This window comes from Salmonella sp. HY31 (genome assembly GCF_042604575.1).
GTDB lineage: Bacteria > Pseudomonadota > Gammaproteobacteria > Enterobacterales > Enterobacteriaceae > Salmonella > Salmonella diarizonae.
In genome coordinates this window covers 572358-630028 of the sequence record NZ_CP170479.1, presented here as the reverse complement: position 1 = coordinate 630028, position 57671 = coordinate 572358, and the positions used below count along the sequence as shown (strand labels likewise).

Here is a 57671-nt window from a genome sequence, read left to right as displayed (position 1 = left end):
AGTCAGCAGGTAGATATCTGGCGACGCCAGCTTCTTCTTGATGAGACCCTTTCTGCTGAACAAAAGCTGCTGGCACGCTACAGCGCGCTCTCGGAATGTGTCAGTAATAACCGTTATCCTGGTTGCCTGTTCATTGCCGCCTGCACGTTTTATCCCGATCCAGCCCATCCTATTCATCAACTGGCCGATCAACAAAAACGCGCGGCACATGATTTTACCCATGAGCTACTGACCACGCTGGAAATTGACGATCCAGCGATGGTCGCAAGGCAGATGGAGCTGGTGCTGGAAGGTTGTCTCAGTCGAATGCTGGTCAACCGCAGTCAGGCTGATGTAGATACCGCTCAGCGGTTGGCGGAAGATATTCTGCGTTTTGCACAGTGCCGCCAGGGTGGCGCGCTAACCTGACGGAGTACTGATTTTACGCATTTTGCCTGAAAAGCAGACAATCAACGCGCTTTTATCACTTTTTTCGTGTAAAGCCGTTGACGACCGCGCCCCTTTACGGTTTAATGCGCCCCGTTGCCCGGATAGCTCAGTCGGTAGAGCAGGGGATTGAAAATCCCCGTGTCCTTGGTTCGATTCCGAGTCCGGGCACCACTATTCTGTTTTTATGCTTCTCAGGATGTCTCTATAAGTATTTAGATTCAGAGAATTAGCGTAAAAAATGTCTCAGTGCGTATCTGTTTATCTGTACGTATCCGACAAAATTTGAGGTCAGATTGCGGGTCATTCAGTTCGATAAACTGAGTGACTCATTATGTTAACTGATTCCCACATCCGCACTGCAAAATCCCTTGAAAAATCCTACAAGCTGACTGATACATACGGTCTGTACCTGATGGTTTCTACCACCGGTTCACGCTTATGGTATTTCCGTTACCGCTTTGCTGGTAAAGAGTTCCATCTGGCGTTTGGCACTTACCCTCAGGTGACACTGGTCAAAGCCCGCCAAAAACGTGATGCGGCAAGAAAGCTGCTGGCATCTGATATAAGCCCCTCTCAGCTTCGCAAAACCGGAAAATCCCCCGTTGACGAGTCCCGGACCTTTAAATTCATCGCCACCGAATGGCACACGGATAACCTTGTTCGCTGGTCAGAAGGTCATGCGGACAAAATCCTGATATGCCTTAAGCGCTATGTCTTTCCTGATATTGGTGCAATGGATATCACCAGGATTGAAACCCTGCATCTGGCCGAGCCAGTCAAAGCTATCGATGATAAGGGCGTGCATGATGTCGCCGGACGGGTACGCCAGCATCTGACCAAAATCATGCATCATGCCGTACAGCGCGGTCTTATCCGCTATAATCCGGCCTTTGACCTGGATGGCGTCGTGACCCCGGTTGTGATCCAACATCACCCCGCCCTGCCCCTGAAACGCCTGCCGGAGCTGCTGGACAAGATCAATGGCTACAAGGGGCGGGAGCTGACCCGTCTGGCGCTGGAGCTTAATCTGCACGTCTTTTTGCGTTCCAGCGAACTGCGTCTGGCCCGCTGGGATGAGTTCAACCTCAAAGCCCGTATCTGGACAGTACCCGCGCAACGCGAGGCGGTGAAAGGAGTGCGGTTCAAAGATGAAAGATGAGCATCTGGTGCCGCTGTCTTCTCAGGCCGTTACCCTGCTGGAGCAGATGCAGGTATACGGTCACGCGGCAACAAGGCCTGCTGTCTTTGCAGGCCGCAGCCCGTCAGGTAAAAGGCGCTGAATGTCAGCAGATGCAGATGAGCCGGAATATCTCGGCGTGAAGGAGCGTTAACCAGCAAGCTGGCGCAGTTAAAAGGATAAGTGTGAAATTTGACCTCTGTCGCAGTTGCCTGCGAGCCGGTGTTTGCGGAGGTATTCACCGGTAGGGGCTGCCATCCTGAGTTCCTCAGGCGCTTCTTTCAGGCCATGAAGCATTTTGTGCTGGGAAAAAGTCTATCCTGCAAGCGATAGTAAAGAAAGAAGAAACTATTTTTAGCCTTAAAAAATTATCGAAGGTTATTCCAATAAGACAACATCGCTAAGCGATACCGATTCCAGCTTTTTAGATTATGACCTTTCTTCTGGTATTTATAATCTTCTATCCTCAAGCAGAAGTAACAACATCTGCATCAGATAAAAGGTAAATACATCAAATTATTCGGATAGAATGTTTTGATGTATCCATCGTCAAATATAGTCATCAACGGCAGTTAATTTTTTAAATAAAAATATCCCACGACAGTCTGAACTGACAGATAACCCAGTAGTTACGGAGTGCTCCAGCAGTTATAACAAATAATCGAGAACGCAATGAAATTATTCACAAATGATAGCCACTCTTAGAACACTGAAAATTATTATTTTTGGTAATATATATCCAACCTATTCTTTTACCTAACTGAAAATTAATTTACACAGAAGTCAAAACTGCCATTTCATTATCTATAATATCTAATCGACGGGCTGTAGATAGATAATAGCATTGTATTTAGCTAATATATTTCACAGTGTTTCTAGTATATAGATAACGTGATTTTTATATGCCATGATAACGATAAAATAAGGAAGTATATCATATTATGCCATGGTAATAATAACCTAATAAATAAGATAACAATATTTCCAACATTTCAATTCTCTATTCATGTGGTTCCAACAGCCCACCGATCTCTAACGCCTGTTGAAGAAACCGCAAACCTGAAGTGGTGATGGTTAAAGTTCGATATTCATCAGCCTTTGTTATATATCGCCTATCAAGCATACACCGAAGCAATATAGACCCTAATTCGCCTGACAAGTGGTAGCTCTGTTCGCTCCAGTCCATGCAAGGAATTACCAACGCTCTTCGGGATGGGGGAACAGAACGGATATCAATGTCCAGTTCCTTTATAAACCATTGATAGCCTTTTTCGCTAATTTCTAGGTGATCTCGTTCAGTAATCAAGATCTGTTGTTTCGACAAGCTTTCAAGAATAGATACACCAACATGCCCAGCAATGTGATCATAGCATGTCCGTGCATAACATAGTTTTTTGAATCCTGCAGGCTTACGCCGCTGTTGAAGAGCAAGATCAGTATAAGTTGCTGCCATCATTGACTCAATAGCCTGCGCAACAAGTTGGTTGTATAAGCGATAGTACCTATTTCGTCCAACCTTCTCAAAAGTAACAACTTTGAAATATAATAATTTCGATAAGTGATTACTTGTTGATTGCGCAGATAACCCCGATAGGTAAGCCAATTCTGATGCAGTCAAATGATTGCTATCCATCAGTGAAGAAAGCATCTTTGCTCTGCCTGGATTGGCTAGTAAGTATGCAAGTCGGCTAAAGTTAGGTAAGGAATCGTCCATAGCAATGATAGTTCATCGTGTAATGAAACATCTCCAAAAGTGAAGAGCCATAATACAACTACATTTGATTCACATGGCATAATTTAATGTTTTTGTATTCTTACTTACAAAAAAATACACTTTTAGTTTATAGAACACTTATTTTGATCATATGGGGAGGGTTAATATTCTTTACCACTGGAGTACAAGGGATAATTAATAATTATATATTATCTTTATCAATGATGTTTGGAGCATTTATAGGTAGTGCAACTCCTGTTGGAGGTGGGGTGATCGCATTTCCAGTGCTTTCTTTCATCAAACATGCTCCTTCATCAGAAGCAGCGACCTTCTGCCTTGCTATGCAGGCTTTTGGTATGACGGCAGCATCTCTAACCATTTATAAGAATAAAATTAAAGTCAATAGTTTTCTTATAATTTATAGCACAGTTATTGCTACTCTAGGATATTTAGTAGGCCTAGCATATATTCAAAATCCATTTTCATCAGTAAGTCTAAAAATATTCTTCTCTTCATTCTGGTTGACATTCGGCATTGCTATATATCTTCTACGTCGAAAAAACAAAGTGATGCTGACGATGAGAAACAAAGGGGAAATGGCATCATCAAAAATGTTAACCCTAGGAATAATTAGCTTTATTGGTGGGGTAATTACATCTTGGATAGGAAATGGCATAGATGTGATGTTTTTTTGTGCTTTGATATTAATTTTTTCCGAATCAGAATCTATCGCTACGGCTTCAGCCGTCGTCGTTATGTCTTTAATATCTATTTTTTCAACCATTATAAATTTCAGTACGGGTAACTATAGTACACATACACTAGAATATCTAAGTGCAACGATCCCAATTGTCATATTTTTTGCCCCTCTAGGCATAATGTACGCGACAAAAAGAGGTGATTTATTTATCCGCAAATTACTACTGCTTATAGTAACAATACAATATTTAGTTGTAGCATCGACATATTTCCATATCATTAACAACTTAATCATTTCGGTCTGTGTTATTTTAATATCAGCATTATTTCTTTTACTCATAAACAAATTATTCAAAGGAAAAATAAATGAGCAATAATCATAATACAGGTTTTCTACCTAAAGTAATATTAGCCACCATATGTATGGGATCATCATTTCCCACAGGGAAATACCTTATAGCAAATGAGCACATGCCCCCTTTCTTAATGGGAGGATGGCGATTTTTAGCGGCTGGGTTACTTATGTTAATTAGTGCTACCATATTAAAAGGATACAGACAGGTAGTCCCAACATATAAGCAATCAATTGTAGGAGGAATTATTCTTACTGGTATAATTGGATGTTTGCAAACAACAGGAACGATGGGTTTTTTGAACCTTGCATTACAAAGTGTCTCATCTTCAATGTCTTCAATCATACTTTTTACTAACCCACTATGGTTATCATTATTAGCTCACTTCCTACTGAAAGATAAATTAAATAAAAGAAAAATAATTTCACTCATAATAGGAATTTCTGGTGTCATTTTCTGCCTTGGATTGAGTACCATGCAAGGGGGGATAGGACTAATTTATGCTTTTTTGGGTTCATTATGCTGGTCAATATGCACAATAATAACAAAAAGATTTATCTTTGACAAAAGTAGCTGGGTATTAACTGGCTGGCAGTTATTCTGGGGGGCAATATTTATGCTACTCACTGCATACATAAGACATGAAGAATATAATATAGGATCGCTCCAATTGTGGGGATGGGTATGGTTTATTTGGTTAATCATTCCTGCAAGTATCGGATCCTTTGGGCTTTGGTTCTCTGCATTACGCCAGGGAGGAGCAACTCTGACAAGTGGTTTTCTATTCTTAGTACCTCTTTTCTCTGTGATTTTTTCTGTTTTGGCGTTACACGATGGGCTCTCTACTCATCTAATACTTGGTGGAGGACTTATTGTCCTTTCATTATATCTTTTAAATAAAGGGGATAAAGATGAAATTAGGTAATGAAATTGCCTTAGAAAGTGGTAAACAATGGACTTTCGATAATAATGTAGCTCCTTATTTTGATAGTCATGTGCAGCAATCTGTTCCAGTTTATCTTGAAGGCCATGAACTAATTTGTTTCATTAGTGATTTCTTTGTTAGAGATAACGCTATTATATATGAAGTTGGTTCATCGACAGGAGCGTTGATTAATAAAATTTTTGACCGGCACCATATGAAAAATAATGTTCGGTTCATTGGCATCGAACCTGTAAAAAGTATGGTTGAACAAGCAAAAAAACAATCAAAGGGAAAGCATATTGAATACATTAATGAATGTATAGAAGTAGTGGAACTAGAACCGTGTAATCTTATCGTATCATATTATTGCGTACAGTTTATAGAAATGGGAAATAGAGAATATATATTCCATAAATTCTATGAAAAATTACAGCCGGATGGAGCTCTGATTATTTTCGAGAAAGAAATAATTAATGATTCAAAAATTAATGAAATTGTTGAGTCTTGCTATCTTAAATTCAAATTAAAACAAGGATTTTCTATTGATGAAGTTCTCTCGAAAAAATTTAGCTTAGAAGGTGTAATGAACACTAACACTGAAAATCAAAACATACGTCTATTGATGAATGCTGGGTTTACCCAGTTTGAGACAATCATGAAATACGGAGAATTCCATGGATACCTTTGTATCAAATAGTTTAGTCAATGAGAATGAAACTAAATGGGAGGATTTGCATAAGAAATCTTCATTAAAAGAAACTAGAACTACACCTAGTTATGCTATACGCAGAATATTTTCTGAACGAAATATGATAGAAACGAGTGGAACATGTTCCAATACAAATACTCTTGAAATAGGTTGTGGTTTTGGTCGAAACCTTCTATATCTTTTAGAGAATAAATTTTCTGGAAAATATGTAGGAATAGATCAAACAGATATTTCGATATCGAAAACCTCTTCATTATTAAATAACTATATCAATCACGGGATTGTGAAAATTCTCAAAGAAAATGCAGGCGAACAACTTCCATTCTCAGATGAAAGTTTTGACTGTGTATTTGACATTATGTCCGCTATTACATTTATACCAGATGAAGATTTAAGACTGAGATATTTCGATAATATCTGTCGGTTATTAAAACCTGGTGGCATATATTTTTTCTTATGTGTCAGAACGGAAGGTTTTTTTAAGGATAAAATATTAGACCCTAATCTTGGCGATGAAAGCTTGTTTAAACGGAAATTCGATAATATGATCGAGAAATCGTATATAAGCGATGAATTGGAAAGATACTTACATAAATTATCTCTAAAAAAACTAGATGTGGTGTCAGAACACATTAGGGCTTTTGGAGATGAAAATTTCGAGAGAGAAAATGGATTCTGGTTTGGTTGTTTTATGAAAGGTTAATAGGGCATACTTTACCAAGAATAATGAATCGTAGCATGAACAAAAAACATGGTTTCAATGAGCCATCCATCGATCTTAATTTAGCCCCTCAATTTCCGACAGGTAAATATGCAGACCATATTAATTTTGGAAGGAGCAATCTGATCAAGGCCTTGGAAAACAAATCTGACATGTCATATTTCATTATGACTTATGATGCATACTCCTCTTTCGACAAGGAAAATAAAAACCCTGAACTATTGGAGGCTCGACGGCATTACTCATGCAGTATCATTATATTATTTAATTTCGAAAAATCATTTAATTTCAATGAGATAGAAAATACTAACATGGAAAAGATAGAGTTATTATTTTCAGAATTCATATCACTAATTTATAATATTCTTGATCAAGGATATTATGTAGGTGCTGTTATTAATAATCCAATCTTATTCAAGTATTTTCAACCATTTCTGATTTGGGGAATTTTACCTTATAGCTCAACAGAATCTCAGGTACATAGAGAATTTATATCCGCATTAAACCTTCCTGTTGGTTTTGAATGCCAATCATTGGGAAAAACACAATTAGCTATAAATGGAATTATTTCAGCATCATCCCCGCATAATTTCATAGGAGTAGATTACAATGGAAGAATAAGTCAAATAATATCTAAAAGCAATCCACACTGTTATCTTGTCATCAAGGACTATAATACATCAACAGAAGTTAACTACAATACTGGGATACAATATTTCGATGGTAGTAGCAGAATTATAGATGTGGCTATATAGATTTAAATAAGTATCCTCAATATATTTGAGGATACTTATCTAATCAGAAAAAATGGAATGTTTCTATATTAACAGACTCAATATTCTGATATCGTTCAAAACAGCATGCATAAATTACAAGTCGGCACCTATCGGTACTACAGCAGGAGCACTCATCGGGGAACAGGTGGATAGCTGTAACATTTGATGAGTGTTACTACATGTATTAATTTATATCTACTTCTAGTAAGTTATCCTAGATAACACCAGGAAAAATATTAGATTATTCAACGACACTCTATGTTACATAATTATTAAGGTAAATACTTACAGCCATTTTCCAAGTTATTAAACTTTCACACTCTATGATTTTAACAAAATAATTTTTTTAATTTTCATAATCAGGGAAGCACACAATTTTATCCATATTACATTCTGAGCTTGATAAATTAATTGAAGGGATAGCTGAAGGTTCAATTAATTGAGCAGCCATCCAGTCATGCTGAAAGCTACCGTCACGAAAAAAAATATCCTTCCTTTTTTTAATGGGATTATGAAGTTTTTGGTGCCGGCATTAAGATTGACTGTATATGTAACCTTAATTGCTGAGTTTTCACCGTAAAGATCTGATAGCTTCTTATTTAAAATATCTACATAATAGTTCTCGGCGATTGTAAATGGCATATGAGGAGCCGTTTCGTGAAGAAAAAGGCTTTCTAATTCTTTCCTTGGGAACCATTCCAGGAGGCCCTTAAATCTAATTGCCAGAGCGCCCCCAATCCACTTGGTTTGACCGGGCTCAATTGTTACAGGCCCACGATTACTATTTGGATCATTAGAAAGTAAGCAGGCTTCACGCCCATATGCTCCGGTTGTTGATATATCATGACTACGTATAACCTCTACTTTTGCTGAGGTGAATATAATTGGGTTGCTACTATAGTTTCTGAGCTCCAAGATAATGAACGCATCATTGGCCATATCTGTTTTAAACTTTAAACCCGGTCTGGCTGGAAGTAACCTTGATTGAATTACCGCCAAATTATATTCATCTTTAGGCATGATTATATTTTTGATATAAATAAAAAATCCGCACTACCTTTTAAGCTAAAGATAAAACCAGGACAAAAAATTATTGCTGCCCCTATGGCCATTAATGTTCTTTTTATATTCACGATATGCACCTAGATTTTTCATTTTATCAATTAGATATCTACTTTTTTGAAGAATGAGCTACGTATCGATTTGTTCTTTTATAAAATGGAACATGATCAGTGATAGTCACAATAAAAGACTTTTTCAGGCTACCAATCATTATCTATGTGGCTATCTGGAATTTCTCATTGTCAGAGTATGGAACCGAACTGGGTTTGATTGTCCCTAGATGAAAAATCCACATATGCAACCAATTTATATCTTTCAAACCCACTCAATTTTTCCATTTCGCAGCCAAAAATGTGATTTACAGCCTTTTTGTAACAAAACTGAAGGATGAAACGTTGGAATGTTTTTTTGATCAACATGGATCGACCAATTAGGTTTAGCTTCTTTTAGGAGTAACAATTCAATCCACTTGCCACACCCACATGGGCAGAAAAATGCTACTGCCCAGTCTTCATTATTTTCCCTGGCTAAGATCAAATCACGCTTAGGGAGTTTGAGTGGAGGGGTATCCCCCTCTACCACAATAACCCGTCGGTGAGGCATTAGAGATTCTTTCAGTTTTAAAAACCAACGGGGCCAACTTATTTAGATATCTCCTTGTTGCTAAAACACGGCATGCCCATAAGCGGCTCTATTAATCCTCGACCAAAATGAGGATTATGTGCACGCTCAAAGTCTGATTCGTTCATGAAATCTTCTTCATTAGCAGCAAGTGAGAAAATCGATCGAGTTCGTTTGCTATTTGAGTCATGACGGAATGGATATTTACGGGCAATAAACTCCATCACGCAATCGCTGGCAGCACGCATGTTAAGCGTTATTACTGAAGGAGCCTCATCAGCAATACCTTTGATATACCCCTCGGCAATTTGCTCATCGAGCTCATCGGAGGCGACTTTTTGAAGGTATTCTCTGTGTAATGTTTCTGGGGTATATACACCACGGTCTGCCAGTGTGCTTCCTCCAGGTTTCACATAGTCTAAGCGCCCACATACATCCCCAATTGTTATCCCACTTTCTGTTTCTCGAGTAGGTATAGTAACTGCAACATCAAACAGTGGTTGCAAGAAGGCAGTAGCAACGCGATCGCACATTTGTCGGCCTTCAAAGCTGTCTACGCAGCAGAACAATACATCAGCCATACCAGCTAAAGTTATGGCCTCACGAGTTGACAGGCTGGCTTTATGTCAACGCCACGATGTTTGACCGTTATTTGCCATTTTCATGCCCGCTAAGATACTTTCGTTACTGATGCTGTCCGCTTTTCACCATTTCATCATCACTGATTGGCGTTGTGTTTTTGGTCAGCACTCCAGCTTTACGTTTCTCTTTTAACCGGTAACTCTCTCCTTTGATATTCAGCGTGGTTGAGTGATGTAGCAACCGATCCAGTATCGCTGTTGCCAGCACGTGATCTCCGAACATTTCTCCCCAGTCTGCGAACCCTTTGTTTGACGTCAGTATGATGCTCGCTTTTTCATATCGACGGTTCAGTAGCCGGAAGAACAGGCTGGCTTCCTCTCTGTTCATCGGCAGATAGCCTATTTCATCCAGGATCAACACCCGGGCATAACTCAGTTGCTGCAGCTGACGCTCCAGACGGTTTTCCTGTTTCGCTTTCATCAGTGTCGCGATCAGTCTGTCCAGTGGCATAAACAGTACCCGATGTCCCGCATCCACCGCTTTCACGCCAAGAGCTATGGCCAGATGAGTTTTTCCGACACCAGGAGGTCCCAGCAGGATCACGTTTTCGCTGCGCTCCACGAACGCCAGACCAGCCAGTTCCCGGACAACCTTACGGTCGATGCCCGGCTGGAAGGTAAAGTCGAACTGCTCCAGCGTTTTGACCCACGGCAGACGAGCCTGCTTCAGCCTGGACTCCATACCGCGCTGATGCCTGCCGTTCCATTCCTGCTGTAGCGCCATGCACAGGAACTCCCGGTAGTTCAGCTCTTTTTTAGCTGCCTGTTCCAGCAGGCTTTCAACGTGATAACTCAGATGCTCCATTTTCAGGCGACTCAGCAGGACTTCCAGCTCATGCATCACAACAGCTCCTCATAGGCACTCAGTGGTCGATGTTCCACCTGACTGACCTGCTGCCAGAGCGGGGCGTGATGCTCCGGCACTGTCTGCCAGCCAGACGATGCCGAACAGAGGCGATGTGAGGCCACCAGTTTCTCATTACTGTAGATCCGCAACTCGTCATCCAGCGATATTCGTATCGATACCGGCTGACCACACAGCGCTTCGGGAACGCTGTAACGATTACCACCAACCTCGATATAGCTGTCCCAGGACACATGGCGGATATCGAAGTAACTGGTATCGAAGTCCGTATCCGGTAACGGCTGCAGATGTTCCTGCTCCAGCGCGAAGCGCTGTTCCGGCGTTTCTTTGAACTGGCGAAGTTCCCGTTTGTCAGCCACATCGGCTATCCATTGCTCCAGTTGTTGATTAACATGAGTGAAGCTGTCGAACCTGCGGTACCGGACGAAGAAGTTCTCCTTGAGGTATTTCACCATTCGCTCAACCTTACCTTTTGTTCTGGCCCTGCGTGGACGGCATGCCCGTGGCAGGAAGTTATAGTGGTCGGCCAGCAACAGGAATCCGGAGTTGAACACGACTTTCCCGTTGTTATTCTTCAGCACCGCAGCCTTCTGGTTATCAACCAGCACCGTTTTCACACAACCACCGAAGTAGCGGAAGGCGCGAACCAGTGATTCGTAGGTATGCTCAGCATCCTGTTTTGGTGCTGCGAAGACATGGAAGCGGCGGGAGAACCCCAGCGTATTAACCGCAAAGTTAACTTTGCACCGTTGCCCGGCAACCTCCACCTCAACTTCGCCCCAGTCGTGCTGGAGCTGGTATCCAGGCTGAGTTTCGAAGCGAACTGTTCTTTTTGACGGACGCATTTTACGTTTGGGCTGGATGTAGTAACGCAGCATGGAACGTCCGCCCGTATAACCCATTGCCTTAATCTCCGCGAAGATAACCTCACTATTCCAGACATTCTCTGCCAGGCGCATGTCGATGTAATCCATAAACGGTTTCAGCTTAACCATTTTGTGGCGGGTCTTTCTGGCTGGCGGTTCAGGGTATTTGAGGTAGCGTCTGACCGTCCGTTCAGAGCAACCAATCTGAGTCGCAATATCGACAATGTACGCGCCCTGCTGGCGCATTTGCTTTATCATGTAAAAGTCCTCTCTGCTCAGCATGTTGATGTCCTTTCTGGTGTGAGAACCTTAAGGAAACAACATGTTGGGGGGAGCGGACAATCCAAATGGTGAATTACCGTCTTATATCACTGGCGCTGACATTGCCGGATTCACAACTCTATTATCTGGTCGATGCCTCTTATCAGCAGGCGGTAAATGCGTTGTCGGAAGATAAACGCAAACAACTGCCGCAGTCCTGATTATAGTGCGCCGACTAACGACGTCAGGGCGATATCAATGAGGCGGATGACCGTTGAGCGGATACGGCTGCCGAGGGCGATTTGCGCATTATTAGCGCGTAGCCGGGCGAGATCTCGCTGTCCTTCCAGCAGAATGATAATATCGTCGTCGTCCAGCCAGCCGCGAGCGTGTTCCTGAAGCGCGCGGGCGATAAACGCGGCGGACTCGCGGATACCGTCGTCACTGTCTTCTCTTGCCTGCTTGTACGTCTGGATAAATTCGGCAATCGCCGAGGATGCTATAGGATGTTCGGCCCGGTCGGCGGTAAGCAGGTTACGCATTTCGTTAATAGACGTCATTTTCATCTCCCTCAGTGCAGCGAGCGCCCCAACGCAGACACTCACCCTGTATGGCTAATTTCCAGACCTGATTATTTTGTTGTTGGTATCTTTCTGCCTGAATGTCAGTAAGTGGTTGCTTACGTTGCATAACCCGCGCATAGAGACGCAAATAGTGATTTTTCAGCAGAGTCAGATTATCGAGTCGGCGTTTATCCCCACGTTGACGGGCGACCCGCTCAGCCTGAAAAAATGTCTGGCGGATATCGCGGTCATCCTTGAGTAGTATCTCTTTTTGCCACGGTATTCGCGCCGCGTCCTGCAGGAAGCGGGTTGAGTGCGCCTGTAATAGCGTCAATTGGTGGAAAGCCACGGCGCTAAAGTGGTCAGGCAGCGTACAGGCGGATAAAAAAAGGCACAGCAATAGTGTGATTGCGTAGCGTAACTTCATGGTGTTTCCATAACAGACCGTTTGCGCTATTACATGCCTGAGCGACGCGGCGTGCAAATCACAAATGCTCAATGAGGGAAAATGAGATGAAATGGGGCAAATGATGCCGCTTTCCGGTTATTCGGAAAGCGGCGTGGAGGTTATTTGAGCATAGGTTTAAGGAAGCGGGCGGTATGCGACGCCTCACACTCCGCCACGGTTTCCGGCGTACCGGAGACGAGAATTTCGCCGCCGCCGCTGCCGCCTTCCGGGCCGAGGTCGACAATCCAGTCCGCCGTTTTAATGACGTCCAGGTTGTGTTCGATCACCACGATGGTGTTGCCCTGATCGCGCAACTGATGCAGAACGTCAAGCAACTGCTGAATGTCGGCAAAGTGCAGGCCGGTGGTCGGCTCGTCGAGAATATACAGCGTCTGCCCGGTGCCGCGCTTCGACAGTTCGCGCGCCAGCTTCACGCGCTGGGCCTCGCCGCCGGAAAGCGTCGTCGCCGACTGGCCGAGACGGATATAGGTCAGGCCAACGTCCATCAGTGTTTGCAGCTTACGCGCCAGCGCCGGAACCGCATCAAAGAACTCACGCGCTTCTTCAATGGTCATATCCAGCACTTCATGGATGGTCTTGCCTTTGTACTTAATCTCCAGCGTTTCCCGGTTATAGCGCTTGCCTTTGCACTGGTCGCACGGCACGTAAATATCCGGCAGAAAGTGCATTTCGACTTTAATGACGCCATCGCCCTGGCACGCCTCGCAACGACCGCCGCGCACGTTGAAGCTGAATCGTCCTGGGGTATAGCCGCGTGAGCGAGACTCCGGCACACCAGCAAACAGCTCGCGAACCGGGGTAAATACGCCCGTGTAGGTCGCCGGGTTGGAACGCGGGGTGCGCCCGATCGGGCTCTGGTCGATATCGATCACTTTATCGAAATGCTCCAGCCCCTGAATATCCCGATACGGTGCCGGTTCCGCGATAGTCGCCCCGTTTAGCTGACGCTGGGCGATGGGGAACAGTGTGTCGTTAATCAGCGTCGATTTACCGGAACCCGAGACGCCAGTGATACAGGTAAACAGCCCTACCGGTAGCGTAAGGGTCACATCTTTCAGGTTGTTGCCGCGCGCGCCGGTGAGTTTGAGCACTTTTTCTGGATTTGCCGGCACGCGTTGTTTCGGCACTTCAATTTTGCGTTTACCGCTCATGTACTGGCCAGTCAGCGATTCCGGTACCGCCATAATGGCTTCCAGCGGGCCTTCCGCCACCACCTCGCCGCCGTGAACGCCTGCGCCGGGGCCAATATCAATCACATGGTCGGCGGCGCGGATAGCGTCTTCATCGTGTTCCACCACAATCACGGTATTGCCGAGATTGCGCAGATGAATCAGCGTACCCAGCAGCCGCTCATTATCGCGCTGGTGCAGACCGATGGACGGTTCATCCAGCACATACATCACGCCGACTAACCCGGCGCCTATCTGGCTCGCCAGACGAATACGCTGGGCTTCGCCGCCGGAAAGCGTCTCTGCCGAGCGGGAGAGCGTGAGATAGTTCAGACCAACGTTTACCAGAAACTTGAGGCGATCGCCGATCTCTTTTAGCACTTTTTCGGCGATTTTTGCCCGTTGCCCGGAAAGCTTGAGATTAGTGAAAAAATCCATCGCATGGCCGATGCTCATATCGGAAATAGCGGGCAGCGGCGTATTTTCCACAAATACATGGCGCGCTTCGCGATTCAGTCGCGTTCCTTCACAGCTGGCGCAGGGGCGATTACTGATGAATTTCGCCAGCTCTTCGCGCACCGCGCTGGATTCCGTCTCTTTATAACGGCGCTCCATATTATGCAGCACGCCTTCGAATGGATGGCGGCGCACGGAGGTATCGCCGCGATCGTTCATATATTTAAATTCGATGTTCTCTTTGCCAGAACCGTACAGCACGACTTTGTGTACGTTGGCGCTGAGGCTTGCCCACGGCGCATCCACATCGAACTTATAGTGCTCCGCCAGCGACTTGAGCATCTGAAAGTAGTAAAAATTGCGACGATCCCAACCACGAATCGCGCCGCCTGCCAACGACAGGTCGGGATTCTGGATCACGCGGTCTGGATCGAAATATTGCTGAACGCCGAGGCCGTCACAGGTCGGGCAGGCGCCTGCCGGGTTGTTGAACGAGAACAGACGCGGTTCCAGTTCGCGCATACTGTAGCCGCAAATCGGACAGGCAAAATTGGCGGAGAACAGAAGCTCCTCCGCTTTCTCATCGTCCATATCGGCAACAACCGCCGTGCCGCCGGATAATTCCAGCGCCGTTTCGAACGACTCCGCCAGGCGTTGGGAAAGATCGTTACGAACTTTGAAGCGATCGATCACCACCTCAATGGTGTGTTTCTTTTGCAGCTCCAGCTTCGGCGGATCGGAGAGATCGCACACTTCGCCGTCAATACGGGCGCGAATGTAACCCTGGCTTGCCAGATTTTCCAGCGTTTTGGTGTGTTCGCCTTTACGCTCTTTAATAATCGGCGCCAGCAGCATCAGACGTTTGCCTTCCGGCTGTGACAGCACGTTATCGACCATCTGGCTAACGGTTTGCGCCGCCAGCGGCACGTCATGATCCGGACAACGCGGCTCGCCCACGCGGGCAAACAGCAGGCGCAGGTAGTCGTGGATCTCGGTAATGGTACCCACCGTAGAGCGCGGGTTGTGAGATGTCGATTTCTGTTCAATTGAGATCGCGGGCGACAGCCCCTCAATATGGTCGACATCCGGTTTTTCCATGAGCGACAAAAACTGCCGCGCGTAAGCGGAGAGCGATTCAACGTAACGACGCTGCCCTTCGGCATACAGAGTGTCGAAAGCCAGTGAGGATTTGCCTGAACCCGAAAGCCCGGTCACGACAATCAGTTTGTCGCGCGGGATGACGAGGTTAATATTTTTGAGATTATGGGTGCGGGCGCCCCGAACTTCGATCTTATCCATTCACCTTTCCCGGTAGAGACTCGGATGCCTGGTTTGTTTGAAGGACAAACGGCAGAAACGGCTAATTATGACACAATTTAACCTGTTTGAATATACAGTATTGGAATGCATCTTCAGCTAAAGTATGTAACAATATGAGGTTCGCGCGAGTGAACTGGAACCTGCATCGCAGCTATTAAAATGCTACGTGGAAATGGTACACTCACGCGTTTACACTATTTATGAAACGTATTCAGGAGACTCAATCATGGCCAGCAGAGGCGTAAACAAGGTGATTCTCGTTGGTAATCTGGGCCAGGACCCGGAAGTACGCTATATGCCGAGTGGCGGCGCTGTCGCCAACTTAACGCTGGCTACTTCTGAATCCTGGCGCGATAAGCAGACCGGCGAAATGAAAGAGCAAACGGAATGGCACCGGGTGGTGATGTTCGGCAAACTGGCGGAAGTGGCCGGCGAATATCTGCGTAAAGGTTCTCAGGTGTATATCGAAGGTCAACTACGTACCCGTAAATGGACCGATCAGAGTGGTCAGGAACGCTATACGACTGAAATTAACGTTCCGCAGATCGGCGGCGTGATGCAGATGCTGGGTGGTCGCCAGGGCGGCGGCGCACCGGCAGGCGGTCAGCAGCAGAGCGGTTGGGGCCAGCCGCAACAACCTCAGCAGCCGCAGGGCGGCAACCAGTTCAGCGGCGGCGCGCAGTCGCGTCCACAGCAATCCGCGCCAGCGCCGTCTAACGAACCGCCAATGGATTTTGACGACGACATTCCATTCTGATTATCTTTTTAAATCAAAGCATTATTTTCATGTTTTGAAAGAATCTCAGGTTGCCTCTCGCTCAGAATTAGGTTTGAATCTCTGGGCGGGAAGGCAACTGGTCAGAAAAAGGATAGTTGTAGATGGATTTTTCTGTGCGTCGACCACTATCCGAAGAGTGCTAGCCCTCCTCTCATGTATCGAACAGGTACCATCGTCAATTCCTGTTTGACGTTTCCAAACGATAAATTCAAAAGACGCATTCTGCGTTCTCTTTCCCGGTGTAAAAAATTATTACTGAGTATTATTCATACTTATCTATCTGAAATTATTAAGATAAAATCAGATTTATTATTCAATTAAAATATTACCGGCTGGCTTTACTCCATTTTTCGTGCTCCGTAAGAGATGGATACTACGGCTACCTTTGTACGCGATAATATATTAAGTACAAGGCGTACTGATGCTTTACTGAGTTCTTTCCTGGATAAGGTAGTTTTGTCAGTAAATGAGATGACAGGGAGGAGGTGAAAATATAGGAATGATATTCGGATGGAGAGATGGCAGAGCATACCGTTACACTTCTGTACCGGAAGTGAGTTACTCGCCCCTTCATAACACTCTCGATGACCAGCCATCATTGCATAATGATCTAATTTTTCCTGGAAGATTTGGCACCCCCTCAGACTTAGTACTTATGCCCCTTCTATAGATTTGCGCTCTTATCATCTTAATACAATCAGAATAGTTTCGTGTAGCGACGTTATTATTATGTAATTTATGAATACTTTTTCGCAAAAAATAGACGTTTTTAATATGTGAGATTTTTTTTACCGTACAAGTTATAGATACATAAATATCCTTTTTGGGTAAATGACTTTCTATTATCGCATACCTATTTATGGTTATGCTCCACGTTAAGGAGCATAAATCGTGGTTTGTGGCTATTTTTATATAAATAAAAGACCGTTTTTGGCCTTTTCTTTTATTGTTAATAATTATTACTCTCACTGGTCTGATTTGCACTGGCAATTTTACGTATATTGAAGTCCCTATTTTCTTATGCTTTAATAATGAAACATTAATTTTACATAAGGAGATCCTATTTCTATACGATATGATTTATATTGATGGGGGTGCGATTTGCAAACCGTTCCCATATTAAATATTTAGCTAATAATATTATTTACAGAATTTAAATCTATATTCTGGAATAGCTATTTTTTGTCGAGTGGGTAGGGTAATTTTCGATGAAAACTATTTAACTAAAACAGCATAAGCAAAGAAAAAGTGAAGTTATTTAGTTAAAAAATAACGCACCTTAATTTTGATACATACACGGTATTATCATGTCCATATTTATAAAGACAAATAATGCCAGAAAATCATAACGTCTAAAAGTACATTGGTAGCTGAAAGCCAAGGGCGGTAGCGTTCCATCCCCCCAAAGTCTCAATCTCTTTTATTTCTCTATATCCTAAAATATCTTTTTACCCGCTGTGTAATATCAGGAGTTGACATGGAAGACGAAGGTAATCCGTGGCCTAGTTTTGTTGATACATTTTCAACAGTGCTATGTATATTCATATTTCTCATGTTGGTATTTGCACTTAACAACATGCTTATTATGTACGATAACTCAATTAAGGTATATAAAACAAGTAATGCAGAAAATATCAATCCTAATGCTAAAGAAATTAAGGATGAAAAAGAAGTTATAAACGAATCTACTAAAGTAGATGAAATAGATAAAACGAAAGCCATTGATGAAAGGAACTTTAGTGGCACTACTGAAAAAACGGGGAAAGAAAAGGGTATCTATGATATCGCTAATGGGCAACGGGTTGATATGACCGCGACAGAAAAGGAATTTATTATTACCTATTACGGTAGGTTAAGAAGCTTTTCAGAGGAGGATATAAAAAAATTAACCGCTTGGTTAAAAGAGCATGGAAATAATAAATTATTAATAGAAATGATTGTTCCTCAGTCGGATATTTCTTATTCGGACTCTTTGCGTTTGGGCTACGAACGAGGGATTATTTTAATGAAAGAAATTAAGATAATCTGCCCTGAGGTAGATATTGATATGAGTGTTAATTCAGGAACTTCAGGAGTAGGTGGCAAAGCCATTATTACAACTGTCGATAAAAAGGTGTCAGAGTGAAATCTATAAATAAGTATCGCTATTTCTTTACCTGTTTCCTTATCGCAATAATTCCTTTTATTGCTTTGTCTTTTGATGGGATTAGGGGTTACGTTTTTGATAATTTCATGGTATCTGCGATCTATAACAGTGTTATTATCGCTATCTATATTATGGGATCTGTATGCACATTATTTACCGTATTTAAAAATTGCGATGCAAGAGAAATTTTAACTACCAATAATGCCAATAAAAAAAGCTCTACACTTTCCAGTCTTAATCAGGTCATTTTTGCTGATGATTTCATGAAGTGTGATTCCAATTTATTAATAGAGTTAGATGATAGTGTGTCGACAGCTCGTAATCAACGATTATCATTTATTATGAGTTGTAGTAATGTCTCTACTCTAATTGGTTTATTAGGAACATTTGCAGGCTTGTCTATTACTATTGGATCAATAGGCAATCTATTGAGCACCCCATCAGGAGTTGGTGGAGAAAGTTCCAGTAATACTTTACATATGATTGTTACGATGGTGGCATCGCTTTCTGAACCATTGAAAGGAATGAATACTGCTTTTGTTTCATCTATCTATGGGGTTGTGTGTGCTATTCTTCTAACATCCCAAAGTGTTTTTGTTCGTAGTTCTTATGCTCTTATTTCTGCTGAAATTAAGAGATTAAAAGTAAAAAGAAGTCGGGCAAGTAGTAATCGACAACGAAGCTTACGGATAGAATCAGAGACACTTTTCGAATTTAAGGAACTATTTAGAGAGTTTTTCGACAACTATAAATCCATTGAACTTTCACGCACCCAAGCAGAAGAAAAAAAACTGACGGTTTTTTCTGATGGCCTATCCAGCTTACAGAATAAATTATCTGATAATACTGTGATATTAGAACAGCTTTCTAAACAGGTTGATAATTATATAAATATTAGTAATAAGCATTACATCCAAATTTCTGACAACATGGATAATGTGGCAGAACATTTATCGAAAGGTAATGCCTTAATTTCTGAAAATAACGTGATGTTAGCTCAATTAAACCATACACAAGACTCTATAGATAAAAAGAACGATACAGTAATTGCATCACTTGATAGATGTCATCAGGAATCTGTTTCCCAAAGAAAAACCATAGATAGTATTGCTATCGAAAACGTAAAGGTTACTCACCTTGTCACAGAGATGAAAGCTGCCATAGATGAGGATAGTAATAATATTCATTCAGCGTTATCCAACTTATCTGCTGCAGATGAAAAAATTATTGATAGAACAAAAATGATAGGTGCTGAAATAGTTAGTTATCGTGAAACATATATCCCATTAATGGAAAAAATAACGTTGATGCATCAGAAATTATTAAAGCAGAGCTTATTACATGATGAGGTAAAAAATGAAGATTAAACATTTTTTATTAACGGCAGCTTTTATTATGCAAGGTGCTCATGCTAGTGAATTTGCAATACTGCCATTAAGTAAGTTGGTGGATGCTGCATTAAAACATCAGCCATCTGTTGCTATTTCCTATTACGAAACTGAAAAGAAAAAAAGTGATTTAGAAGCTACGAGGGCTTCGCTTTATCCTACATTGGATCTATCGTCTGGTATTAATAATAACAGAAAAGAGTCTTCCGGTGATGAACGAAATATTGAAAATAAAATTTCACTATCGTATCGGATTACTGATTTTGGTGTAAGAGGAGCAAATATCAGAAAATCTGAATATGAAAAAAACAGTAGTGATATTGATTATGAAAAAACAAAAAACACAGTAGCTCAAGAGGTTATAACAACTTATTATAATATCAGTAAATATCGTGAAATGATTGATGGTATAAATAAAGAGAAAGAATTTTATAAAAACATGTTGGGTACCTTTTCGCTATTGGTATCATCTGGTGTTGCTATGCAATCTGACTTGAGAAAAGTACAGGTTTCGATCGATGCATTGAATACCAGAAGTATTATGTATCAATCAATGCTGGATGATGAAATGTATAAGATGAAAAATATGACTGGCATGCAGTTATCGCCAGATCAAATCCAAAGTGATGAACATTTCGATTTATTTAAAAAATATATTTTTGTGGATAGCCCTGAAAAGCTTATGAATATGGTTATGAAGTACAATGATGACTATAAAATGCTTGTCAGCGCGCGAAAGGCGGCCTCAGAAGATATTAATGCTGCTAACTCTTCCTATTTCCCAACTGTCGATTTAGTGTCTAGCTATGTACAGAATAATCCAAGTGGCAGCGCCAAAAAAAGCGATTACGAAAATGAATTTAAGACAGGGGTTAATGTTAGTTTAAATATTTTTAATGGCTTCAGAAACTCAGCACAAGAAAGTAAAATGGTAGCCAGTTATTCTCAGGCAAAATTACAAATTGACGATTTTTTGCTGAAAACGCGTTATAACATCGATTCCCAACTTTCAAAGTACAGTGCAGCAAAAGAAACATATTTAGTAGCTGAACGTTCTCATAAAAATGCTTTGCAACTTACTGGGTTATATGAGCAAGAATTTCAGCTAGGACAAAAAAGTTTGCTTGATTTAATTTCTAGCCGTAATGAAGCATTTCAGGCATATGTAAGCATGGTAGATAGTAAATATAGTTTATATATGCTGAAACTACAGCAACTATCTTTAGTTTTTCATTTAATTGATTACCTGAAAGGAAATTCAGCTAGTGAGTTGAATATAACAAAATGAACAGGAAGCAGAGTGATCGTCTTATGATGATAATCATAACGCTAACAATTATGATTGTCATTCTTACCTATTTTGTAAAGATAAATTCTGTAGTGCATGGTCAGGGTGTTATTACAACCAAAGATAATGCTCAACTAATATCTTTGTCTAAAGGTGGAACGATACAAGATATTTATGTAACAGAGGGAGACACTGTAAAAAAAGGAGAGCTACTTGCAAAGATAGTTAACCTTGATTTACAAAAGGAATATCAACGTTATAAAACTCAAAAGGGGTATCTGGATAAAGATGTAAACGAAATATCATTCATTCTTGATAAACGAAATGAAGATGGATTAATTTCACTTGATGGTGTGAGTTCTTTAAGTAACAAAGAGGTAAAAGCTAATATTGAACTGGTTCATAGCCAGATAAGAACTAAAGAATTAAAAAAAAATTCTCTTGATTCGGAGATTGATGGATTACAGGAGAAATTAAATTCCAAAGAAAAAGAATTAGCTTTGCTCGCAGAAGAAATAAATATTCTCTCTCCTTTGGTGAAAAAAGGTATTAGTCCGTATACTAATTTTCTAAATAAGAAACAGGTGTATATTAAAGTTAAATCTGAAATTAATGATATTGAGAGCAGTATAACTTTAAAAAAAGATGATATTGAGTTGGTTGGTAATGACATTAAGGCACTGAATAATGAATTAAGGCTTTCATTATCTAAGCTCATATCTAAAAATCAGCAAGAGCTTGAAGTCGTTAACTCAACCCTAAACGTAATAGAAAAACAATTAGATGAAGAGGATATTTACTCACCTGTTGATGGGGTTATTTATAAAATAAATAAAAGTGCCACTACACATGGTGGTGTTATCCAGGCAGCTGACTTACTCTTTGAAATTAAACCGAAGGTGAAGACTATGTTGGCTGACGTAAAAATACCACCTAAGTACAGAGATCAAATATATTTAGACGAAGCTGTCAAACTGGATGTTCAATCAATTATCCAGCCAAAAATGAAGTCATATAGTGCGACAATCGATAATATTAGCCCTGACTCCTATGAAGAAAACACCGGAGGAACTATTCAACGATATTATAAGGTAATTATTTCATTCGACGTAAATGAAGATGATTTGCGGTGGTTAAAACCAGGCATGACAGTTGATGCCAGTATAATTACCGGAAAACATAGCATTATGGAGTACCTGCTGTCTCCACTGATGAAAGGCGTGGATAAAGCTTTTTCAGAACCTGTTAATACTAAAAGATTAAATCTTTCTTAGAGATAAAGATACGTTTATGAAAAACATGAATATAAAAAAAGTTTTTGCTGATCAGAATTCTGTGATTGACCTTTCCTCTTTGGGAGATGCCAAAGGAGCTAAGGTTTCTTTGGCTGGGCCGGACATGAATATTACCACGTCGCATGGTTCAGTCATCATTGTCAACGGAGCTCTTTACTCAAGCATTAAAGGCAACAATCTTATCATTAAGTTTAAAGATAAGAGTATCCCTGGTTCCAAAGTTATCGGGAGTGTGGATTTAAAAGATATTCAGCTTGAGCGAATTGATAGTTCTTTAGTTGATGCAGGTCTGGTGGAGAAGAAAGGTAACGGTAAAAATAGAAATGCCAGGAAAGATGAAGAACTACAAAAGCAATTAGATGATGCTGAGGGCGCAAAAAAAGAGGCCGATAAAGCAAAGGAAGAAGCAGAAAAGGCTAAAGAAGCAGCAGAAAAAGCGATCAGTGAAGCTTTCGAAATCCAAAATTCTTCAAAACAAATAGAAGAAATGCTGCAGAATTTTTTGTCAGATAATGTAGCAAAAGACAATTTGGCTCAACAAGATAATGCCATACAGCAAAACACTTTAAGCAAAGCAGCTCAAAATATTAAGCAGGATGAATCCGAAAAAATAACACCTCAACCTCTTAATAAAAATACAGGCAGTGGAAGAAGTAATAGTAGTAAGAATTATGATAATCAATTTGAAGCTGAACCTGTTAAAGAGAAACTAAAAATATCCTTTAAGCTTGCAGCAGAAAGCAATAGTGGAAGCAAAGATGATAGTATAACTAATTTTACTAAACCACAGTTTATTGGTAGCACATCACCAAATGCAACAGTGGTTATTAAAATAAACGGAATTTCTGTCGGTCAGGTTGTTGCCGATAAGTTAGGTAATTTTACCTTTACTGCTCCTGAGAAATTGGCCGATGGAACATACAATCTGGAAGCGGAAGCCACAACTAGTAACGCAATGGGTAGCACTAAGCTTGCCATTACTATAGACTCCGTTATTGATAAACCAAGTTTTGAACTTTCGCCAGAAAGCAGTATTCCTGGTCATCAAGGCTTAACCGCTACGTTGACACCATCAATTATTGGTACCGCAGAAGAAAATGCAAAGGTTAATATTTACGTTAACGATAAACTTATTACTAGCGTAGATGTTGATAAAAATGGTAAGTGGAGTTATGGATTTAAAGGTAAAGAATTAATTGAAGGAGATAATAATATTAAGGTTGTTGCAGTAGATAAGGCTGGCAACCAAAGTGAAATTTCAAATGTAATTACAATAGATACCATTCCTCCGGAAAAGCCGACAATTGAGCTGGATATTAATAGTGATTCTGGTGTTAAAGATGACAATATAACTAACAGTACATTACCTACATTTATAGGTGTGGCTGAGCCTGGGGCAACGGTTTCCATCTATATTGGAATTAAGCACCTGGGGGATGTTGTTGCTGCTAAAGATGGTTCGTGGAGTTATACGCTTACTGAGCCCCTGAAAGATGGCGAATACCATTTAACAGCGACAGCTACAGATATCGCCGGACATACCTCTGAAACATCAGATCTTACATTTACCATTGATACTCGTATCAGTTATTTTAGTGCAGAGCTTGATCCTGCCGATGATAGTGGTATCGTTGGCGATAATGTCACTAATAATAGCCGCCCTATTTTTATCGGGAAAAGTGAACCAAATACCACGATAAATGTTAAAAACTCTGAAACTGGTGAATTAGTTGTTCTTAAAGCCAATGCTGAAGGTGAGTGGCAATTTGCTTTTACTTCGGATTCCGCTGAAGGGGTTAACAACCTGGTTTTCACTGTTGAGGATGTGGCGGGTAACCAGAAAGATTTTTATTTTAGTTATGTTATTGATACAGTAGCGCCGACAGCCCCGACAGTTTCCCTGGATGATTTTGTAACATTACCAAACGGCATTATTTTATCAGGGGATGATACACCTGCATTGGTCGGTACGGCAGAGCCTAAATCTACAATATCAATTCTGCGAGAAGGTAAATTTTATGCCAGCATTGACGTCGACTCAAATGGCTCATGGAGTTATCAATTTAATGAAAAACTCCCGCAAGGGGTATATGACATTGAGATTGTTTCTCAGGACATAGCTGGTAATAAATCCTCGGCAATTAAATACTCTTTTACTATCCAGACTGAAGTTGTAATCCCAAAAGCCGAACTTGACGCGGTTGATGACTCTGGCGAGAAAGGGGACTGGATTACCAATAAGCATAACGCTCTGACTTTACTCGGGACTGCTGGTAAATTTGCTACCGTAAATATTATTATTGATGGCAAAGCTATTGGAGTGACAACAGCAGATGAACACGGGAACTGGACTTTTGATATTTCCCGTAATTTGTCTGACGATGTTTATACAGTGACGGTTGAGGCAGTAGACCCATTAGGTAATACTGCATCGGCTGATTATCAACTTACCATTGATAGTTTTACACCAATCCCTACTGTTATGTTGCATGATAGTGCTGACTCTGGGGTTAAAGGAGACCTGATTACAAGAGTTAATACGCCTTTATTTACCGGAAGTGCAGAGCCTAATGCTAAAGTCTCAATCTATGTTGATGGTATCTTAAGCGGTGAGGCCATTGCTGGCGATGATGGTGTATGGAACTTCCAATTTTCAAATATATTGCCTGATGGCATGCATGAAGTGATGGTAAAAGCGGAAGATATTGCTGGCAATAAAGCATCATCATCAATTTATAACTTCCAAATCCTTACGCATACACAAAAGCCAACCATTGAGTTAGTCGATGACACAGGGTTGGATAATACAGATCATATCATTAATGAAAAACGACCTGCCCTGACAGGGACTGCTGCACCTTATTCAATCGTAAAATTATATATAGATAATGCTTTGGTGGCTGAAGTCAGGACGAATAAAGACGGTGTATGGGATTATACTCTGAAACCAGATCAAAGTCTGGCTGATGGTGATCATAAAATAACCGCCACAGTAGAGGATATTGCTGGAAATATTGCACATTCTGACGCCTTTTTATTTAGTGTGGATACTACCATATCTATACCGGTAGTTTCACTAAGCCCTGATTCTGAGTCCGGAATTTTAGATGATAATTTAACGAATATAACTAAACCAACTCTTATTCTTAGAAATATTGATTCAGATGTTAGAAATGTTCAGGTATGGGATGCTATCTCTAATACACAGATAGGTATTGCTACCCAACAATCTAATGGAACATGGACATATACTTTTACTTCAGATCTGATTGATGGCCTGCATCAGGTATATGTTAAAGCTGAAGATATCGCTGGCAATAAAGTTACTGGTCCTACATTTGATTTTACTATAGATACGACACTTTCCATTCCGGTTATTTCTTTGATTGCAAAAGATGATACTGGCGTGGCGGATGATAATATTACCAATATTAATAAGCCTGACTTTATTATTAGTGGTATTGATTCTGATGCACACCGGGTAGTTGTACAGGTGACACATAATGGCGTGAATGAACAGATTGTACTGACTCAAGATGGCGGTAACTGGGTATTTACACCTGCCAGCACGTGGGATGATGGCAGCTATACACTGCAAGTGACGGTGGAAGATGAGGCGGGAAATATTCGCCAGTCCACACCATTAACAGTGAAAGTGGATACGCAAATCGCGATTAATAGCATCGAACTGATCAATGACACTGGTATTGCTGACGACAATATAACTAACGATATGCGTCCACACTTCCGTGTTGAAGTGCCAAATGACGTAAATATGGTACGTCTGAGTATTGACGGGGGCAAGACATGGGGGAGTGCGACGAAAAATACGGCAGGCATTTGGGATTACAGTTGGCCGACGAATGTAACTGAAGGGTCACATATCCTGACGGTAGAAGCGACCGATATTGCTGGTAATAAGTTAACGCAGACACTCGACTTTACTATCGACACTTTGTTGACTGTGCCGACCATCGCTCTGGATAGCGCCGATGATAGTGGTGTTACCGGGGATAATATTACTAACAGCAAAACGCCGGGCTTTACCCTCAGCAATATTGACGGCGATGTGATTCGGGTGGCGCTACAAATCACGCATAATGGCAAGAACGAGGTAGTGGCGCTGACGCAGAGTGGTGGTAATTGGGTATTTACGCCAGACCACGACTGGGCAGATGGCAGCTATACGCTACAAGTGACGGTGGAAGATGAGGCGGGAAATATCCGTCAGTCCACACCGTTAACAGTGAAAGTGGATACGCAAATTGCGATCGACAATATCGAATTGATTAATGACACCGGTATGGTCGGCGACAATCTGACTAACGACATTCATCCGCAGTTCCGTGTGACGGTACCAGATGATGTGGATAGGGTACGCCTGAGTATCGACGGCGGTAAAACGTGGGTTAACGCCACACCAGGCTTAATAAAAGGGAGTTGGGATTATACATGGCTGGGGAAAGTTCCCGAAGGTAAACACACGCTGATCGTAGAAGCCACCGATATTGCAGGAAACACGGCGACACGGACGCTGGATTTTACTGTTGACACCACACTGTCAGTACCAACCATCACGCTGGATACCGCGAATGACAGCGGTGTGGCTGGCGATAATATCACCAACGAAAAAACGCCTGGTTTTACCCTCGGCAATATTGATGCCGATGCGAGCCGGGTGGTGGTACAGGTCACGCACAATGGCAAGAGTGAAGAGGTGGAGCTGACCCAGACCAGCGGCAACTGGGTATTCACACCAACCAGCGCGTGGGCTGATGGCAATTACACCCTGACGGTAAAAGTGACCGACGAGGCGGGGAATACTCGCCAGTCAGCACCGTTGTCGGTGAAAGTGGATACACAGGTCACGATTGACGGCATTGTGCTGGTCAATGACAGCGGTATCACCAGCGATAATATAACCAATGAGGTACATCCTCATTTCCGTGTGACGGTGCCGGAAGATGTCAACGTTGTACGCCTGAGCATCGATGGCGGCACGACATGGATTAACGCCACACCGTCTTCTACCGGTATCTGGGATTACACCTGGCCGGACGCGGTACCTGAGGGGAAACATACCCTTGTCGTGGAAGCTATCGACATAGCTGGGAACAAGGCGACACAGGCGCTCGGTTTTACCATTGACACCACCCTGTCGGTACCGACCATCACGCTGGATACCGCGAATGACAGTGGTGTGGCTGGCGACAATATCACCAACGAAAAAACACCTGGTTTTACTATCAACGGCATTGATGCGGATGCGATCCGGGTGGCAGTACAGGTTACGCATAATGGCACGAACCAGGAGGTGGAACTGACCCAGATCGGGGGGCAGTGGCACTTTACGCCGGCCAGTAACTGGGTGGATGGCAATTACACGCTGACGGTGAAAGTTGAGGACAGAGCCGGGAACGTCAGCCAGTCCGCGCCACTGGCAGTGACCATCGACACGCAGACGGAGATTAACAACATTGTACTGGTCAATGATACCGGTATGCCGGATGACAATCTGACCAACGCTCTGCGTCCGGAGTTCCGGGTGACGGTGCCGGAAGATGTGAATGCGGTACGCCTGAGTATTGACGGCGGCAAGACGTGGGTGGATGCGAAGAAAACGTCGGCAGGTGTCTGGGATTATAGCTGGACAACAGACATCACTGAGGGCGTACACACGCTGACGGTGGAAGCGACCGATATCGCAGGGAACACGGCGACGCGGACGCTGGACTTTACCGTTGACACCACCCTGTCGGTACCGACCATCACGCTGGATACCGCGAATGACAGTGGTGTGGCTGGCGACAATATCACCAACGAAAAAACGCCTGGTTTTACTATCAACGGCATTGATACGGATGCGAGCCGGGTGGTGGTGACGGTTACGCATGATGGCAAAAGTGAAGATGTGGCGCTGACCAAAAACGGAGGAGGATGGACGTTCACGCCGGACAGTGCGTGGACGGATGGCCGCTACACGCTGACGGTGACGGTGGAAGACGACGCGGGGAATATCCGCCACTCAGCGCCACTGGCGGTAACCGTGGACACACGGACCGGCATTAATAGTATTGAACTGGTGAATGACTCCGGTGTTGCTGGCGACAATCTGACTAATGAAATGCGCCCGCACTTCCGGGTGGAGGTGCCGGAAGATGTGAACGCGGTACGCCTGAGCATTGACGGCGGCAAGACGTGGATGCATGCGTCGAAGAGCGCGGCAGGTGTCTGGGACTACAGTTGGTTGACTGATGTGCCGGAAGGGACATACACGCTGACGGTGGAAGCGACCGATATCGCAGGGAACACGGCGACGCGGACGCTGGACTTTACCGTTGACACCACCCTGTTGGTCCCGACCATCACGCTGGACAACGCGGATGATACCGGTGAACGGGGTGATAACCTGACCAACCGTCCCCAGCCGAATTTTATCCTGCAACATATTGATGCCGACGTCGCTAGCGTTGTGGTAAGCGTGACGCATGATGGTACGACAAGTGTATTTGATGCGAGTCAGGAAGCTGGGGGGTGGCGTTTTACGCCGGATCGCGACTGGACGGACGGCAGTTACACTCTGAGTGTGACGGTGACGGATAAAGCCGGGAACGTAAGTCAGTCCACCCCTCTGACGGTAACAGTGGATACACATATCTCAATTGGTAAGGTTGAGCTGATTAATGACAGCGGCGTCGTTGGCGATAATATGACCAATGACATCCACCCGCAGTTCCGTGTAACGGTGCCGGAAGATGTGAATTCGGTACGCCTGAGCATCGACGGTGGCGCGACATGGGTTAAGGCAACGCAGGGCGCGGCAGGGATCTGGGATTATACCTGGCCAGATGACGTGAAGGATGGGAAATACACCCTGCAGGTGGAGGCGACCGACAAGGCAGGCAACACCATCACGCGGATGCTGGAATTTACCATTGATACCACGCTGACAACGCCGACCATTGCACTGGACCATAAGGATGACAGTGGTATTACTGGCGATAATCTCACCAACGCGAAAAAGCCAGGCTTTATTCTCGGTAATATTGATGTCGATGCGAGCCGGGTGGTGGTGCAAGTAACGCATGATGGCAAGAGTGAAGAGGTAGCGCTGACCAAAAGCGGGGGGCAGTGGAGCTTTACGCCGACAGCGCCGTGGGGTGACGGCAGCTACACGCTGACGGTGACGGTGGAAGATAAAGCCGGGAACGTCAGCCATTCCGCCCCGCTGACGGTGGACACGCAGACAGCCATTAACAGTATTGAGCTGGTTAACGACACCGGCATTCCGGACGACAACCTGACCAATGCGGTGCGCCCGCACTTCCGGGTGACGGTGCCGGATGATGTGAACACGGTACGCCTGAGTATCGACGGCGGCAAGACGTGGGTGGATGCGAAGAGAACTTCCGCCGGCGTCTGGGACTACAGCTGGCTGACGGATGTGACCGAAGGGGCGCACACGCTGACGGTGGAGGCCACCGATGTGGCGGGCAACACGGTAAAAGAGACGATGAGCTTCACCGTCGACACCACGCTGTCAGTACCGCTCATTGCGCTAGACAGCGCGGATGACAGCGGCGTCAGGGGGGATGAACTGACCCGGGTGAACAGGCCGACGTTCTTACTGGACAACATTGATAACGATGCGCGTCATGTCACGGTGGAAGTTCAGCATGGCAGCACCAGGGAGGTGCTGAAGGCGACGCAGGGTGCGAACGGACGCTGGAGTTTCACCCCGGCGGGCGACTGGGCGGACGGTCAGTACACGCTGACGGTAAAAGTGGAAGACGAGGCGGGGAACATTCGCCAGTCTGCGCCGCTGACGGTAACGGTGGACACGCAGACGGCCATTGATGGCATCGAGCTGGTGAACGACCACGGAATTTCCGGCGATAACCTGACCAACGCCCTGCGCCCGGAGTTCCGGGTGACGACACCGGGGGATGTGAATACGGTTCGTCTGAGTCTGGACGGCGATACGAACTGGGTGAACGCGACGAAGAATGCCGCCGGGGTCTGGGAATACAACTGGCCGGGCGACGTGGGCGAGGGTAAACACACGCTGACGGTGGAGGCGACGGATGCGGCGGGCAACACGGCGACGCGGACGCTGGAGTTTACCATTGACACCACCCTGTCGGTGCCGGTCATCACGCTGGACAGTGCGGATGACAGCGGCAACAGGGGAGATAACGTCACCAGCGTCAGGTCGCCGGGCTTTACCATCGAAAATATCGATCCTGATGCGAACCGGGTGACGGTACAGATCGCGCATGACGGCAGCAGCCGGGAGGTGGAGCTGACCCAGACCGGTGGCCGGTGGCACTTTACGCCGGACAGCGCGTGGACGGACGGGAGCTACACGCTGACGGTGAAAGTGGAGGACAATGCGGGAAATATCCGTTATTCCACGCCGCTGGACGTGAAGGTGGACACACATACGTCAATTAATCGTATTGAGCTGGTCAATGACAACGGCGTCCCGGATGACAACCTGACCAACGAGATGCGCCCGCAGTTCCGGGTGACGGTGCCGGAGGATGTGAACAGGGTGCGGGTGAGCCTAGACGGGGGTAAGACGTGGATGGATGCGACGAAGGCATCGGCAGGCGTCTGGAGTTATGCCTGGTCGTCTGATGTGACCGAAGGCGCGCACGTGCTGACGGTGGAGGCGACCGATATTGCGGGCAATACGGCGACGCGGACGCTGGGCTTCACCATCGACACCACGCTGTCAACGCCAACCATTGAATTAGCGCCAGATCAGGATACCGGGCAAAGTAAGAATGATAATCTGACCAGTTTAACTCAGCCGGTTTTTGTTTTGGGTCATATCGATAATGATGTCCAAAGAGTTGAATTACAGATTGAGCATAACGGTACATTTAAAAACATTATTTTAACCGAATCGGCTGATGGATGGCGTTATCGACCTGACGCGGCATTAAACGATGGTAGTTATAAATTGACCGTGACGGTAACTGATACGGCGGGTAACAAAACGACATCCGCTCCTTTAACGGTAACGATAGATAGTACGTTGAGTACCCCGGTAATTGCGTTGGCTAATGGCGAAGACAGCGGCGTGGTTGGCGATCAGCTTACTAACCACGATCATCCGGTATTTGACTTGAGCCATATTGATTCTGATGCCTTGCACGTTATGGTCAGGGTTACTCATAACGGTAGCTCTCATGAGGAAGCGGCGGTATTTAACAATGGTAAATGGAGTTTCAGTCCTTCTGTGAGTTGGGCGGATGGCTTATATCAATTAGCTGTTGTTGTAGAAGATCGGGCGGGGAATGTAAAAGAATCTGCGCAATTAGATGTCCGTATTGATACTACGACCACTATCAACAATATCGTGTTGCTTAATGACACTGGCGTTCTCGGTGATCAATTAACGAATAACGCTAAACCATCATTCAGAGTTGAGGTTCCTGCGGATGTTGCCCAGATGCGCGCTACTCTTGATGGCGGCACAACCTGGATTCCGATACGGCGAAATGCGGATGGACAGTGGATTTTTGCAAGCACAAATAATCTGACTGATGGGCAACATACGCTTCGTATCGAGGCTACAGATACAGCAGGTAACGTTGCGAGCAAAGATTTAGTCTTTAATATCGATACTCACTTACAGATTCCGACAATTGCTTTGGGGGCCGGACAGGATACTGGAGCGAATACTTCCGACCATATTACGAATATTTCACGGCCCACTTTTGTTATTGGCAATGTTGATGCCGATGTTATTAAGGTAATGGTAACTATTGGTACCAATACTTATAACGCTACTAAAGTGGGGGGGACATGGGAGTTCAGACCGGATAATGCGATTCCTGATGGTTCTTATAATGTGAGCGTTACTATTGAGGATAAAGCAGGGAATATAGCGACATCTCAACCGTTATCTATAATGGTAGATACGAGAGCCGAAATTAATAGCGTAACGCTATTAACAGATAGCGGTGATAGCTCTTCAGATAATATAACCAACGTAAACAAGCCGCAGTTTGAAATTGTGGCTGCCAATGATACTGTACAGGTACGCGTTAAAATCGATAATACGGGTAATTGGATTGATTTAGCGCAGAGTGTTGAAGGACACTGGGAATTTAATGTAGGAACTGCATTACCTGATGGTCAACATTCACTATTAGTGGAAGTTGTCGATGTTGCCGGTAACGTTGCACAACAAACGCTTAATTTTACGGTTGATACCACGCTGCGTGAGCCAAATATTGTGCTTGACCCTACGCAGGATACTGGCGATGACAGTAATGACAATATTACTAATATTAATAAGCCGACATTTATTATTGGCAATGTGGATAATGATGTGTCACATATCGTTATTCATCTTGATGGTCGGGATTATATCATCGAAAATAATGGCGCTAAATTAACATTTACACCAGATAAGCCGCTGACAGATGGTCATCATACGCTTACTGTTACAGTGACAGATATTGCGGGTAATACAAAAACATCAGCTGAACTGCAGGTTGAAATAGATACCCAGGTACAAATTGACAGGGTTTCATTAACAACCGATAGTGGTGTTAATGATAGCGATAGAATCACTAATGTTGCTCGTCCATCGTTTAATATTGTAACACCTGATGATGTGACCAAAGTATTGGTTTCTTTCGACGGTGTTAACTGGAGCCCGGCAAGTAAGAATGCAGCCGGACAGTGGGACTTTACGGCGGGTAGCGCTCTATTAGAAGGTCATTATGTACTCCATGTGCAGGCAACGGATCGGGCAGGAAATACGGCTAATTCCAGTCTTGCATTTACGGTGGATACACATGTTGATGGCCTTAACATTACCATGCTGGATGATACAGGGAATGACGCGGCAGACCGTATAACCAATATTACATCGCCGCGTTTTGAAATCTCAGCCAGAGAATCGCTACAGGTTGTAGCGGTGACGTTAAATGGGAACGTCACGACTCTCAACAAAGGGATGGGTAATAAGTGGATATACACTCCCGAAATACCATTACTTGATGGACATTATAAACTAGAGGTCACTGCTGAAGATATTGCTGGCAATACTATTAACCAGGAGATATCGTTCACTATAGATACGACTGTACCTGTGCCTGATGTCGATTTGTTGGATGCCGATGACTCCGGTGAAAGCGCTGTAGATAATATTACCAATGTCACTAAACCACGTTTCATTATTAGTGATATTCCTACCGATATTGACACTGTTACGATAAAAATTAACGGTGTCTCTTATCCTATTACTCTGGATGGCAGTAACACCGGGACATTCCAGGTTCCTGTGGCGCTAAAAGATGGTGTCTACGAAGCGGTTGTCGTCTTCAGAGATCTTGCAGGTAATATATCCGAGACGAAACTACCATTTACCATTGATACGGCAACAAGTGTTAGTGTTCGAATGGATCCCACATCAGATACGGGAAGTTCTAATAGTGATAATCTCACTAACAGAAAAAGTCCTAAATTCGGCGGTACTGCGGAACCGGATGCAAAGCTTGTTATTACCATTATCGATGATACATCAGGTCATGAGGTGCTGAAAAAACTGGTCACGGTTGGTGTTGATGGTAACTGGAGTATGACGCCAGATGCCCTGGCAGATGGTATCTACACAATTAAAGTTGTCTCAACAGACGTTGCAGGAAATACGGCGGAGGCGCAAGATAGATTTACTATCGATACGGTAACGCCCGATCCAACAATTCAGCTTACGGATTCATCAATTGATGATATGCATGAAGCTACCAGCCTGCGACCTGAGTTCAAGGGTATCGCAGAAGCATTTTCAACTATTATGATCCAGTGGGATGGCAAAGTTATCGGCTCAGCCAATGCGAATTCGAATGGCGAATGGAGTTGGACTCCCCCATCAATATTAACACCAGGTTCTTATGTCATTAGTATCGTTGCCAAAGATAAAGCGGGTAATGAATCGTCACAAGTCGACTTTCCAGTCGTAATACCTGTTATTGATGTAACCCCTCCTACGATTAAGCTAAGTGATGATAGTGATAGCGGGGCATTGGGGGATTTTATTACTAACGATAAAACGCCGACTCTTATTGGGAGCACATTACCCAATACTATTGTCAGCATTTATATCGACGGTAAGAAAGTTGGCGAGGCAACATCGGATACCGCAGGTCGATATGCCTTCCAGATGCAGGAACAGCCTGACGGGACGTACGTTGTGGAAGTTGGTATATTAAATCCACGCGTCAATGAAGAAATTCGCTCAGCAGCCGTTAGCCTCGTTATTGATACTCAGGTCGCTGACCTTGAATGGCATATATCTGGGATACATGAAGACAAATATATTAATACTGTAACGCCGGAGATTAGTGGCACAAGCGAACCAAACAGTAAAATTACGGTTTTTGTTAATGGGGTTGAAAAGGCTGCTGCTTATACTACTGCAGGCGGGCATTGGGGCGTTATATTACCTACTTTAGGGAATGATGGTAATTACGTATTAACGTTCAAAGTTGAAGACATTGCAGGAAATGTTAAAGAGTTTGGTCCTCAAGAAATAACGTTAGATACGGTAATTGCTCCGTTGACAGTTACACTGCGAGAAGTTGATGATTCGGGTAAACTGGGAGACTGGATCACCAATAAATCACATGTAAATATAGATGGTACTGCGGAGGCAGGAAGTACCTTAACTATTAAAACTCAGGGAGGAGTCGTTGTTACTACTTTTGAAGTAGGAAGTGATGGGCATTGGAGTGCAGAGTTAGATCTGAGTAACGGTAATAATATCTTTGTTGTTGAGTCAGTAGATAAAGCGGGCAATAGTCAACAAAAAGAACTTTTAGTAGAATATGACACTCAGATCGAAATCAGTGCTATTTCTTTAAGCCGAGATAGTAATAGTGGTGATAAATATGATCTCATTACCAACGATAAATCGCCAGAGCTAGTCGCAATGACCGAACCTGGAGCAACAGTACAGGTTTATATTAATGATGTATTGCAAGCTACGGTAGAAGCTAATTCTGCAGGTAATGTTAGTTATACCATGCCAGCGAATAGCGCCGATGGTAACTATCATGTGCAATTTGTTGCTACCGATATAGCCGGCAACCGAACTGAATCTGCTGTTGCGACAGTGACGATCGATTCTGAAATTGCTGTGTTTACTATTGATGAAGGTTCATTACCGACTATATCAAATAGTCGGGCATTGTCAGTCACTGGGCAAGGTGAGGCAGGCGCTCAGGTAAGCATCTTTGTCGATAATAAGCTGGTCAATGTGGTCATGGTTGAGGCTGATGGTTCCTGGCGTGCTCCGATATTGCTGCAAGATGATGGTACGTTTAAGATTCATTTCAGCATTACTGACATTGCTGGCAACACCCAGGCGAGTAAAAATTTCAGTGTCGATGTCGATTCATCAACCGAATTTCCAACAATAACCCTTGAAGATTCGAGTAACTCAGGTTTGGTTGACGATCTGATTACTAATCATAATACGCCATCCTTTGTTGGTACTGCGGAAGCGGGTGCTACAATCCATTTTTATGTTGATGAAAAAATTGTGGCAAATATCCTCGTTCAAGATGATGGAAGATGGTCATATCAATTTGATAATTCTCTGAAAGATGGTGAATACTCCATTCGTGTTGTTGCGGAAGATACCGCTGGTAACAGGGCGGAATCACCTCGCTTAATTGTTACGATAGATACCAGTACATACATTGAACCTCCTACGCTGACAGCAGGATCTGATAATGGTATGTATATTAACGACGGCGTAACAAGTCAAACCAGACCTCAGTTTAGTATCAACGGTGAGTTTAACCAGAGTGTCCAAATTTACATTGATGGCAAGCTAGTCGATACGGTCACTGTGACAGACAGAAACCAGGTTTATCAACCTGTGGCTCCATTGGGTGACGGTTCTCATAGTATTTATTATGTCATTACCGATAAGGCAGGTAACACTGCAACATCTAAAACACTAGATTTTTCAATAGATACATCGAATAAAACTCCAGTGGTGATAGAGGCCATTGATGGACATACACTAGCGGAGATGACCGGCAGTGATGGTAAAATATATATAACAGATACTACTCATAATATAATTTTTCGCGGAAGTGCGGAGCCTGATAGTTTAATGGATTTAACTATCAATGGGCTAAACGTAGGCCAGGTTTGGGTTAGTCAGACAGGAGAGTGGCAGATGCCAGTCAACTCTGTTTATCTCTCTCAAGGTCTTCTGGAGATAAAAATAAAATCTACAGACCGTGGCGGTAATGTAAACGAGAAAAGTTATTCTATCTGGGTGGATACGATGATTGAGGACATTACCAGTGAACTTGATGACAATAAATCATCGTCGCAAAATGACTGGTGGAGTAATAATACCCTTATCACTATGAGAGGTCTGGGGGAGGCTGGCGCGACAGTATCACTAGTGCTGGCAGGTGTCACATTGGCAACGACAGTCGTTGCGGCTAATGGCCAATGGGCATTATCGACCGATCAGCTTCCGGAAGGAAAATACGATATCACTTTGAGTATTGAGGACAACGCTGGAAACAGGAAGGAAGAGATCCGTGAAATATTCATCGATCGCGCTGCACCGGTAGCACCTGCTATAACATATTCGGACATTGTCGATGATCTCGTCATTATGAAAGGGACGGGCGAAGCAAAATCAAAATTAACGATAACTGATAGCGAGGGTAATATATATACATTAACCGTTCCTGATAACGGGAACTGGAGTATGGCTATTCCCTATCCATCAGAAGGGAAATTTACTATATCGAGTACAGATCGAATTGGTAACACCAGTGATGTTGTCTCAGTCGATTTAATAAAAGAGATACCCACTATTTCGTTAGCGGTAGATTCGAACAGTGGATCTAAAGATGACAATATTACGCATGATAAACAACCTACCTTTATTATCGGAAATTTAGAAAGTGATATCGTTAACGTTCAAATAGATATTAACGGGATGGCATATAATGCTGAAAAAAGAGCGGATGGCGTCTGGTTCTTTACGCCAGATACCGCTTTAGCTGATGGCACCTATACGATATCGGTAACTGCGAATGACGCGGCGGGTAATCAGAAAAACTCGTTACCGATTACTGTCACGATCGACACTACGCTGAAGGTGCCGGAGATCGCGCTGGCGGCAGGCGAGGACACCGGCGCGTCAGGCAGCGATAACGTGACAAATCACACCCAGCCGAAGTTCACTCTGCAGCATATTGACGCGGATGTGACCGGAGTGACCGTCAGCGTGGCGCATAACGGAACCACCGACACCTATCCGGCCACGAAGGGGGATGATGGCTGGAGCTTCAGTCCGTCAGCAGCCTGGAGTGATGGTAGCTACACGCTGAGTGTGACGGTGGTGGACGGTGCGGGGAACACGCAGCAGTCATCATCGCTGACGGTGACGGTTGATTCTACTATAACAGCGACAGCGCCTGTTGAGGCTGGTGATGTTAGTGAGTTCGCCATGGCAACCGATGTAGCTCAACCGGAATCTGAAAGGGTCAGCATTGAAAGTGAAAAAAATCATAGCCCAGCTATGTTTTCAATGATGTCTGCGGTTGGAGAAGTGGCTGCGCAGGAGGATGCCTATAACATCGTATTATTAAATACCGAGTCTGGTGATGTAACTGAACGTTCTATTAGTCAGACACCATCTTTTGCAATATCAGTACCTGATAATATTGTGAATGTTAGTGTTATGTTCGAAGGAGAAGAGATTGATTTGCCGATTAATAATCAGAAGGCAATATTTGAGGTGCCAGTACCTTTGAATGATGGTGAGTATACTATAGATGTGAAATTCATCGATAAAGATGCTGATTATCTGATTAAGGAAAAAACATTCTCAGTTGATCATTCTTCGGCAGATATAGTTAATTCCATGAGTGAAAGAGGCAACACCGAGGATGAAGTTAACGTCTCAGCCCCAGAAAGTGCTGTAACACACCATAATAATGGTGCTGTTGAGATATTCACTATTAGTGAAGTAAGTCTCCCTGTAGATAATCAAGAAGAACACGCATAACATAATGAGGCCCCTCACCGTCAGGTGAGGGGAATGATCTATTTATGGATACAAAGCTAGAACCATATTATTTAAGTGCAGAAAATGCATTGTCTATAGTGTCAAAAAAATTCAATATAAAAATAGACATTAAAGAGGAAGATATAAATATTCGATTTAAAAAATATGATAGAAATAATACCGATGACTCAATACAAATGAAGAATTTTTTCTTGTCATTAGGACTTTCTTTACAGGATATATTATTTAGTAGTGGCGAAGATCTATTAAATGAACCTATGCCCATTTTACTACTGACCCCTGAAATGAAATGGATGGTATGTATCAGCGGTGGGCAAAAAATTAAATTAGTAAATGCCCGAGGGGAACTGTGTTATGTAGAGATACCTGATGAGTATCTAAAAAAGCTATCGGCGTTTAGTATACTTCCCTTAAATAAAGTTGTTGATAGTATAAGAGTGAATAATATTATTAAAAACTCTTTATCAATGAACAAGGTTTTTTATACAAAATACTTTTTTTCATCTTTGTTTATGGCAATTTTTGCGCTGACAATTCCAGTTTTTAGTAATTTGTTTTATGACAAGCTTATTCCAAGTGCTTCTGTTTCGTCTTTATTTGGTGTCGCTATTATTGTAGCTGTATTTATCGTTTTTGAGTTTATTCTACGTACGTCAAAAGATATTTACCAATCTATAACGGCCAGACAAGATGACGTCGATATTGATATCTCGTTTCTCGAGGCGGTGCTTTATGGTAAAAAGAAAAACGGTAAATCAATGTCATCAGCATTTGTTCTGTGGAATGAGTTTCAGAAGGTTAAACCTATTTTATTGAATTCTGTTTTTCAACGTATAGCCGATATCCCAATTTTTTTGATATTTATCGCTGTTATTTATGTGAATTTAGGATGGGTAGTGGTTGTTCCCATTATTGTTTTTATAATCTCTATTATTTTGTCCATTGTTAACCATCATTATACCAATGAGTTGATGAATAAACAAAAAGAAGGCCAAAAGAACAGAAATGTTTTCATATCGGAAGTATTTTTATCAATTAAAATGATCCATACATTAAACAATCAGGGCTTACTATTTGATTGGGTTAATACATCAAACGAACAGTCATATCTTAATCTTAAGATAAGAAAGCTAAATCTTATCTATCAATCAATATTAGGAAGTATGTCATCTATTACTCAAATAACAATAATGATAATAGCTTTTTTTATGGTAATTAAAGGTGATATTACCACTGGTGCAATTGTATCTTCAGTTATCGTTTCTGGACGTATCTCGGGGATCACCTCCAACTTTTCATCTACATTAATCTCTATATTGTCAGCAGAAAAAACGGGTAAGGACTTGCTTTCTTTCTTTGATGAAGATCAGGAAGAAAAGACACCAGCGTTGCAGTCAATTTCAAAGTGTGAGGGTGAGATTTCTATTCGTGGTGTTAGCTACCAATATGATGCGCAATCTTCAGTTATTATTAACCGTTTATCTATAGACATTCCTTCCGGACAACGAGTTGCAATTATAGGTGATTGTGGCGCAGGGAAAAGTTCATTATTGGGGCTGTTATCTGGCTACCTTTCACCTACAGATGGTGCCATTTTGTACGATGGGTATAATCTAGGACATCTCTCCCAGAACTTTTTCTCACAACACTTAAGTGTCGTTACAACCCATGATGTTTTGTTTACTGGGACTGTTGAAAGTAATTTTGCATTAAAACCACAAAATGACAGAGGCCGGGTATTAAAAGCTCTTCATATAGCGAATTGTGGTTTTATTTTACAGCATCCTATGGGGTTAAAATTTCCTGTGAACTTTATGGCGAAAAACCTTTCGTCTGGCCAGCAACAGCAATTATTGTTAGCACGTAGTTTAAGTAGTGATGCTAGTGTGTTCTTGTGGGATGAGCCAACATCAAATTTGGATGAGAATACAGAAAAACAAATTTTTGATAACCTGGATGAGTTTATTCAAGGGAAAACACTCATTATGATTACTCATCGACGTTATCTTATAAAATACTTTGATAGAGTATTGGTGATGAAAGGGGGGAAAGTTATTCGGGATTGTACTCCTGAAAAACTAATGGGTTAAATAAATATTCCATTGTTGGCTATAGAACAATTGTTTTTATAAAACAGGCCATATCAATTCTATTGATATGGCCTGTTTTGAATAATTCGATTGTTATTATCCAGTTATAACAAGTCGAGATAATGATCCGAATTAGCCAGCGTTAGGTAAAAAAGCTAGCATGATGTAACGTTCCAAAAAGATATTTGATATATCAGGCTCAATACAATATCAGCGTATGATTAAGTTTATAGATATAGCCACTCGTTCAAGGATAATTTTCAGTACTACCTTCTGTCGGATGACCATCATTCTTCCTGATCTCCGAAGGAAAAATCTTGAAGTGCTTTTTAAATACGCTGGTAAAGTAAGAAGATGATGTATAGCCAAGGGAAATAGCTATAGCATTTATTGGACGATTAGTACGTCTTAACTGACGTAATGCTTCAATCATTTTTATTTTTGTTATGTAAGAACTAACAGAACCGGTATCCTTATACATTTTTTTCTTAAAAGTAGATACACTCATGTTCATTTGCATTGCCAGGTCTTTACTTTTCCAATTTTTGCTATAATCGCTCATTATTAAGCTGGCTACTTTCTCCGAAGTTGTTAAGGAAGAGTAAGATAAAATCATATCTTCTAATGCCGCATTTTTTTGCTTGATTAAAGATAATATTAGCATGTACTTTGCTTCATCGACATGATCATATAATATTTCACCAGTTGCTGTGACGGGGAAACTTTCTATTAATGCATTAATTAATGTGTAATCCTTAGTTTGCTCATGTGAAAAGTTGATTATGATATAATCATTGGATGCCCAAGCCCTTGGTTCATTTTGATCTTTATAAATATAGTGTCGATTATACTCTATTATTGCTTGTTGAGGTATTTTTAACGACACAATATCATTGCGAACAAGTCCATTTTCCATTTTTCCCCAATTTAACAATACAGAGAAAGGAACAGACTTTTTTATAAAAATTGCCTGTCCTTTATTGATTTTTAATATGTCACCACTGAAAGACATATAAAAAGGTCTATCCTTAGTGTATAAGAAAAAACAAAAAGGCAACGATATTTCAAGGTTTGTCATCTTATTGTCAAAAATACCTGTTGAAACTTGTTTTACAAAATGCTCATTTTGTTTAGACATCTTATTCTCTTCTTACATTCATTTAGCGGAGTGTCAACAATAAATATTGTGGATGATATAGGAAATAATGAAGAATTATATAAATTATAAATCTCAGTGCTTTTATTGTGATGGTGTACGTTTTTAATAAGTGTGCTAATTATATTATTTTATCATTTACTGAATTTAATATTGACACAATCTGATTTTGCAGGTTAGATTATTTTAAAATATTACACATTAAAATAACAAATTGCATTTTACACCGCTTATTTTTAACGTGAAAAGAGAGAGAAAGACATAAAAATATAAAATATAGACATCTAAAAATCTGCAAAAATATTATTTTGAGGTGCTATTCAATACCACTAGTGGCATCATCGACTATATTTTTAGGTGAGCGAATATAACTTTCCATCTATGACATATCTTTCATTGTAAGTCCATGAAATTTACAATTATATTATTTACATGCAGGTGTGTATCGAGTGGGAGTATAATTGTATAAGTGAGAATTAATTACCGTTCAGCCTAATATATTAAGTCGTCAGATATCCTTTGAAATATGAGAAATAGCTGGGGTGTGCAAACCAGATAACCTATGGAAAATTTAGTGGGTAACAAGCAGCATAAACACCACTATTTTTTCTTAATGAGGGATAAGTCTGATTTACACTAATTCTACAATTAAGTGTATATTTATAAACTGATATAAATATTATTATTTTCATCGTATTCTATTACCGCCCGAGCGGATATATTTATCTCAATAATACGAAGTCTGGTGTTACTCATAAAACGCTGTTCTGCATAGTCAGACAAAAATCTAATTTTTGAATTGATATTGTGTTCTTTAATGAATCTGGCCTGAGCGCATGGAGTATCTATGCTTACCACGTAATAGAGAACATTTATAGAGTTTTATATATTATCAAAATATTAATCTTCATAAGCGTATACAATTATATTGTTTATAATGCCTTACAAGGATAAGCCTATTAAACTATTATTACCAGATGGGCTGATGTGATGGTATGTATATTTTAGTCATAAAAATACAATTGCTAACCCAATGTTTTATCTGATTCATATAAAGGAAAAATCATATCATTCTGTATAGTTGATATATTGTAATGGGTGATAACAATAATAACACTTTATATTTGCTATTATGTGGTAAATTTATATCGCACTGACCGTGATATATTTTAAAAAATAAAATTTTGATGTTGAATTACGTTACCAATTCCTGCTGTAAATAATGAAAATTGCGCTGTTCCAGAAAAGCCAAGACGTTCAAGGGCTAGATAACGTTGGCTATATTGAGTTTTACTATCAATATATTTCCCTTCAAGAAGTTTATATATTGCACGGGCTTGCCCTGCCGTTAACTTGCGGTCTGGAGTGCTTTTGCCTCGGTTTATTCTTGGGAGGATTCCTTTTTTCCATGTTTCTGCTGCTGCGAGTAAAGCATTATGTAGTTGGGCCAGCGTTCCTCCTCCCTCAATTATTGGGCAGATACTCTGACGTAACATGATTTCTTTCAAAGCAGTTGGAATAATAGCCAGCATCTGATATTTCCCTTTACGTTTTAACATATGAAGGTATTCCAGATGTCTCCACCAACCTAGTAGCGGAACGGTGCTCAAAGTGACGATAAGTAAATCGTCAGCATCCAACTTAACCCCTTTTCCCTGACATACCTGAAAGCCATCGTGTTGTAATAATGCTATTATACCGGTTACTTCCGCTTCACTGGGGCCAACAACAACTATTTTATTGGATCTTGTGTATCCAGTAGAATTCGCGGTCAGACCCACCTTGAGAGTATGACTGCTGGTAGCAGAATGGATATTTTTATTCGCTTTGACTTTCATTTTAAGTTTTTTGCCTCTATTTCGCCAACACTATTAGCCCAGCGCCATCTTTAATTGAGTTAATATTAGGTACTTACTATTTTTTATCCTCTTTAATATTGCAGTACGCCCTGTCAATTAAAAAACAATAGTCAATTGATTTTTAAAATATGTACGTGTACGGCACAACGAGTAGTTTTCGATTCTATAATTATTATCCGGGATCTTCTCTGGATTCGTTAGGGAAAATATTTGGAGTCTCAAAACCGGGATGGTAAAAATAACGGTTTAGATCACTCCTGTAATATTGTCAAAAATGCCGAATGAACAGACTGTTTGAGGCTCACCATAAAAATACATGGTGTTATAATATAGGACAACTGCTGTGAACTAAAAGTAAAAAAAAGGGGGGTGGCACAATAACATATAATATAGGGCTATTATTGATATTTTATAGTGTTCCTTATCATTATTATTACGTTACAGTCAAAGCGAAACATAAGATTTTGATATAAATAAAGCGTGGGGATTTAGGATAGATCGCTTTCGATGATGCCTCCAGGGAGCGCATCATCGAAAGCAAAGGGAGGCGTTGAAAACCCTCCCGGGCCGACTTCACCGGGAAGCGATAGCACCTCAGGTCAGCACCATTGGCCATTCTGGTGGGGTATGGCTCATCGTTTCGAGCATAACGGCTTCAATGTTATGCCAAATTGCGGCGAGATCCATCATGGTGATACCGAGTAAACCTGTGGCAAACCAGCAGGCGGATACTACGCCCAGACCGCTACTGATCACCGCCAGACCAATATAATCTGATCTACGGAAACGAATATTGAGCGTGCTGGCTAAAAACATGAGCACTGCGCTCAACAGTTGCCAACGGAGAAGAACGACACCAGTGGTTATGGCAGTCATGAAACATTTCCTCTGAATAGACCTTTGTCCAGGACAGCGCGGCGTTGCTCCCGGGAAGCGTGGGACATTCTGGCTATCAACGGACGTCACATCAACATCGAATGAAACATTATTTCTGTTTCATTATTTTTGTGAACTGTATCACATAATGTTGATTGTCCACCAGATCGACAATGTATTTTTTGTGCGTTTTATAACCATCTTTTTTGTGTGGTTTCTGAGCGTCCATAGAGAAACCGTCCGAAAGTAAAAGATGTATTATTACTACTCTTTTATTTTTTCCGTGAAATGTAGACCTGATAAAAATATCAAGTTATTTATCAAAAGAAATGGATAAAAATTTATAGCCGGCCGTTTACCTGAGCATCATTCTGATATTATCAAAAATATTTGGCTTCCTGCCTGTTATGCGATAAAGATTGCGCATATCCATTAATAGTAAATGTTGACCGGCAAAAGTCTGTTGCTAATATTGATAGATTCATGCACCGTAAACCTCCGTTTGGATCACATCTTGTTTTGCCAATAATAGTCATAAATAATGCAGGGAAATAGGCTGAAAATGAGTCAAAGCACGCGACGCAAGGTGTTGAAATTTCTCGAAAAGATCATTGTGGTGTTACTTCCTGTATTGCTGGCGTTATGGTTTGCTCATAGCCGGGCAGTCTCTGAAACCAGAAATCAATTACATTCATTTGCACAGTGGGTATTAGATAAAACGGAGCTGGTTATCCTGCAAGCGGATTTAGCCCGCGATGCTGCTGAACAATATCAGGGACAAGCCTGTACACCAGCCCATCAACAGCGAATGCTGAATATTATCCGCGGTCGTTTGTACATTAATGAGTTGATTTATGCTGAAGGCCAGCGTTTTCTATGCTCTACGGTTATGACGCCAACAAACCCTTATTTTATTCCCCGCGCTGACTATGAGCGAAAGCCTGACATCGCTATTTATTACTATCGTGATACGCCTTTTTTTAACGGTTATAAAATGACGTATATGCAGCGGGGAAACTATGTTGTGGTTATCAATCCATTATCTTATAGCGAGGTGATGTCAGACGATCCGGCGTTGGCCTGGGGAATGTATGATACGGTGACCAATACCTTTTTCTCCCTGAGTGAACTGGCGCAGGCCGCTCAGCTATTACCTTTGGTGCGACGAAGTGAACCTGTGTTCCAACAGGGTGAACGTTTTTATACTCTGGTTAAATCAGCAAAACGACCGGTTGCCGCAATTGTTTCAACCTCAAAGGAGCGTTTTTACCAGAACCTCTTTCATCAGCTTACATTAACGCTACCGTTAGGGATCATCTGTAGCATTATTATCTTATTCATGTGGTCACGATCCCGACAGGCATATCACTCACCGCGCCGATTGCTGCAACGGGCCATGACCAGGCATCAGCTTTGCCTTCATTATCAGCCGATCATTGATATCCGAAACGGGTTGTGTGTAGGCGCCGAAGCGCTATTGCGTTGGCCGGGATATAACGGTCCGGTGATGAGCCCTGGCGAATTTATTCCACTGGCGGAAAAAGAGGGGATGATTGAGCAGATCACCGATTATGTCGTCGAAGAGGTATTTAATGATTTAGGTTGTTTTCTGGCTGCGCACCCGCATCTTTATGTCTCTATCAATCTCTCTGCCGCCGATTTTCTCTCTTCCCGGTTAATTGTGATGATTCATGAAAAAACGCGTCAGCATTCAGTGCTTGCGCAACAGATAAAGGTTGAAGTGACCGAGCGCGGATTTATTGATGTGCCTAAAATGACGCCGATTATTCAGGCGTTTCGCCAGGCGGGATACGAGGTGGCAATTGATGACTTTGGTACTGGCTATTCGAACTTGCATAACCTGTACTCATTAAATGTCGACCTTTTAAAAATTGATAAATCTTTTGTCGACACGCTAACCACTAATAGCGCCAGCCATTTGATTGTGGAACATATTATTGAAATGGCACAAAGTTTGCGGCTAAAAATCATTGCTGAAGGGGTTGAAACGGCTGAACAGGTTAGCTGGTTGCTAAAACGCGGCGTTCAGTATTGTCAGGGATGGCACTTTGCGAAAGCGTTACCGCCGCAGGAATTCATCGTCTGGCTACAACAACCGCCCGCGCCTCTGACGATACGCGGGCAGGCGTCCTACAGGCGGTGACGGTAATCGCTGGGAGTGCGATCGAACTCGCGGCGGAATACACGCGAGAAGGTTTGTTGCGATACATAGCCCAGGTCCATCGCGATATCAAAAATCGGGCGCTCAGTCGTCCGTAGTTCTACGGCTGCTAACAGGAGACGGCGCTGGCGAATATACTCGCCTAAGGTTTGATGCGTTACCGTACGGAACATCCGCTGCAAATACCACTTGGAGTAACCCGATTTTTTTGCCACCACCTCAATGTTTAGCGGTTGGTCGATATGTTCATCAATCCATTCGATAAGGGTCTGAATTATCTGCTGATGCGACATATTGCTGCCTCTTAAACAGTATTCGATTCGTCGTTTTGTCTGCGGGCGAGTATAATTCCTCAAGTTAACTTGAGGTAAAGCGATTTATGGAAAAAAAATCTCCCCGTTTAAAAGCCTTACTTACGCCGGGGGAAGTCGCGAAACGTAGTGGTGTTGCAGTGTCCGCCCTGCACTTCTATGAAAGCAAAGGGCTAATTACCAGTATCCGTAATAGCGGCAACCAGCGGCGATACAAGCGTGACGTGTTGCGTTATGTTGCGATTATCAAGATCGCCCAGCGTATAGGTATTCCGCTGGCAACTATCGGTGACGCGTTCGGTATCTTGCCGGAAGGACATACGTTGAGTGCAAAAGAGTGGAAGCAGCTCTCCTCGCAGTGGCGTGAAGAGTTAGACCGACGTATCCATACGCTGGTGGCGTTGCGCGATGAGCTGGACGGTTGTATCGGCTGCGGCTGTTTATCGCGTAGCGACTGTCCGCTGAGAAATCCAGGCGACAGGCTTGGCGAACACGGGACGGGCGCCCGCCTGCTTGAAGATGATTAACACGCATCCGGCCATCGGGCAGAATTCACCTAAAACTAAAGCGCCGCTAAGGGCGCTTTAGTTTGTTTCCGGTCTTTGTCTTTCACTCTATCCCGCTGATTACAGGAGGGTTTCCCCCGACGTCAACACCCCTCATATCGAGCACGTGGTGGAGGTTCCGGTTTGTGTTGATACTGTAAGTGTAAGCGACGGCTCCCTGTTCGCCAGCGAAATGTTGATTTTTTAGCCGAAATTTTTACGGCAACTGCCATCATTTTCTATAGTTAGTTGGCATACCTTACAGGAGACAGTCATGCTAACGGTGCACCATTTAAATCAGTCTCGTTCGCAGCGCATCCTCTGGGCGCTGGAAGAACTGGCGTTGCCTTACCAGATTGTGCGTTACCAACGTGAAAAGACAATGCTGGCGCCGCCGGCATTGAAAAAAGTGCATCCGCTGGGCAAGTCTCCGGTTATCGAAGATCACGGTATGGTTATTGCGGAATCGGGCGCCATCCTGGAATATTTGCAGGAAACTTACGACAGTATCGGGCGCTTTAAACCTGCGGATGCGCAGGGGAAACAACACTATCGATTCTGGCTACATTACGCTGAAGGTTCACTCATGCCCTTGCTATTGATGAGACTGCTCTTTACCTCTCTGGGTAAACCGCCGGTGCCATTGGGCCTGCGAACGTTGGGCGGCGTCATCGGTCAGGGTGCGCAAAAAGCGTACCTCAATCCGCAACTGGAAACCCATGCGCGCTTTATTGACGGGCATCTGGCAAATCACCCCTGGTTTGCCGGGGAGCAGTTGAGTATGGCGGATATCCAGATGAGCTTCCCGCTATTTGCGCTGCTTGCCCGGGGCGGGATCGCTCATCTCGACCATATCAACGCATGGAAAGCGCGGGTAGAAAGGCGTCCTGCCTGGCAGCGAGCGATTCAGCAGGGCGGTCCGTTTACCATCCCCGGTGGATAATGACGTTTTTGTGAGCAGATTGCGCAACGTATTTGCTAACAGCGATGCGAAAAATTGTTGCTGGATTGCGCAGTGACGATAACGATTGCGCATAGTGTGGCGATTTATTGAGCATACTAAGCAGAAAAGCATAAAAAGCGGCAAAGTTCAGTTGAAAAAGCGTTTATGATCGCTGGATAATCGTTTGCCTTTTTTGCCACCCGTTTTGTATACGTGGAGCTAAACGTTTGCTTTTTTGCGGCACCCCGATTGTCGTAAATGTAGCACAAGGAGATAACGTTGCTCTGTTAGTGGATTACCTCCCACGTATACCGACGAATAATAAATTCTCAGGGGATGTTTTCTATGTCTACGCCTTCAGCGCGTACCGGCGGTTCACTCGACGCCTGGTTTAAAATTTCACAACGCGGGAGCACCGTTCGCCAGGAAGTCGTTGCTGGCTTAACCACGTTCCTCGCGATGGTTTACTCCGTCATCGTGGTGCCAGGGATGCTGGGTAAAGCCGGGTTCCCGCCTGCCGCCGTCTTTGTGGCGACCTGCCTGGTCGCAGGCGTCGGCTCTATTGTTATGGGACTATGGGCGAATCTGCCGCTGGCTATCGGTTGCGCTATCTCGTTGACGGCGTTTACCGCGTTTAGCCTGGTATTGGGGCAACATATTAGCGTCCCGGTCGCGCTTGGCGCTGTATTCCTGATGGGCGTACTGTTTACCATTATCTCCGCTACCGGCATTCGTAGCTGGATTTTGCGTAACTTGCCACAGGGCGTGGCTCACGGAACAGGTATCGGTATTGGCCTGTTTTTGTTGCTGATTGCCGCCAACGGCGTCGGCCTGGTCATTAAAAACCCGCTGGATGGTCTGCCGGTCGCGCTGGGTGATTTCGACACCTTCCCGGTGATTATGTCGCTGGTGGGGCTGGCTGTTATTCTCGGTCTGGAAAAGCTGAAAGTCCCCGGCGGCATTCTGTTGACCATTATTGGCATTTCTATTGTGGGTTTGCTCTTCGATCCTGGCGTCCATTTTTCCGGCATTTTCGCTATGCCTTCGTTGAGCGATGAAAACGGCAACTCGCTGATCGGCAGCCTGGATATTATGGGCGCGTTAAACCCTGTCGTCCTGCCAAGCGTACTGGCGCTGGTGATGACGGCGGTATTTGATGCGACCGGGACGATCCGTGCGGTCGCAGGGCAGGCTAATCTGCTGGACAAAGACGGACAAATTATCGATGGCGGTAAAGCGCTAACCACCGACTCCCTGAGTAGCGTTTTCTCCGGCCTGGTCGGGGCGGCGCCAGCCGCGGTGTATATCGAGTCTGCGGCCGGTACGGCGGCGGGCGGCAAAACGGGCCTGACGGCGATTACCGTGGGCGTGCTGTTTTTACTGATCCTGTTTCTTTCGCCGCTCTCTTATCTCGTTCCCGTCTATGCAACCGCCCCGGCGCTCATGTATGTCGGTCTGCTGATGCTGAGCAACGTGGCGAAAATCGATTTTGCTGATTTCGTCGATGCGATGGCTGGGCTGGTGACAGCCGTATTTATTGTACTGACCTGTAACATTGTCACCGGGATTATGATCGGCTTTGCCACGCTGGTCGTCGGGCGTGTGGTTTCCGGCGAATGGCGTAAACTGAATATCGGGACTGTCGTCATTGCGGTCGCGTTGGTCGCTTTTTATGCCGGCGGCTGGGCTATCTAGTTCTACCTTCGTTCTGAAAAACGGGTGGCGTTGGCCGCCCGTTTTCATTTTCAGGACACATCACGTTACCTTTTGCGTTAATCTGAAGAAGGTGAAACCGAGGCATGATGCCTCTCTCCATCATAAAAAACATCGCAAACAGGGAACGCATGGAAATTTTCTTCACAATACTCATCATGACCCTTGTGGTCTCGCTGTCGGGGGTATTTACGCGTGTATTACCCTTCCAGCTTCCTTTACCCCTTATGCAGATCGCCGTTGGCGCGCTGTTGGCGTGGCCGACGTTTGGTTTGCATGTGGAGTTCGACCCGGAGCTCTTCCTGGTGCTGTTTATTCCACCGCTGCTGTTTGCGGATGGCTGGAAAACGCCGACCCGTGAATTTCTTGAACATGGGCGGGAGATTTTCGGGCTGGCGCTGGCGCTGGTTCTGGTGACGGTCGTTGGGATCGGCTTCCTGATTTATTGGCTGGTGCCCGGCATTCCGCTGATCCCCGCTTTTGCGCTGGCCGCCGTGTTGTCGCCGACCGATGCGGTAGCGCTCTCCGGAATTGTGGGCGAGGGGCGTATCCCGAAAAAAATCATGGGCATTCTGCAGGGCGAGGCGTTAATGAACGACGCCTCCGGTCTGGTATCGCTGAAATTCGCCGTCGCGGTCGCGATGGGGACGATGGTGTTTACCGTCGGCGGCGCGACGCTGGAGTTTTTTAAGGTTGCTATCGGCGGTATTCTGGCGGGTTTTGTGGTCAGTTGGCTGTATGGCCGATCGCTGCGTTTTTTGAGCCGCTGGGGCGGCGATGAGCCCGCGACGCAAATCGTCCTGCTATTTCTGCTGCCCTTCGCGTCTTACCTGATTGCCGAACATATTGGCGTCTCAGGCATTCTGGCCGCCGTTGCCGCCGGGATGACCATCACCCGATCTGGCGTAATGCGCCGTGCGCCGCTGGCAATGCGTTTGCGTGCTAACAGTACCTGGGCGATGCTGGAATTTGTCTTTAACGGTATGGTCTTTCTGCTGTTGGGACTGCAATTGCCGGGTATTCTGGAGTCTTCGCTGGCGGCGGCGGAAGCTGACCCGAATGTCGAAACCTGGATGCTCTTTACCGATATCGTGCTGATTTATGCGGCATTAATGCTGGTTCGCTTCGGCTGGCTGTGGGCCATGAAAAAGTTCAGCCTGCGCTTTTTGAAGAAGAAACCGATGGAGTTCGCCAACTGGACGTCACGTGAAATTCTGATTGCTTCCTTCGCTGGCGTTCGTGGGGCGATCACATTGGCTGGTGTGCTCTCTATACCGTTACTTTTACCGAATGGCAGCGGATTTCCGGCGCGTTATGAACTGGTATTCCTGGCGGCTGGCGTCATTCTGTTCTCGCTATTTGTCGGCGTGATCATGCTGCCGCTGCTGCTGCAACATCTGGAAGTCGCCGATCATGCGCAACAGTTGAAAGAGGAGCGTATCGCCCGTGCGGCGACGGCGGAAGTGGCGATTATCGCCATTCAGAAAATGGAAGAGCGTCTGGCGGCGGATACCGAAGAAAACATCGATAATCAGTTGCTTACTGAAGTAAGCTCTCGTGTCATTGGTAACTTACGTCGCCGTGCCGATGGACGAAACGATGTCGAAAGCTCCATACAGGAAGAAAACCTGGAGCGGCGTTTCCGTCTTGCCGCGCTGCGTTCCGAACGTGCCGAGTTGTATCATCTGCGCGCCACGCGAGAGATCAGCAATGAAACATTGCAAAAGCTGCTGCATGACCTGGATTTGATGGAAGCGCTGCTGATAGAAAATCAATAGTCCTTGTGGCCCGGTGGCGCGATGCTTACCGGGCCTGGGAGCACGACTATGATTTTAACCAAAACCCTTCGCAACAGGTTAACCATGCCCGAGCGCTGTGCGACAGATACACGCCCTCGCGCCAAATCATGCCCAACTGCCAGCGGAGATCGCTTTCCAGCGGCAGCCAGCGCAGCGTGGCCTTATCCAGGCGCTGACAAATCGGTTCCGGCAAAATGGCGATGCCGACGCCCGCTTGCACCATGGCGGCGAGAAAATCCCATTGCCCGCTGCGGACTGCAATCCGTGGTTTTACGTCATGCTGGCTAAATAAGGTCATCAACTGGCGGCTCAGAGCAAAGTCTTCGTTGTAGATAAGAAGTGGATGCTCCGCCAGAGCTTCAGGCGCGATGGAGTCGCAGGTTATCCACTGACCGGAACGGGGGACCAGCACGCACAGCGGATGACTGAACAGCGATAACGTCGTCAGTCCGCTTGCTTCTTCCACCGGAAGCGCGGTCATCGCGACATCCAGCTCGCCATTCATTACTGCCTGCTGCACCGTCAGGCCGCCAAACTCCGAAATTTTTAGTTCAACGCCAGGGTAGCGTTGTCGAAACAAACTGATTGGCCCGGCCATCAACATGCCGACCATCGGGGGAATACCCAGCCGCAGCAAGCCTTTATTGAGATGGTTAATATCGCTCAACTCGGCCTCTAACTGGCGAAACTCAGCGAGGATCGCCAGACCGCGTTCAAACACCACGCGCCCGGTATCGGTCAGCAATAACTTACGTCCGTCGCGGATCAGTAGCGTACAGTTAAGCTCATCTTCAAGATTTTTCAGCATCTTGCTAATGGTGGGCTGGGTGACAAATAACTTCTCCGCTGCGCGGGTGAAACTTTGTTGGCGCACCACCTCGACAAAATAACGCAGCGTTCTGATATCCATGATTATTCCTTCCGACTATGTCTGCAATGATTTTAATTCATTTCTGCCCGTGACGGAGGTTCTCTATACTGGCGCTCTGTATTATTTTTCAGGACATTCCCTCATGGCTGTGGCGATAAGCCGCGTTACGCCTGCCGTTGTGCAACGACTCCAGGTACCGGTTCAGGTACTGCTATATGCAGGTTTATTCATTTTTTCCCAATATCTTGTCTCCTGGCTGCGCCTGCCGTTACCCGCGAATCTGGTCGGCATGGTGCTTATGCTGGCGCTGATCGTTTGCCGGATTATTCCGCTTAGCTGGGTACGCGCAGGCGCGCGCTGGCTGCTGGCGGAGATGCTGCTATTTTTTGTCCCCGCCGTCGTGGCGGTAGTGAACTATGCCCATCTATTGCTGGTGGACGGCTGGCGCATCTTCTCGGTGATAGCGATCAGTACCTTAATGGTACTCGGCGCGACGGCGTGGGTGGTGGATAAAGTATATCGCTATGAGATGAGCAGGCTAAACCGTGAATAACTTTCAGTTAAGCGTACTGTGCCTGGTTATTACGCTGGGGATTTACTTCGCCAATAAGCGTCTGTATCGCCGTTTTCGCAAACTGCCGTTGATGCCATTAGTGTTGACGCCGGCACTGCTGGTATTAATGCTGGTGTTCGGTCATATCTCCTGGCAAAACTACATTGGCGAATCGCACTGGCTATTGTGGCTACTCGGTCCGGCGACCATTGCCTTTGCGGTGCCGGTGTACGATAACCTCGCGATTATCAAACGTCACTGGATGTCGCTCACCGCTGGCGTAGTGACGGCGACGGTGGTGGCGGTCACCAGTTCCGTTTGGCTGGCGCGTCTGTTCACATTGTCGGATGAGATCCAGCGTAGTCTGGCGGTACGTTCCGTTACCACGCCGTTTGCGCTGGCGGCGGCAGAACCCCTGGGCGGGCAGCCGGATCTGGTGGCGTTGTTCGTGGTCGTCACTGGCGTGTTTGGCATGGCGGTCGGCGACGCGCTATTTTTGCGTCTCTCTATCCGGGAAGGCATGGCAAAAGGGGCCGGTTTCGGTGCGGCGTCACATGGGGCGGGCACGGCGCGCTCCTATGAACTTGGTCAGCAGGAGGGCGTTGTCGCCAGTCTGGTAATGATGCTGTCCGGCGTGGTGATGGTGCTGGCAGCCCCGCTGGTGGCGATGGTGATGTTCTGATTTTCCTCCGACCCACAGGGCCGGAGGAAACGGTAAGATTAATGCGCCCGCCCTTGTTCTACGCCGAATCCCGTTTGGGAGCGAATAAACTGAGCGCGGAACTGCTCACGTTCACGGTTGCCTTCTGCCGAGTTATCGGTGGCCGAGAAAAACCAGATCCCGAGGAACGCCATGCTGATAGAGAACAGCGCCGGATACTCATACGGGAAGATCGCTTTTTCGTGGCCGAGGATCTGCACCCAAATGGTAGGTCCAAGAATCATCAGCACCACCGCTGTCAGTAAACCTAGCCAGCCGCCCAGCATAGCGCCGCGCGTGGTCAGTTTTGACCAGTACATGGAAAGCAGAATGATGGGGAAGTTGCAGCTCGCGGCGATAGCAAACGCCAGGCCCACCATAAAGGCGATGTTCTGATTTTCAAACAGGACGCCGAGGATAATGGCGATCACGCCCAGCACCAGTACGGTGATTTTCGACACCTTCAGCTCTTCACGTTCGGTTGCGCCTTTGCGGAACACGTTGGCGTACAAATCATGCGATACCGCCGACGCGCCTGCCAGCGTGAGACCGGCGACAACCGCCAGGATAGTGGCGAAGGCCACGGCAGAGATAAAACCAAGGAACAGGTTGCCGCCTACCGCATTCGCCAGATGCACCGCCGCCATGTTGTTACCGCCGATGAGCGCTCCCGCAGCATCTTTATAGGCTGGATTCGCCCCCACCAGCATGATAGCGCCGAAGCCGATAATAAAGGTCAGAATGTAGAAATAGCCCATAAATCCAGTGGCGTAGAACACGCTCTTGCGCGCTTCGCGGGCATCGCTGACCGTAAAGAAACGCATCAGAATATGCGGCAATCCGGCGGTGCCGAACATCAGCCCCAGGCCCAACGACAGCGCCGAAATCGGGTCTTGCACCAACCCTCCGGGACTCATAATCGCCGCGCCTTTCGGGTGTACCGCCATGGCTTCGGTAAACAGATTATTGAAGCTAAAGCCGACGTGTTTCATCACCATAAAGGCCATAAAACTGGCGCCAAACAGCAGCAGGACGGCTTTGATAATTTGTACCCACGTTGTCGCCAGCATCCCGCCGAACAGCACGTACATCATCATCAGCACGCCGACCAGCACCACGGCGATGTGATAGTTGAGGCCGAACAGCAGTTCAATCAGTTTACCGGCGCCGACCATTTGGGCGATGAGATAAAGTGCTACCACCACCAGGGAGCCACAGGCTGAAAGAATACGGATTGGCCCCTGTTTCAGGCGGTAAGAGGCAACATCCGCAAAAGTATAACGTCCCAGATTACGCAGGCGCTCGGCAATCAAAAACAGGATGATTGGCCAGCCGACAAGGAAGCCCAGCGAATAGATCAGCCCGTCATAACCTGAGGTAAACACCAGCGCGGAAATGCCGAGAAATGACGCGGCGGACATATAGTCGCCGGCAATCGCCAGACCGTTCTGGAACCCGGTGATATTGCCGCCTGCGGTGTAATAGTCGCTACGGGAACGTACACGTTTAGAGGCCCAGTACGTAATACCGAGCGTAAACACGACGAAAATCAAAAACATGATAATCGCCTGCCAGTTGGTGGGCTGGCGTTCAACCGCGCCGCTGATGGCATCCGCCGCATGAGCGGCGAAGGGGAGTGCGGCGGCGAGCGCCGTCAGAACTCTTTTCATAATGCTTTCACCTCATGCAGTACGGCGTTATTAAGACGATCGAATTCGCCGTTCGCTCGCCAGATATAAATTCCGGTCAAAACAAAAGAAATCACAATCACCCCGACCCCAATGGGAATCCCCCGGGTGACGCTGGTTCCCGCATGTAGAGGCGTGCCCAGCCAGCCAGGCGCGAAGGCGATCAGTAAAATAAAGCTGATATAAACCGCCAGCATGATAACCGACAGAATCGTGGCAAACCGTTGCCGTTTTTCAACTAATTCCCTGAAACGCGCACAGTCTTCTATCCGCTGATAAATTGGATCATTCATCACAGAGTCTCCAGAGGTATCCCCTTCGTCTTTCACGCCGCAGGCGCGTTGGCCGCACTCGCGCACCCCAGTCACATAGTGAACTATGCTGTTGGGGATGTGCTCGCTTGCCGCCTTCCTGCAACGCGAAATCCTTTGGGGAGGTTTTTTTATATTTCCCTCTCCCGGTTTGAGAGAGGGCAGGGGTAGGGTCGTAGGCCGGATAAAACGCTTTCGCGTTGCCATCCGGCATTTATGGTTATGACGGCATCGCGATGGCCTGCTTCTCTTCGAGCAGTTTCTCTACCACGCCAGGATCGGCGAGAGTCGAGGTATCGCCCAGATTGCTGGTATCGCCCGCCGCGATTTTGCGCAAAATACGGCGCATAATTTTGCCGGAACGGGTTTTTGGCAGTGAGTCGGTCCAGTGCAGCACGTCCGGCGTCGCCAGCGGGCCAATCTCTTTACGTACCCAGTTGCGCACCTCCGCGTACAGTTCTGGCGACGGCTCCTCGCCGTGGTTGAGCGTCACATAAGCGTAAATTGCCTGACCTTTGATAGTGTGTGGAATACCCACCACCGCCGCTTCGGCGATCTTCGGATGCGCCACCAGCGCCGACTCGATTTCCGCCGTACCCAGACGGTGGCCGGAGACGTTTAACACGTCATCCACGCGACCGGTGATCCAGTAATAGCCGTCTTCATCGCGACGCGCGCCGTCGCCGCTGAAATACATATTCTTAAAGGTAGAGAAATAGGTTTGCTCAAAACGTTCATGATCGCCGAACAGAGTGCGCGCCTGGCCCGGCCAGGAATCGGTGATGACCAGATTGCCTTCCGTCGCGCCTTCTTGCGGATGGCCTTCGTTATCCACCAGCGCAGGCTGTACGCCAAAGAAAGGACGGGTGGCGGAACCGGCTTTCAATTCGGTAGCGCCTGGTAGCGGCGTGATCATAAAACCGCCTGTTTCAGTCTGCCACCAGGTGTCGACGACCGGGCATTTTTCCTTGCCGATCTTCTTCCAGTACCATTCCCACGCTTCGGGGTTGATCGGCTCGCCGACGGAACCCAGAATGCGTAGTGAAGAACGGTCGGTGCCTTCAATGGCTTTATCGCCTTCCGCCATCAGCGCGCGGATTGCCGTCGGAGCGGTATAGAGAATGTTGACCTGGTGTTTGTCGACCACCTGGCACATGCGAGCGGGCGTCGGCCAATTCGGCACGCCTTCAAACATTAAGGTGGTCGCGCCGCAGGCCAGAGGACCATACAACAGATAGCTGTGCCCCGTCACCCAACCCACATCGGCGGTACACCAGTAAATATCGCCAGGGT

General features: G+C 44.8%; 37 protein-coding genes, 1 tRNA gene and 2 pseudogenes (2 of these 40 cut by a window edge). 23 read left to right on the top strand and 17 right to left on the bottom strand.

What is annotated here, in order from left to right; all coding sequences use genetic code 11:
• From ACE15A_RS02885 to ACE15A_RS02875, 3 genes and pseudogenes are all read left to right on the top strand, one after another.
• Positions 1-408: the 3' portion of a transcriptional regulator gene (locus tag ACE15A_RS02885; RefSeq protein ID WP_053507701.1), read on the top strand. It extends 168 nt beyond the left edge of the window; the window shows 408 of its 576 coding nt (coding positions 169-576); the start codon falls outside the window, past its left edge; the stop codon is at positions 406-408.
• A 116-nt stretch (positions 409-524) separates the two neighbouring features.
• Positions 525-600, top strand: a tRNA-Phe gene (locus ACE15A_RS02880).
• A gap of 160 nt (positions 601-760) precedes the next feature.
• Positions 761-1640, top strand: a pseudogene (locus ACE15A_RS02875) (tyrosine-type recombinase/integrase); the annotation flags it as partial.
• Positions 1641-2606: 966 nt separating this feature from the next.
• On the opposite strand, the gene ACE15A_RS02870 reads toward ACE15A_RS02875, so the two are convergent.
• On the bottom strand, positions 2607-3320 hold the full coding sequence (locus ACE15A_RS02870) for a helix-turn-helix transcriptional regulator (RefSeq protein WP_053509795.1): 714 nt from the start codon (positions 3318-3320) through the stop codon (positions 2607-2609).
• Positions 3321-3406: 86 nt separating this feature from the next.
• Between ACE15A_RS02870 and ACE15A_RS02865 the strand changes: the two genes are divergently transcribed.
• The 5 genes from ACE15A_RS02865 to ACE15A_RS02845 are packed head-to-tail and all read left to right on the top strand — an operon-like array spanning position 3407 to position 7482.
• A complete protein-coding gene (locus ACE15A_RS02865) occupies positions 3407-4396 on the top strand; it encodes a sulfite exporter TauE/SafE family protein (protein WP_226998529.1) in 990 nt (329 codons plus the stop codon).
• A complete protein-coding gene (locus tag ACE15A_RS02860; protein WP_053509793.1) occupies positions 4386-5297 on the top strand; it encodes a DMT family transporter in 912 nt (303 codons plus the stop codon). The genes ACE15A_RS02865 and ACE15A_RS02860 overlap by 11 nt, the downstream gene beginning before the upstream one ends.
• Positions 5284-5994, top strand: a complete 711-nt coding sequence (locus tag ACE15A_RS02855) for a methyltransferase domain-containing protein (RefSeq protein ID WP_064055779.1) — start codon at positions 5284-5286, stop codon at positions 5992-5994. The genes ACE15A_RS02860 and ACE15A_RS02855 overlap by 14 nt, the downstream gene beginning before the upstream one ends.
• Entirely contained in the window at positions 5972-6709 is a 738-nt protein-coding gene (locus ACE15A_RS02850; RefSeq protein WP_053509791.1) for a class I SAM-dependent methyltransferase, read from the top strand. Before ACE15A_RS02855 ends, ACE15A_RS02850 begins: the two co-directional genes overlap by 23 nt.
• A gap of 35 nt (positions 6710-6744) precedes the next feature.
• Entirely contained in the window at positions 6745-7482 is a 738-nt protein-coding gene (locus tag ACE15A_RS02845) for a hypothetical protein (protein WP_053509789.1), read from the top strand.
• A 456-nt stretch (positions 7483-7938) separates the two neighbouring features.
• Here the strand turns inward: ACE15A_RS02845 and ACE15A_RS02840 are convergent, their stop codons facing one another.
• From ACE15A_RS02840 to istA, 5 genes are all read right to left on the bottom strand, one after another.
• Positions 7939-8523 (bottom strand): hypothetical protein, encoded by a 585-nt coding sequence (locus tag ACE15A_RS02840; protein ID WP_053509787.1) that lies wholly within the window; start codon positions 8521-8523, stop codon positions 7939-7941.
• Between the two features lie 357 nt (positions 8524-8880).
• Complete coding sequence (locus ACE15A_RS02835) at positions 8881-9168, bottom strand: DUF6527 family protein (protein WP_072158743.1); 288 nt, start codon at positions 9166-9168, stop codon at positions 8881-8883.
• Positions 9169-9206: 38 nt separating this feature from the next.
• The gene (locus tag ACE15A_RS02830; RefSeq protein ID WP_174202394.1) at positions 9207-9767 is read right to left on the bottom strand and encodes a hypothetical protein; all 561 of its coding nucleotides are present in this window, start codon (positions 9765-9767) and stop codon (positions 9207-9209) included.
• Between the two features lie 103 nt (positions 9768-9870).
• Complete coding sequence (gene istB / locus ACE15A_RS02825; RefSeq protein WP_000544830.1) at positions 9871-10668, bottom strand: IS21-like element IS21 family helper ATPase IstB; 798 nt, start codon at positions 10666-10668, stop codon at positions 9871-9873.
• A complete protein-coding gene (istA, locus tag ACE15A_RS02820; RefSeq protein WP_000952373.1) occupies positions 10668-11840 on the bottom strand; it encodes an IS21-like element IS21 family transposase in 1173 nt (390 codons plus the stop codon). The genes istB and istA overlap by 1 nt, the downstream gene beginning before the upstream one ends.
• 95 nt (positions 11841-11935) lie before the next feature.
• Between istA and ACE15A_RS02815 the strand changes: the two are divergent.
• Positions 11936-12040: pseudogene (locus ACE15A_RS02815) on the top strand (MmcQ/YjbR family DNA-binding protein); the annotation flags it as partial.
• Here the strand turns inward: ACE15A_RS02815 and ACE15A_RS02810 are convergent.
• The 3 genes from ACE15A_RS02810 to uvrA form a co-directional block, all read right to left on the bottom strand.
• Positions 12041-12379: a hypothetical protein gene (locus tag ACE15A_RS02810; RefSeq protein WP_053508380.1), complete on the bottom strand. Its 339-nt coding sequence runs from the start codon at positions 12377-12379 to the stop codon at positions 12041-12043.
• Positions 12366-12809: a hypothetical protein gene (locus ACE15A_RS02805; protein WP_053508382.1), complete on the bottom strand. Its 444-nt coding sequence runs from the start codon at positions 12807-12809 to the stop codon at positions 12366-12368. Before ACE15A_RS02805 ends, ACE15A_RS02810 begins: the two co-directional genes overlap by 14 nt.
• 140 nt (positions 12810-12949) lie before the next feature.
• Positions 12950-15775, bottom strand: a complete 2826-nt coding sequence (gene uvrA / locus ACE15A_RS02800; protein ID WP_000357725.1) for an excinuclease ABC subunit UvrA — start codon at positions 15773-15775, stop codon at positions 12950-12952.
• A 247-nt stretch (positions 15776-16022) separates the two neighbouring features.
• Between uvrA and ssb1 the strand changes: the two genes are divergently transcribed.
• The 7 genes from ssb1 to ACE15A_RS02765 all read left to right on the top strand — a co-directional run bounded on the left by ssb1 (position 16023) and on the right by ACE15A_RS02765 (position 40871).
• Entirely contained in the window at positions 16023-16553 is a 531-nt protein-coding gene (gene ssb1, locus ACE15A_RS02795; protein ID WP_023246297.1) for a single-stranded DNA-binding protein SSB1, read from the top strand.
• A gap of 1498 nt (positions 16554-18051) precedes the next feature.
• Positions 18052-18699: a hypothetical protein gene (locus tag ACE15A_RS02790; RefSeq protein ID WP_023246298.1), complete on the top strand. Its 648-nt coding sequence runs from the start codon at positions 18052-18054 to the stop codon at positions 18697-18699.
• Positions 18696-20087, top strand: a complete 1392-nt coding sequence (locus ACE15A_RS02785; protein WP_023246299.1) for a MotA/TolQ/ExbB proton channel family protein — start codon at positions 18696-18698, stop codon at positions 20085-20087. The genes ACE15A_RS02790 and ACE15A_RS02785 overlap by 4 nt, the downstream gene beginning before the upstream one ends.
• Positions 20077-21396, top strand: coding sequence for a TolC family protein (locus ACE15A_RS02780; RefSeq protein ID WP_023246300.1), 1320 nt, complete (start codon positions 20077-20079; stop codon positions 21394-21396). The genes ACE15A_RS02785 and ACE15A_RS02780 overlap by 11 nt, the downstream gene beginning before the upstream one ends.
• On the top strand, positions 21393-22670 hold the full coding sequence (locus ACE15A_RS02775; RefSeq protein WP_024149523.1) for an HlyD family type I secretion periplasmic adaptor subunit: 1278 nt from the start codon (positions 21393-21395) through the stop codon (positions 22668-22670). Before ACE15A_RS02780 ends, ACE15A_RS02775 begins: the two co-directional genes overlap by 4 nt.
• Before the next feature lie 16 nt (positions 22671-22686).
• Positions 22687-38760, top strand: coding sequence for an Ig-like domain-containing protein (locus tag ACE15A_RS02770; RefSeq protein ID WP_129382350.1), 16074 nt, complete (start codon positions 22687-22689; stop codon positions 38758-38760).
• Positions 38761-38804: 44 nt separating this feature from the next.
• Positions 38805-40871: a peptidase domain-containing ABC transporter gene (locus tag ACE15A_RS02765; RefSeq protein ID WP_023249480.1), complete on the top strand. Its 2067-nt coding sequence runs from the start codon at positions 38805-38807 to the stop codon at positions 40869-40871.
• A gap of 247 nt (positions 40872-41118) precedes the next feature.
• Here the strand turns inward: ACE15A_RS02765 and ACE15A_RS02760 are convergent, their stop codons facing one another.
• The 3 genes from ACE15A_RS02760 to ACE15A_RS02750 all read right to left on the bottom strand — a co-directional run bounded on the left by ACE15A_RS02760 (position 41119) and on the right by ACE15A_RS02750 (position 44762).
• The gene (locus tag ACE15A_RS02760) at positions 41119-42009 is read right to left on the bottom strand and encodes a helix-turn-helix transcriptional regulator (RefSeq protein ID WP_023249481.1); all 891 of its coding nucleotides are present in this window, start codon (positions 42007-42009) and stop codon (positions 41119-41121) included.
• 1187 nt (positions 42010-43196) lie between these two features.
• A complete protein-coding gene (locus ACE15A_RS02755) occupies positions 43197-43865 on the bottom strand; it encodes a hypothetical protein (RefSeq protein WP_053509189.1) in 669 nt (222 codons plus the stop codon).
• A 615-nt stretch (positions 43866-44480) separates the two neighbouring features.
• The gene (locus ACE15A_RS02750; RefSeq protein ID WP_023249483.1) at positions 44481-44762 is read right to left on the bottom strand and encodes a YjcB family protein; all 282 of its coding nucleotides are present in this window, start codon (positions 44760-44762) and stop codon (positions 44481-44483) included.
• A gap of 562 nt (positions 44763-45324) precedes the next feature.
• Here ACE15A_RS02750 and ACE15A_RS02745 point away from each other — a divergent pair.
• A complete protein-coding gene (locus tag ACE15A_RS02745; protein ID WP_053509191.1) occupies positions 45325-46926 on the top strand; it encodes an EAL domain-containing protein in 1602 nt (533 codons plus the stop codon).
• Here the strand turns inward: ACE15A_RS02745 and soxS are convergent.
• A complete protein-coding gene (gene soxS, locus ACE15A_RS02740) occupies positions 46914-47237 on the bottom strand; it encodes a superoxide response transcriptional regulator SoxS (RefSeq protein ID WP_023249485.1) in 324 nt (107 codons plus the stop codon). The two genes, ACE15A_RS02745 and soxS, sit on opposite strands and share 13 nt — an antisense overlap.
• A gap of 86 nt (positions 47238-47323) precedes the next feature.
• Here soxS and soxR point away from each other — a divergent pair, with 86 nt between their 5' ends.
• The 4 genes from soxR to ACE15A_RS02720 all read left to right on the top strand — a co-directional run bounded on the left by soxR (position 47324) and on the right by ACE15A_RS02720 (position 52234).
• Positions 47324-47782 (top strand): redox-sensitive transcriptional activator SoxR, encoded by a 459-nt coding sequence (gene soxR / locus ACE15A_RS02735; RefSeq protein WP_000412686.1) that lies wholly within the window; start codon positions 47324-47326, stop codon positions 47780-47782.
• A 292-nt stretch (positions 47783-48074) separates the two neighbouring features.
• Positions 48075-48743 (top strand): glutathione S-transferase family protein, encoded by a 669-nt coding sequence (locus ACE15A_RS02730; RefSeq protein WP_053509193.1) that lies wholly within the window; start codon positions 48075-48077, stop codon positions 48741-48743.
• A 345-nt stretch (positions 48744-49088) separates the two neighbouring features.
• Positions 49089-50438 (top strand): guanine/hypoxanthine transporter GhxP, encoded by a 1350-nt coding sequence (gene ghxP / locus ACE15A_RS02725; RefSeq protein ID WP_023249487.1) that lies wholly within the window; start codon positions 49089-49091, stop codon positions 50436-50438.
• A gap of 149 nt (positions 50439-50587) precedes the next feature.
• A complete protein-coding gene (locus tag ACE15A_RS02720) occupies positions 50588-52234 on the top strand; it encodes a Na+/H+ antiporter (RefSeq protein ID WP_023249488.1) in 1647 nt (548 codons plus the stop codon).
• Positions 52235-52280: 46 nt separating this feature from the next.
• On the opposite strand, the gene ACE15A_RS02715 is transcribed toward ACE15A_RS02720, so the two are convergent.
• A complete protein-coding gene (locus tag ACE15A_RS02715; protein WP_023249489.1) occupies positions 52281-53165 on the bottom strand; it encodes a LysR family transcriptional regulator in 885 nt (294 codons plus the stop codon).
• Between the two features lie 103 nt (positions 53166-53268).
• Here ACE15A_RS02715 and ACE15A_RS02710 point away from each other — a divergent pair, with 103 nt between their 5' ends.
• Entirely contained in the window at positions 53269-53679 is a 411-nt protein-coding gene (locus ACE15A_RS02710) for a CidA/LrgA family protein (RefSeq protein WP_000257348.1), read from the top strand.
• A complete protein-coding gene (locus tag ACE15A_RS02705) occupies positions 53672-54361 on the top strand; it encodes an LrgB family protein (protein WP_001058885.1) in 690 nt (229 codons plus the stop codon). Before ACE15A_RS02710 ends, ACE15A_RS02705 begins: the two co-directional genes overlap by 8 nt.
• A gap of 38 nt (positions 54362-54399) precedes the next feature.
• Here the strand turns inward: ACE15A_RS02705 and actP are convergent, their stop codons facing one another.
• The 3 genes from actP to acs all read right to left on the bottom strand — a co-directional run.
• The gene (gene actP, locus ACE15A_RS02700) at positions 54400-56049 is read right to left on the bottom strand and encodes a cation/acetate symporter ActP (RefSeq protein WP_023249490.1); all 1650 of its coding nucleotides are present in this window, start codon (positions 56047-56049) and stop codon (positions 54400-54402) included.
• Entirely contained in the window at positions 56046-56360 is a 315-nt protein-coding gene (locus ACE15A_RS02695) for a DUF485 domain-containing protein (RefSeq protein ID WP_023249491.1), read from the bottom strand. The genes actP and ACE15A_RS02695 overlap by 4 nt, the downstream gene beginning before the upstream one ends.
• Positions 56361-56598: 238 nt before the next feature.
• Positions 56599-57671: the 3' portion of an acetate--CoA ligase gene (gene acs, locus ACE15A_RS02690; RefSeq protein ID WP_023249492.1), read on the bottom strand. The gene runs 886 nt beyond the window's last position; the window shows 1073 of its 1959 coding nt (coding positions 887-1959); its start codon lies beyond the right edge, outside the window; it ends in the stop codon at positions 56599-56601.

What these genes read in the sequence shown, in the direction of transcription:
- ACE15A_RS02870 (WP_053509795.1), bottom strand. Translation starts at nt 3,320, where the DNA reads ATGGACGATTCCTTACCTAACTTTAGCCGACTTGCATACTTACTAGCC.
- ACE15A_RS02865 (WP_226998529.1), top strand. Translation starts at nt 3,407, where the DNA reads ATGTTTTTGTATTCTTACTTACAAAAAAATACACTTTTAGTTTATAGA.
- ACE15A_RS02860 (WP_053509793.1), top strand. Translation starts at nt 4,386, where the DNA reads ATGAGCAATAATCATAATACAGGTTTTCTACCTAAAGTAATATTAGCC.
- ACE15A_RS02855 (WP_064055779.1), top strand. Translation starts at nt 5,284, where the DNA reads ATGAAATTAGGTAATGAAATTGCCTTAGAAAGTGGTAAACAATGGACT.
- ACE15A_RS02850 (WP_053509791.1), top strand. Translation starts at nt 5,972, where the DNA reads ATGGATACCTTTGTATCAAATAGTTTAGTCAATGAGAATGAAACTAAA.
- ACE15A_RS02845 (WP_053509789.1), top strand. Translation starts at nt 6,745, where the DNA reads ATGAACAAAAAACATGGTTTCAATGAGCCATCCATCGATCTTAATTTA.
- ACE15A_RS02840 (WP_053509787.1), bottom strand. Translation starts at nt 8,523, where the DNA reads ATGCCTAAAGATGAATATAATTTGGCGGTAATTCAATCAAGGTTACTT.
- ACE15A_RS02835 (WP_072158743.1), bottom strand. Translation starts at nt 9,168, where the DNA reads ATGCCTCACCGACGGGTTATTGTGGTAGAGGGGGATACCCCTCCACTC.
- ACE15A_RS02830 (WP_174202394.1), bottom strand. Translation starts at nt 9,767, where the DNA reads ATGGCTGATGTATTGTTCTGCTGCGTAGACAGCTTTGAAGGCCGACAA.
- istB (WP_000544830.1), bottom strand. Translation starts at nt 10,668, where the DNA reads ATGCATGAGCTGGAAGTCCTGCTGAGTCGCCTGAAAATGGAGCATCTG.
- istA (WP_000952373.1), bottom strand. Translation starts at nt 11,840, where the DNA reads ATGCTGAGCAGAGAGGACTTTTACATGATAAAGCAAATGCGCCAGCAG.
- ACE15A_RS02810 (WP_053508380.1), bottom strand. Translation starts at nt 12,379, where the DNA reads ATGACGTCTATTAACGAAATGCGTAACCTGCTTACCGCCGACCGGGCC.
- ACE15A_RS02805 (WP_053508382.1), bottom strand. Translation starts at nt 12,809, where the DNA reads ATGAAGTTACGCTACGCAATCACACTATTGCTGTGCCTTTTTTTATCC.
- uvrA (WP_000357725.1), bottom strand. Translation starts at nt 15,775, where the DNA reads ATGGATAAGATCGAAGTTCGGGGCGCCCGCACCCATAATCTCAAAAAT.
- ssb1 (WP_023246297.1), top strand. Translation starts at nt 16,023, where the DNA reads ATGGCCAGCAGAGGCGTAAACAAGGTGATTCTCGTTGGTAATCTGGGC.
- ACE15A_RS02790 (WP_023246298.1), top strand. Translation starts at nt 18,052, where the DNA reads ATGGAAGACGAAGGTAATCCGTGGCCTAGTTTTGTTGATACATTTTCA.
- ACE15A_RS02780 (WP_023246300.1), top strand. Translation starts at nt 20,077, where the DNA reads ATGAAGATTAAACATTTTTTATTAACGGCAGCTTTTATTATGCAAGGT.
- ACE15A_RS02775 (WP_024149523.1), top strand. Translation starts at nt 21,393, where the DNA reads ATGAACAGGAAGCAGAGTGATCGTCTTATGATGATAATCATAACGCTA.
- ACE15A_RS02770 (WP_129382350.1), top strand. Translation starts at nt 22,687, where the DNA reads ATGAAAAACATGAATATAAAAAAAGTTTTTGCTGATCAGAATTCTGTG.
- ACE15A_RS02765 (WP_023249480.1), top strand. Translation starts at nt 38,805, where the DNA reads ATGGATACAAAGCTAGAACCATATTATTTAAGTGCAGAAAATGCATTG.
- ACE15A_RS02760 (WP_023249481.1), bottom strand. Translation starts at nt 42,009, where the DNA reads ATGTCTAAACAAAATGAGCATTTTGTAAAACAAGTTTCAACAGGTATT.
- ACE15A_RS02755 (WP_053509189.1), bottom strand. Translation starts at nt 43,865, where the DNA reads ATGAAAGTCAAAGCGAATAAAAATATCCATTCTGCTACCAGCAGTCAT.
- ACE15A_RS02750 (WP_023249483.1), bottom strand. Translation starts at nt 44,762, where the DNA reads ATGACTGCCATAACCACTGGTGTCGTTCTTCTCCGTTGGCAACTGTTG.
- ACE15A_RS02745 (WP_053509191.1), top strand. Translation starts at nt 45,325, where the DNA reads ATGAGTCAAAGCACGCGACGCAAGGTGTTGAAATTTCTCGAAAAGATC.
- soxS (WP_023249485.1), bottom strand. Translation starts at nt 47,237, where the DNA reads ATGTCGCATCAGCAGATAATTCAGACCCTTATCGAATGGATTGATGAA.
- soxR (WP_000412686.1), top strand. Translation starts at nt 47,324, where the DNA reads ATGGAAAAAAAATCTCCCCGTTTAAAAGCCTTACTTACGCCGGGGGAA.
- ACE15A_RS02730 (WP_053509193.1), top strand. Translation starts at nt 48,075, where the DNA reads ATGCTAACGGTGCACCATTTAAATCAGTCTCGTTCGCAGCGCATCCTC.
- ghxP (WP_023249487.1), top strand. Translation starts at nt 49,089, where the DNA reads ATGTCTACGCCTTCAGCGCGTACCGGCGGTTCACTCGACGCCTGGTTT.
- ACE15A_RS02720 (WP_023249488.1), top strand. Translation starts at nt 50,588, where the DNA reads ATGGAAATTTTCTTCACAATACTCATCATGACCCTTGTGGTCTCGCTG.
- ACE15A_RS02715 (WP_023249489.1), bottom strand. Translation starts at nt 53,165, where the DNA reads ATGGATATCAGAACGCTGCGTTATTTTGTCGAGGTGGTGCGCCAACAA.
- ACE15A_RS02710 (WP_000257348.1), top strand. Translation starts at nt 53,269, where the DNA reads ATGGCTGTGGCGATAAGCCGCGTTACGCCTGCCGTTGTGCAACGACTC.
- actP (WP_023249490.1), bottom strand. Translation starts at nt 56,049, where the DNA reads ATGAAAAGAGTTCTGACGGCGCTCGCCGCCGCACTCCCCTTCGCCGCT.
- ACE15A_RS02695 (WP_023249491.1), bottom strand. Translation starts at nt 56,360, where the DNA reads ATGAATGATCCAATTTATCAGCGGATAGAAGACTGTGCGCGTTTCAGG.